General features: G+C 60.4%; 51 protein-coding genes and 1 pseudogene (2 of these 52 running past the window's edge). 24 read left to right on the forward strand and 28 right to left on the reverse strand.

All coding sequences use genetic code 11. From position 1 onward, the window contains the following. Positions 1-500 carry the end of a histidine ammonia-lyase gene (gene hutH, locus QWJ46_RS03820; protein WP_302749111.1) on the forward strand. It extends 994 nt beyond the left edge of the window, so only the last 500 of its 1,494 coding nucleotides appear in the window; the start codon falls outside the window, past its left edge; the stop codon is at positions 498-500. A gap of 13 nt (positions 501-513) precedes the next feature. Here the strand turns inward: hutH and QWJ46_RS03825 are convergent, their stop codons facing one another. Beyond that, positions 514-1,056, reverse strand: a complete 543-nt coding sequence (locus QWJ46_RS03825) for a hypothetical protein (protein WP_184455849.1) — start codon at positions 1,054-1,056, stop codon at positions 514-516. A gap of 192 nt (positions 1,057-1,248) precedes the next feature. On the opposite strand from QWJ46_RS03825, the gene QWJ46_RS03830 reads away from it, so the two are divergent. Further along, positions 1,249-1,986: a phosphatase PAP2 family protein gene (locus QWJ46_RS03830; RefSeq protein WP_302749114.1), complete on the forward strand. Its 738-nt coding sequence runs from the start codon at positions 1,249-1,251 to the stop codon at positions 1,984-1,986. 99 nt (positions 1,987-2,085) lie between these two features. Here QWJ46_RS03830 and QWJ46_RS03835 read toward each other — a convergent pair whose 3' ends face one another. From QWJ46_RS03835 to QWJ46_RS03850, 4 genes are all read right to left on the reverse strand, one after another. Then, positions 2,086-4,647: an FAD-dependent oxidoreductase gene (locus QWJ46_RS03835; RefSeq protein WP_302749116.1), complete on the reverse strand. Its 2,562-nt coding sequence runs from the start codon at positions 4,645-4,647 to the stop codon at positions 2,086-2,088. 268 nt (positions 4,648-4,915) lie between these two features. Further along, positions 4,916-5,155: a hypothetical protein gene (locus QWJ46_RS03840; RefSeq protein ID WP_302749118.1), complete on the reverse strand. Its 240-nt coding sequence runs from the start codon at positions 5,153-5,155 to the stop codon at positions 4,916-4,918. A gap of 11 nt (positions 5,156-5,166) precedes the next feature. Then, complete coding sequence (locus QWJ46_RS03845; protein ID WP_085861482.1) at positions 5,167-5,427, reverse strand: hypothetical protein; 261 nt, start codon at positions 5,425-5,427, stop codon at positions 5,167-5,169. Then, the gene (locus QWJ46_RS03850; protein WP_302749120.1) at positions 5,428-5,763 is read right to left on the reverse strand and encodes a helix-turn-helix transcriptional regulator; all 336 of its coding nucleotides are present in this window, start codon (positions 5,761-5,763) and stop codon (positions 5,428-5,430) included. 192 nt (positions 5,764-5,955) lie between these two features. Here QWJ46_RS03850 and QWJ46_RS03855 point away from each other — a divergent pair, with 192 nt between their 5' ends. After that, positions 5,956-7,017, forward strand: a complete 1,062-nt coding sequence (locus QWJ46_RS03855; RefSeq protein ID WP_302749121.1) for a class I SAM-dependent methyltransferase — start codon at positions 5,956-5,958, stop codon at positions 7,015-7,017. A gap of 23 nt (positions 7,018-7,040) precedes the next feature. Here the strand turns inward: QWJ46_RS03855 and QWJ46_RS03860 are convergent, their stop codons facing one another. Continuing rightward, positions 7,041-7,883 carry an AraC family transcriptional regulator gene (locus QWJ46_RS03860; protein WP_302749507.1) on the reverse strand — a complete coding sequence of 281 codons (843 nt, stop codon included), beginning with the start codon at positions 7,881-7,883 and terminating at the stop codon, positions 7,041-7,043. Positions 7,884-8,127: 244 nt separating this feature from the next. Here QWJ46_RS03860 and QWJ46_RS03865 point away from each other — a divergent pair, with 244 nt between their 5' ends. From QWJ46_RS03865 to QWJ46_RS03895, 7 genes are all read left to right on the forward strand, one after another. Next, positions 8,128-9,594 (forward strand): alpha-glucosidase/alpha-galactosidase, encoded by a 1,467-nt coding sequence (locus QWJ46_RS03865; protein WP_302749122.1) that lies wholly within the window; start codon positions 8,128-8,130, stop codon positions 9,592-9,594. Positions 9,595-9,718: 124 nt separating this feature from the next. After that, entirely contained in the window at positions 9,719-11,806 is a 2,088-nt protein-coding gene (locus QWJ46_RS03870) for an ABC transporter substrate-binding protein (RefSeq protein WP_302749123.1), read from the forward strand. Between the two features lie 206 nt (positions 11,807-12,012). Then, positions 12,013-13,020: an ABC transporter permease gene (locus tag QWJ46_RS03875; RefSeq protein ID WP_184455867.1), complete on the forward strand. Its 1,008-nt coding sequence runs from the start codon at positions 12,013-12,015 to the stop codon at positions 13,018-13,020. 1 nt (position 13,021) lies between these two features. Next, a complete protein-coding gene (locus QWJ46_RS03880) occupies positions 13,022-14,158 on the forward strand; it encodes an ABC transporter permease (protein WP_302749124.1) in 1,137 nt (378 codons plus the stop codon). Positions 14,159-14,168: 10 nt separating this feature from the next. Further along, entirely contained in the window at positions 14,169-15,836 is a 1,668-nt protein-coding gene (locus QWJ46_RS03885) for an ABC transporter ATP-binding protein (protein ID WP_302749125.1), read from the forward strand. Positions 15,837-15,858: 22 nt separating this feature from the next. After that, entirely contained in the window at positions 15,859-17,229 is a 1,371-nt protein-coding gene (locus QWJ46_RS03890; RefSeq protein WP_302749126.1) for an alpha-glucosidase/alpha-galactosidase, read from the forward strand. Positions 17,230-17,578: 349 nt separating this feature from the next. Next, positions 17,579-18,811 carry a serine hydrolase gene (locus QWJ46_RS03895; protein ID WP_302749127.1) on the forward strand — a complete coding sequence of 411 codons (1,233 nt, stop codon included), beginning with the start codon at positions 17,579-17,581 and terminating at the stop codon, positions 18,809-18,811. 760 nt (positions 18,812-19,571) lie between these two features. Here the strand turns inward: QWJ46_RS03895 and QWJ46_RS03900 are convergent. Next, positions 19,572-20,483: a LysR family transcriptional regulator gene (locus QWJ46_RS03900; RefSeq protein WP_302749129.1), complete on the reverse strand. Its 912-nt coding sequence runs from the start codon at positions 20,481-20,483 to the stop codon at positions 19,572-19,574. A gap of 98 nt (positions 20,484-20,581) precedes the next feature. Here QWJ46_RS03900 and QWJ46_RS03905 point away from each other — a divergent pair, with 98 nt between their 5' ends. Continuing rightward, positions 20,582-21,373, forward strand: coding sequence for an SDR family NAD(P)-dependent oxidoreductase (locus tag QWJ46_RS03905; protein WP_302749130.1), 792 nt, complete (start codon positions 20,582-20,584; stop codon positions 21,371-21,373). Between the two features lie 280 nt (positions 21,374-21,653). On the opposite strand, the gene QWJ46_RS03910 is transcribed toward QWJ46_RS03905, so the two are convergent. The 7 genes and pseudogenes from QWJ46_RS03910 to QWJ46_RS03940 form a co-directional block, all read right to left on the reverse strand. After that, complete coding sequence (locus QWJ46_RS03910) at positions 21,654-21,935, reverse strand: RT0821/Lpp0805 family surface protein (RefSeq protein WP_302749131.1); 282 nt, start codon at positions 21,933-21,935, stop codon at positions 21,654-21,656. Between the two features lie 157 nt (positions 21,936-22,092). After that, positions 22,093-23,181 carry a methyltransferase gene (locus QWJ46_RS03915; protein WP_302749132.1) on the reverse strand — a complete coding sequence of 363 codons (1,089 nt, stop codon included), beginning with the start codon at positions 23,179-23,181 and terminating at the stop codon, positions 22,093-22,095. 315 nt (positions 23,182-23,496) lie between these two features. Then, positions 23,497-23,740: pseudogene (locus QWJ46_RS03920) on the reverse strand (type II toxin-antitoxin system VapC family toxin); the annotation flags it as partial. A gap of 65 nt (positions 23,741-23,805) precedes the next feature. Further along, positions 23,806-24,612, reverse strand: a complete 807-nt coding sequence (locus QWJ46_RS03925; protein WP_302749133.1) for an ABC transporter ATP-binding protein — start codon at positions 24,610-24,612, stop codon at positions 23,806-23,808. Positions 24,613-24,624: 12 nt separating this feature from the next. Continuing rightward, entirely contained in the window at positions 24,625-25,326 is a 702-nt protein-coding gene (locus tag QWJ46_RS03930) for an ABC transporter permease (protein WP_302749134.1), read from the reverse strand. Then, positions 25,323-26,048 carry an ABC transporter permease gene (locus QWJ46_RS03935; protein ID WP_008526401.1) on the reverse strand — a complete coding sequence of 242 codons (726 nt, stop codon included), beginning with the start codon at positions 26,046-26,048 and terminating at the stop codon, positions 25,323-25,325. The genes QWJ46_RS03930 and QWJ46_RS03935 overlap by 4 nt, the downstream gene beginning before the upstream one ends. Before the next feature lie 33 nt (positions 26,049-26,081). Next, positions 26,082-26,780, reverse strand: a complete 699-nt coding sequence (locus QWJ46_RS03940; RefSeq protein WP_302749135.1) for a GntR family transcriptional regulator — start codon at positions 26,778-26,780, stop codon at positions 26,082-26,084. 175 nt (positions 26,781-26,955) lie between these two features. On the opposite strand from QWJ46_RS03940, the gene speB reads away from it, so the two are divergent. The 7 genes from speB to QWJ46_RS03975 all read left to right on the forward strand — a co-directional run bounded on the left by speB (position 26,956) and on the right by QWJ46_RS03975 (position 35,981). Next, entirely contained in the window at positions 26,956-28,002 is a 1,047-nt protein-coding gene (gene speB / locus QWJ46_RS03945; protein ID WP_302749136.1) for an agmatinase, read from the forward strand. 80 nt (positions 28,003-28,082) lie between these two features. Next, entirely contained in the window at positions 28,083-28,925 is an 843-nt protein-coding gene (locus QWJ46_RS03950) for a transporter substrate-binding domain-containing protein (protein WP_302749137.1), read from the forward strand. Positions 28,926-29,040: 115 nt separating this feature from the next. Then, positions 29,041-30,423: an aspartate aminotransferase family protein gene (locus QWJ46_RS03955; protein ID WP_302749138.1), complete on the forward strand. Its 1,383-nt coding sequence runs from the start codon at positions 29,041-29,043 to the stop codon at positions 30,421-30,423. Positions 30,424-30,440: 17 nt separating this feature from the next. Next, positions 30,441-32,033, forward strand: a complete 1,593-nt coding sequence (gene ggt / locus QWJ46_RS03960) for a gamma-glutamyltransferase (RefSeq protein WP_302749140.1) — start codon at positions 30,441-30,443, stop codon at positions 32,031-32,033. 17 nt (positions 32,034-32,050) lie between these two features. Beyond that, on the forward strand, positions 32,051-33,484 hold the full coding sequence (locus tag QWJ46_RS03965) for an NAD-dependent succinate-semialdehyde dehydrogenase (protein ID WP_302749141.1): 1,434 nt from the start codon (positions 32,051-32,053) through the stop codon (positions 33,482-33,484). Between the two features lie 68 nt (positions 33,485-33,552). Next, positions 33,553-34,614 (forward strand): phosphotransferase, encoded by a 1,062-nt coding sequence (locus QWJ46_RS03970; protein WP_302749142.1) that lies wholly within the window; start codon positions 33,553-33,555, stop codon positions 34,612-34,614. 44 nt (positions 34,615-34,658) lie between these two features. Continuing rightward, positions 34,659-35,981, forward strand: coding sequence for an aspartate aminotransferase family protein (locus QWJ46_RS03975; RefSeq protein ID WP_302749508.1), 1,323 nt, complete (start codon positions 34,659-34,661; stop codon positions 35,979-35,981). A gap of 174 nt (positions 35,982-36,155) precedes the next feature. Here QWJ46_RS03975 and QWJ46_RS03980 read toward each other — a convergent pair whose 3' ends face one another. From QWJ46_RS03980 to QWJ46_RS04005, 6 genes are all read right to left on the reverse strand, one after another. Continuing rightward, positions 36,156-36,902 (reverse strand): ribonuclease activity regulator RraA, encoded by a 747-nt coding sequence (locus tag QWJ46_RS03980; protein WP_302749143.1) that lies wholly within the window; start codon positions 36,900-36,902, stop codon positions 36,156-36,158. Between the two features lie 21 nt (positions 36,903-36,923). Continuing rightward, positions 36,924-38,084: a mandelate racemase/muconate lactonizing enzyme family protein gene (locus QWJ46_RS03985; RefSeq protein WP_302749509.1), complete on the reverse strand. Its 1,161-nt coding sequence runs from the start codon at positions 38,082-38,084 to the stop codon at positions 36,924-36,926. Between the two features lie 33 nt (positions 38,085-38,117). Further along, on the reverse strand, positions 38,118-39,215 hold the full coding sequence (locus tag QWJ46_RS03990; protein WP_302749144.1) for an ABC transporter ATP-binding protein: 1,098 nt from the start codon (positions 39,213-39,215) through the stop codon (positions 38,118-38,120). A gap of 123 nt (positions 39,216-39,338) precedes the next feature. Continuing rightward, positions 39,339-40,229 (reverse strand): carbohydrate ABC transporter permease, encoded by an 891-nt coding sequence (locus QWJ46_RS03995; protein ID WP_302749146.1) that lies wholly within the window; start codon positions 40,227-40,229, stop codon positions 39,339-39,341. Continuing rightward, entirely contained in the window at positions 40,226-41,185 is a 960-nt protein-coding gene (locus QWJ46_RS04000; RefSeq protein ID WP_302749148.1) for a carbohydrate ABC transporter permease, read from the reverse strand. The genes QWJ46_RS03995 and QWJ46_RS04000 overlap by 4 nt, the downstream gene beginning before the upstream one ends. Before the next feature lie 72 nt (positions 41,186-41,257). Continuing rightward, positions 41,258-42,736: a sugar ABC transporter substrate-binding protein gene (locus QWJ46_RS04005; RefSeq protein ID WP_302749150.1), complete on the reverse strand. Its 1,479-nt coding sequence runs from the start codon at positions 42,734-42,736 to the stop codon at positions 41,258-41,260. Positions 42,737-42,942: 206 nt separating this feature from the next. Here QWJ46_RS04005 and QWJ46_RS04010 point away from each other — a divergent pair, with 206 nt between their 5' ends. From QWJ46_RS04010 to QWJ46_RS04025, 4 genes are all read left to right on the forward strand, one after another. Then, positions 42,943-43,653: a GntR family transcriptional regulator gene (locus QWJ46_RS04010; protein WP_302749151.1), complete on the forward strand. Its 711-nt coding sequence runs from the start codon at positions 42,943-42,945 to the stop codon at positions 43,651-43,653. 55 nt (positions 43,654-43,708) lie between these two features. After that, the gene (locus tag QWJ46_RS04015; RefSeq protein ID WP_302749152.1) at positions 43,709-44,875 is read left to right on the forward strand and encodes a mandelate racemase/muconate lactonizing enzyme family protein; all 1,167 of its coding nucleotides are present in this window, start codon (positions 43,709-43,711) and stop codon (positions 44,873-44,875) included. 61 nt (positions 44,876-44,936) lie between these two features. Beyond that, on the forward strand, positions 44,937-46,298 hold the full coding sequence (locus QWJ46_RS04020) for a mandelate racemase/muconate lactonizing enzyme family protein (RefSeq protein ID WP_302749153.1): 1,362 nt from the start codon (positions 44,937-44,939) through the stop codon (positions 46,296-46,298). Positions 46,299-46,313: 15 nt separating this feature from the next. Continuing rightward, positions 46,314-47,513, forward strand: coding sequence for a mandelate racemase/muconate lactonizing enzyme family protein (locus QWJ46_RS04025; protein ID WP_302749155.1), 1,200 nt, complete (start codon positions 46,314-46,316; stop codon positions 47,511-47,513). 61 nt (positions 47,514-47,574) lie between these two features. On the opposite strand, the gene QWJ46_RS04030 is transcribed toward QWJ46_RS04025, so the two are convergent. Continuing rightward, entirely contained in the window at positions 47,575-47,874 is a 300-nt protein-coding gene (locus QWJ46_RS04030; protein WP_302749510.1) for a hypothetical protein, read from the reverse strand. A 234-nt stretch (positions 47,875-48,108) separates the two neighbouring features. Here QWJ46_RS04030 and QWJ46_RS04035 point away from each other — a divergent pair, with 234 nt between their 5' ends. Beyond that, the gene (locus QWJ46_RS04035; protein ID WP_302749156.1) at positions 48,109-50,226 is read left to right on the forward strand and encodes a carboxy terminal-processing peptidase; all 2,118 of its coding nucleotides are present in this window, start codon (positions 48,109-48,111) and stop codon (positions 50,224-50,226) included. 189 nt (positions 50,227-50,415) lie between these two features. On the opposite strand, the gene QWJ46_RS04040 is transcribed toward QWJ46_RS04035, so the two are convergent. The 7 genes from QWJ46_RS04040 to QWJ46_RS04070 all read right to left on the reverse strand — a co-directional run bounded on the left by QWJ46_RS04040 (position 50,416) and on the right by QWJ46_RS04070 (position 56,988). Continuing rightward, positions 50,416-50,769, reverse strand: a complete 354-nt coding sequence (locus tag QWJ46_RS04040; RefSeq protein ID WP_302749157.1) for a cupin domain-containing protein — start codon at positions 50,767-50,769, stop codon at positions 50,416-50,418. After that, complete coding sequence (locus QWJ46_RS04045; RefSeq protein WP_302749158.1) at positions 50,762-51,430, reverse strand: cysteine hydrolase family protein; 669 nt, start codon at positions 51,428-51,430, stop codon at positions 50,762-50,764. The genes QWJ46_RS04040 and QWJ46_RS04045 overlap by 8 nt, the downstream gene beginning before the upstream one ends. Continuing rightward, a complete protein-coding gene (locus QWJ46_RS04050; RefSeq protein WP_302749159.1) occupies positions 51,430-52,980 on the reverse strand; it encodes an ABC transporter ATP-binding protein in 1,551 nt (516 codons plus the stop codon). Before QWJ46_RS04050 ends, QWJ46_RS04045 begins: the two co-directional genes overlap by 1 nt. Then, positions 52,977-53,678 (reverse strand): cysteine hydrolase family protein, encoded by a 702-nt coding sequence (locus QWJ46_RS04055; protein WP_302749160.1) that lies wholly within the window; start codon positions 53,676-53,678, stop codon positions 52,977-52,979. Before QWJ46_RS04055 ends, QWJ46_RS04050 begins: the two co-directional genes overlap by 4 nt. Positions 53,679-53,782: 104 nt before the next feature. After that, entirely contained in the window at positions 53,783-54,709 is a 927-nt protein-coding gene (locus QWJ46_RS04060; protein WP_302749161.1) for an ABC transporter permease, read from the reverse strand. Further along, positions 54,709-55,839 carry an ABC transporter permease gene (locus QWJ46_RS04065; RefSeq protein ID WP_302749162.1) on the reverse strand — a complete coding sequence of 377 codons (1,131 nt, stop codon included), beginning with the start codon at positions 55,837-55,839 and terminating at the stop codon, positions 54,709-54,711. Before QWJ46_RS04065 ends, QWJ46_RS04060 begins: the two co-directional genes overlap by 1 nt. 21 nt (positions 55,840-55,860) lie before the next feature. Next, positions 55,861-56,988: a BMP family ABC transporter substrate-binding protein gene (locus tag QWJ46_RS04070; protein WP_302749163.1), complete on the reverse strand. Its 1,128-nt coding sequence runs from the start codon at positions 56,986-56,988 to the stop codon at positions 55,861-55,863. Between the two features lie 339 nt (positions 56,989-57,327). On the opposite strand from QWJ46_RS04070, the gene QWJ46_RS04075 reads away from it, so the two are divergent. Continuing rightward, positions 57,328-57,671: the beginning of a GntR family transcriptional regulator gene (locus tag QWJ46_RS04075; protein WP_302749165.1), read on the forward strand. Its footprint extends 349 nt past the window's final position; 344 of the gene's 693 nt are visible here — the first part of the coding sequence; its start codon is at positions 57,328-57,330; its stop codon lies beyond the right edge, outside the window.

The raw sequence follows: 57,671 nt of genomic DNA on the forward strand, positions 1-57,671 counted from the left end.
CCGCCGATAGCCTCGCCATTGCGCTGGCACAGATCGGCGTGATCAGCGAAAGACGCATGGACCGGCTGGTCAATCCGCTGGTCAGCGGCCTGCCGCCGTTTCTCGCAAGCGACGCCGGCAGCCATTCCGGCTTCATGATCGCGCAATATACCGCAGCAGCGCTGAGCAACGAGAACCGCCGCCTTGCCGCGCCCGCGGCGATGGACGGCGGGTTGACCTCGGGCCTGCAGGAGGATTTCCTCGCCCATCCCACAGCCGCCGCCGGCAAGCTGCTCGCCGTCATCGACAATGCCGAATATATAATGGCGATCGAGTTGATGGCCGCCGCCCAAGCGCATGATTTCCTGGCGGCGACAGCGCCCCGGGCGGCCGGTACGGATCTGGTCTATCAGGCCGCGCGGCAGCGTATCTCCCATTATGGCGACGAGCGGCCGCTCAATGGCGATATCGAGGCCGTGCGCGGCCTGATCCGCGAGACTGCGCCGCCACCGATGAATTGAATCGGGCAGACCGTCAGAACGGCTTGCTGGTGTCGGAATCCTGCTTCGGTTTTCCGCCGGCTTCGAGGCGTTTGAGACACTGGGCGAACGTGGGGTAGAGCTGGTCCACCCGCGACAGCGGCAGCGTCCAGTCGCCTTCGTCGCCGGCAAAGGTCAGCTGCACGTCAGGGGTTCCTGAAAAGGAATTCTTGATGATCTTTTTCAGCCCGCCGCTTCCCTTGCTGCCTGCGGGCCAGAGGCGAAGCGTGGTCTTGTCGAAGAACTCGGCGGCAACGACTTTCGTCATATTGCGATCGGTCAGCGTCACCTCGGTCGTCGTGCCGGCCGGAATGTCCCAGCTGTTCTTCGACACCAGCCAGAACGTCTCGGTCGCGCTCTGGCGGAATTCCATGGTCTTGCCGATCTCGCTCTCCCACAGCAGCCGGCAGTAGGCAGGCTGTTCGCTGGCATAGCCGACTGACCATTGTCTTGCGCCGCCCATCCATTCGGTCTCGCCGAAGGCGGAGACCGGCTGCAGGGCGGATGCCAGCAGAACCATCGCGGTCAGAATTTTCATCGCCGAAGTCTCCAGGACAATCTGCTTCAGCCATAGCAAAAGAAGGTTGAGCTTTTGCTACCGGCCGTTTGGGATGAGGCGGCGATCAGATTCGGCGAAGTGGCTCCTCGACCTTGCAAGGTCTTGAATTTTCGACTCACCTTGCCGATCTGGCGGGTGAGGACATGATGTGAAGGGAGCTCGACGGCAGGCATGACGGAGGTTCAACGACGCGGTTTCCTGGCGAGGCTCAATGCCTATGAGCCACTGACGCTGATCATGCTGGCATCGATCGCAGGCGGGCTGTTCGTGCTGCAGCGGCTGACGAGTGAGGTCCTCGAAGGAGAAACTTTTGGTTTCGACCAGGCGGTCCTGCTGGCGCTGCGGCGGGCCGACGATCTTGCCGTACCGATCGGTCCGGCTTGGCTTACCCATGCCGTCGATGACATCACCAGCCTCGGCGGCATCACTGTTCTCTCGCTGCTAACGGTTCTCATCACCGTCTATCTCTTGCTCGACCGGCGCTGGCCGATCGCGATCTTCGTCTTTTCGTCAGTGGTGTCGGGCTGGCTGGCGAGCACGCTGTTGAAGATCCTCGTCGCGCGGCCGCGTCCCGATGTCGTGCCGCATCTCATCGAGGTCAGCGATCTCAGTTTTCCCTCTGGGCACGCCATGGTCTCGGCGGTGACCTATCTGACGCTCGGGGCGCTGGTGGCGCGCACCCAGCGTTACCGCTCGACGCGGATCTTCGTCATGGGCGCTGGCGTCTTCCTCGCCGTCATCATCGGGCTCAGCCGGATCTATCTCGGCGTCCATTACCCCACGGATGTTTTTGCCGGATGGTGCGCCGGCGCACTGTGGGCGCTCGGCTGCTGGCTGATCTCGAAGAGGTTCGTCCCGAGCCGTGCGCCTGACAATGGCGTTGAGGCTGCAAATGGAGACAACACTTAGCGTAATGCGGCTCAACCGCATGAATGCGGCGCCGTGCTGGCGGCGCCACAGGTGCTTGAGTGCGCAGGTTCTGCCGCTTTCGTTGAAAGCTGAACCGCTTTAGGTGCGCGGCTTCAGGTTTTCCGGGTCGTAGATCGGCTTGTAGCCGACGCCGACAACCTCCACCGGATAGGTCTCGGCAAAATACTCGATATTCAGCTTGCGTCCGACCTGGCAATGTGACCAGGGCAGATAGGCCAGAGCAATGTTCTTGCCGACCGTCGGGCCGTAGGCGATCGAGGTCGTGTAGGACCGGCGGCCGAGCTCGTCGACCAGAACCTCTCCGGTGGCGGGATCGACAACCGGCAGGTTGCCAAGAGGATAACGCTTCACGCCCGATTTGTCGGTATTCTCGGTCATGACAAGTGTGCAGAGCATGGCGGGCTGGTGCTCACGCGCCTTGTATTCCAGATGTTTTTCCTTGCCGCGGAAATCGGCTTCCTTGACCTTCGGACGGGCGAGATCGGCTTCGATCAAGTTGTACTGGGTCAGCAGGTCGGCATTCTGCAGGCGCAGGCTCTTTTCCATGCGGCGCGAGTTTGCATAGGTCTCGACGCCGAAGGCCATCACACCGGTCGAGCGCAGCGCATCCCAGACGGCGAGGCCGTCTTCGTACTTCATGTGCAGTTCCCAGCCCTGCTCGCCGACATAGGAGATGCGGAAGGCGGTGACGGTCTTGCCTGATATTTCGATCGGCTTGATCGCCGCAAAGGCGAAGTTTTCCTGATCGAGCCCGGCCGGATCGGCCACGACCTTCTTCAGCGTGTCGCGCGCGTTCGGACCCCAGATGCCGATCGTCACGAATTTTTCCGAGACGTCGGTGATGGTCACGTCAAGGCCGCGGTCTTGGGCGACGCGCTTCATGTAGTGCAGGTCGCGCGGCCCGGCATCGGCGCCGTTTACGAGGCGGCAGCGGTCGGCCATGCGGAAGACGGTGAAGTCGGCGCGCACCATGCCCTCGTCGTCGAGGAAGTGGGTGTAAACGCCCTTGCCGATGTTTGCATCGCCGCCGACCTTGGCGGCGCACAACCATTCCATCAGCTCGACATGGTCAGGTCCCTCGATATCGACCATGTGGAAGTGGCTGAGATTGACGATGCCGCAATCCTCGCTCATCGCCAGATGCTCGGCATTCGACACGCGCCAGAAATGGCGGCTGTCCCATTCGTTCTCGCGAACCGGAACGCGGTCGGCATATTTTTCCAGAAGGTGCTCGTTGGCGGCATAGCCGTGCGCACGCTCCCAGCCGCCAAGCTCCATGAAGTAGCCGCCGAGTTCCTTTTCGCGCTCGTAGAAGGGCGAGCGCTTGGCGTTGCGGCCGGATAGATAGGGCTCGCGGGTATGGACGGCGGGGAAATAGATCTTCTGGGCGGCTTCGTAGCAGCGGCCTTCGATGAATTCTTCCGTCAGTTGATGCGGATAGAAGCGGGCGTAATCGATGCTGTTGTGATCGATTTCGGTCCGGCCGTCCGTCATCCAGTCGGCGATCAGCTTGCCGTAGCCCGGGCCGTCCTTGACCCAGATGGCAACGCAATACCAGAGGCCGCGCACCTTCTGGCTCTCGCCGCAGGATGCGCCGCCGCCGGCAGAAACCTGCAGCAGGCCGTTGAAGGAGTGACCTTCGTTATAGCCGAGTTCGCCGAGGATCGGCGTCAGTTCCATGGCGCGCTCGAGCGGCTCGATGATCTGTTCCATCTCGAGGTCGCGCTGCGAGGGCGAAAGCCGCGCTTCGTGTTTTTCGAGAAGATCGCGCGGATGGCACATGCGCGGATTGGTGGCTTCGTAATAGCCCCACTCGATCTGGCCGCCCTCGGTCGTCGCCGGGTCGCCGGTGTCGCGCATATAGGCGGAGTTGCCCTGGTCGCGCAGCAGCGGGAAGCCGATCTCCTTGCCGGTGCCTTCGAACTCGTTATAGGGACCGAAGAAAGTGAGCGGGTGGTCGACCGGCATGACCGGCAGGTCTTCGCCGACCATCTCCGCGATCAGGCGGCCCCAGAGGCCGGCGCAGACGATGACGTGGTCAGCCATGATGGTACCGCGATGGGTGACGACGCCCTTGATGCGGCCGCCTTCGACGATCAGCGACTTCGCCGGGGTGTTGCCGAAGACCTGCAGCTTGCCAGCCTTTTCGGCGGCGTCGACCAGCTTGCCGGCAACGGTCTGCGAGCGCGGAATGACGAGGCCGGCATCCGGATCGAAGAGACCGCCCATCACCTGATCTTCCTCGATCAGGGGGAACTTCTCCTTGATCTCGGAGGGGCTGACATAATGGGCGCGCGTGCCGAAAGCGCGTGCCGAGGAAAGCTTGCGCTTGATTTCCTCCATCCAGGCATGGTCGCCGGTGCGCGCCACTTCGAGGCCGCCGATGCGGGCGTAATGGCCCATCTTCTCGTAGAAATCGATCGAATATTGCGTGGTCCAGACCGAGAGATAGTCGTGGCTGGTGGTGTAACAGAAGTCCGAGGCATGGGCTGTCGAGCCGATGTCGGTCGGAATGCCCGACTTGTCGATGCCGACGATATCGTCCCATCCGCGCTCGACAAGATGATGAGCGATGGAGGCGCCGACGATACCGCCGAGCCCGATGATGACGACCTTTGCCTTTTCCGGAAATGCTGCCACGTGCTGTTCCTTCTATTTCCGCACGAATTAAAACTACCGAGCCGCGCTTGGCTTACGCTTCGCGTGAGATGCAGGAGCCATGTCAGCCTCGTGAGCGTGTCACATTTGCCGAAGCTGCAAAACCCCAGACCTCTCCCTCCCGAAGCTGGATAAGCCATTATGCATAAGGCTCACAATCGTCATTGGTCCTACGCCGTCGAGTAACGGCGTAATTGCGCCAGTCCGGGTCGAGGCGGAAGTTATTCCAGACAGAGCTCGCGCGCCCGGATCACAGCGCAGAAATCGCCTCGAGCCGGTCGATGTCCCCCAACACAATATCTTCGGAAACAGGTTCGCGATTGTGAAGGCGGAACCATTCGGCCGCCTCGCGCACGCGATCCCCGTGCGGCGGGGGATAGGCGCCCAGCCGGAGAACCCACTCGCGCACGGTTTCGCGCTCCATCCGCCCGGCCCGATATCGCTCGCAGACGGTTTTCGCCGAGGCGACGAGATCATTGATGCTTTTCACGAGGCTGCCCCTCAATGCACGGAAGGTTCTTCATCGTCGAGGAAGGATCGGATGCCGTCCCGCTCGACGACCGCCAGGAATTCGTCGAAGGCCTCCCGGTCGGTCGCAAAGGGCTCCTCCCAGCGGATCAGATCCTCCGCCTGGGTGACGACTTCCATTGTCCAGTCCTCATTGCTGCCGGAGGTTCGAAAAATGTCGACGAGCACCGTCACGCCGTCGTCGGTGAATTCCCCCGCCAATTCGGAGTGCTCAAGCTTCTGTTTCTTTGCCATTCAACCGCCAGCGCCGGGAGGGGCGTCGTTTTTCAGATATTCTTCGTATTGGACCGTCTCGGTCTCGTCAGTGTCTATAGAAGCCGATGCAGGTCTTGCCAAGCGAACGCCGGCGCCGCCGCCATTTTCCGGGATGAAAAGCACGCCCGCATCTTCCAGGCAGCGTTTCATATCACGCAAAGCCTGCTCATCAGGGGACAGCTTTCCGGCCTCGTAACCGGCAATCGTCGCCTTGGGGATTTTCGAGGCTGAGGACAAGTCATCCTCAGACCATCCGATCAGGGCACGTGCTGCCCGGCACTGGGCTGGAGATAGACACGACGAACCGTCTTGCATTGAAACTCCGATCCTTGGCCTGGGTCAGCAATGAAGATGTGCCCACAGGCTGGGAAAGCAAGCACGTGATGATGACGCCGGCTAGACGCGAGTTGTGACGACCTACCTGATTGGGCAAGGGGAGGGTTGATTGACTGAATATTATCACGGTCTAATTTAACTCCTCCTTGTCACGCACCCCGGGAGGTCACAATGCGTGAGCCAAATATGCAGAAACTCGATGCGCTCGTCGGCCGTCTTGTCGGCGATGTCGGCGCCGCCATGTCAGGTGCCTTGGTCGTGCTCGGCGACAAGGTGGGGTTGTTCAAGGCGATGGCCGATGGGACACCTTTGAGCGTCGAGCAGCTCGCCGCGAAAACCGGGGTGAAGGAGCGCTACCTCAGGGAATGGCTGAGCGCCCAGGCTGCCGCCGATTATGTCACTTACGACGAAAAAACCGATCGCTTCAGCCTGACGGCGGAACAGGCGATGGTCTTTGCCGAGGAAAACAGCCCCGCCTTCTTCGTCGGCGCCTTCGAGGTCGTGCAATCCATGTGGATGGATGAGCCGAAAGTCGCCGAAGCCTTCCGCACTGGTAAGGGTCTCGGCTGGCATGAGCATAGCACATGCCTCTTCCGTGGAACCGAACGGTTCTTTCGCCCGGGCTACAACAGCCATCTGGTGAACGAATGGATTCCGGCTGTTGCCGGGATGGAGGAAAAGCTCAAGGCAGGCGCCAGGGTCGCCGATGTCGGCTGCGGTCACGGCGCATCGACCATCCTGATGGCGCAGGCCTATCCCGCCTCGCGTTTCACCGGCTTCGACTATCACGGCCCGTCGATCGAAAGGGCGAAGGCCGCCGCGAAAGAGGCTGGCGTCGCCGATCGCGTCACCTTCGAGCAGGGCAAGGCGGCCGAATTTCCGGGAGGCGGCTATGATATGGTCGCCATGTTCGACTGCCTGCACGATATGGGCGATCCGGTCGGCGCCGGCCGGCACGTCAAGGAGACGCTGGCCCCGAACGGGACATGGCTGATCGTCGAACCCTTTGCCCATGACCGTCTGAAGGACAACCTGAATCCGGTAGGCCGCGTCTATTACGGCGCCTCGACGATGATCTGCACCCCGGCATCGCTCTCCCAGGAGGTGGGGCTGGGGCTCGGCGCGCAGGCGGGAGAAACGAAGCTGCGCAAGGTGGCGCTTGATGCCGGATTCACGCATTTCCGTCGTGCGACCGAAACGCCGTTCAACATGGTGTTCGAGGTCCGGGCCTGAAGACACCGGCTCTGGGGCTGAAGCTATTTCGGCTTGCCGATGCTGGCATACATGCCGGTCGTGCGGAATTCGGTGGGATTGGTGCCATAGACGCGGCGGAAGACCTTCGAGAAATAGTTGGCGTCCTCGAAGCCGCACATGATGGCGACTTCCTTGACCGGCAGGAAGTCCGCCTTGGTGAGAAGTTTGACGGCGCGCTGCAGCCGCTGCTGCAGCACGAATTCGGCCGGCGGCACGCCCTCACTCTCGGCGAAGCTGCGCGAGAAATGCGCGCGGCTGAGGCCGACGATGGCGGCAAGTTCGCCGACAGGCAGCGGCTTTTCGAGATTGGCGTTGATATGATCGATGACCGGCTGCATCACGCTGAGCTCGGCCGCAAAGGCCGGCGAGCCGAAAACGTCGTCATAGAGCGCCATCGCCGCTTCATAGGCGATCGCCGAGGCCGTGCCCGGCGAGGTCGCGCCTTTGACGAGGCGCAGGCTGCAATCGGCCAGATGGTCGATCGTCGAAGGCTGCAGCTTCAAGACCGGGCCGGCGGTCGACAGCACCAGCTGATGGATGCGCAGGGTTTCCTCGCCGTTCATCGAGATCCAGAAATATTCCCAGCGCTCGCCCTTCTCCAGCCAATAGCGGTGATTGTGCGGCACGAGCACCAGCAGCGTGTCGCCGCCTTGCAGGCGGTAGTTGCGATTTTGGTAGCGCAGCCGGCCGCTGCCGCTGATCGTGTGCTGCAGCACGGTGAAGGGCGTCTGGCCGCGTCTGCGGCCGTCCCAGTCATAGGTCTCGTTCTCGCGCACCTCGTAACCGGCGCTGGTCGGCATGGCGTGCAATCGCTGGCGGCCGCGGGGCAGCGAAACCGTCCTCATCGACTGTCCGTTGGCGATTAAATCCTGCAGCACAAAATTACCCCTGAAAGCATAATCCTTCTCTGGTCGGCCTGCCGATTTCGGGCATAATCCCGCTCGACAAGAAGGAAGAGACCACGGCCGATCGAGCGGTCGGGAGGAAAACAGGCAGTTTTACGGCTTTTTCAACCCCATGCACCGGCATGCGGCCTGTTCCTCCACATCAATCTTTTCTCTAGCATTCGATTGGACCGAGGTGAAGATCATGAGTTTCAAAATCGCTATCATCGGTGCGGGCAGCGTCGGTTTCACCAAGAAGCTGTTCACCGACATTTTGTGCGTGCCGGAGTTCCGCGACGTCGAATTCGCGTTGACGGATCTCAGCGAACATAACCTCGAAATGATCAAGGCGATCCTCGACCGGGTCGTCGAGGCGAACAAGCTGCCGACCAAGGTGACGGCGACGACCGATCGCCGCAAGGCGCTGGAAGGCGCGCGTTACATCATCAGCTGCGTCCGGGTCGGCGGGCTCGAAGCCTATGCCGACGATATCAGGATCCCGCTGAAATACGGCATCGACCAGTGCGTCGGTGATACGATCTGCGCCGGCGGCATCCTTTATGGCCAGCGCAACATTCCCGTCATCCTCGACTTCTGCAAGGATATAAGAGAAGTCGCCGAGCCGGGCGCGAAATTCCTCAACTACGCCAATCCGATGGCGATGAACACCTGGGCGGCGATCGAATACGGCAAGGTCGACACCGTCGGCCTCTGCCACGGCGTCCAGCATGGCGCCGAACAGATCGCCGAGGTTCTCGGCGCCCAATCGGTGCGCGAACTCGATTACATCTGCTCCGGCATCAACCATCAGACCTGGTTCATCGACCTGCGCCTCAATGGCCGCAAGATCGGCAAGGACGAACTGGTCGCCGCCTTCGAGGCGCATCCCGTCTATTCGCAGCAGGAGAAACTGCGCATCGACGTGCTGAAGCGGTTCGGCGTCTATTCCACCGAAAGCAACGGCCACCTCTCGGAATACCTGCCCTGGTACCGTAAGCGGCCGGAGGAAATCACCCGCTGGATCGACATGTCCGACTGGATCCACGGCGAGACCGGCGGTTACCTCCGGCACTCGACGGAAACCCGCAACTGGTTCGAGACGGAATTCCCGCAGTTCCTCGAATCCGCCTCCAAGCCGATCGATCCGGCCAGGCGCTCGAACGAACATGCCAGCCACATCCTGGAAGGGCTGGAAACGAACCGGGTCTATCGCGGCCATTTCAACGTCAAGAACAACGGCGTCATCACCAACCTGCCATCCGATGCGATCATCGAATCGCCGGGCTTCGTCGATCGCTTCGGCATCAACATGGTCTCGGGCGTCACCCTGCCGGAAGCCTGCGCTGCCACCTGCATCGCCTCGATCAACGTCCAGCGCATGTCGGTGCATGCCGCCATCTCGGGCGATATCGACCTCTTAAAGCTTGCCGTGCTGCACGATCCGCTGGTTGGCGCCGTCTCGACGCCGGAGGAAGTCTGGCAGATGGTCGACGAGATGGTCGTTGCCCAGGCGCGCTGGCTGCCGCAATATGCCGATGCCGTGCCGGCTGCCAAGGAGCGGCTGTCGAAATCGAAGGTGCAGACCCGCGATTGGGCGGGGGCTGCCCGCCGCAACGTCCGCTCGATCGAGGAGCTGCGTGCGGAAAAGGCGGCGCTGAAACAGGCCGTCTGACTTTTTCGTGGAAGATGGGTCGTCATGGGTTTCCGGGAGGGAAATCCATGACATCAAACCCGCTTTCACATCGTGCGAGGAACAGGAGCCCGCGTGACCGCGCTCCGAAACAGAGGGAGAAACGATGATGAATTTCCGCAAGACAAGCATTCTGGCCGGACTGGCGCTCGGCGTCTCAGTCATGGCGCTGAATGCCTACGCCTCCGAGGCGACCGTTCCGCCGGTGCCGCCGGAATTCCCGGCCGAAGGCAAGATCAACTATGTCGCGCGCGACTCCATCCTGGAGTTCAAGGCGCTGCCCGAATATCACGAGCCCGACTGGGTCACCAAGAATTTCGTCGCCAGCGGCAAGCTGCCGGCGGTCAAGGACCGGCTGCCGAAGGAGCCGCTGGTCTTCAAGACCGGTAATATGCCCGACGGCACCGGCGTCTACGGCGATACGATGCGCCATGTCATCGGCGGCCGGCCGGAAGGCTGGAACTACGGCGCCGGCCAGACGCAGGGCTGGGGCGGCATCGACATTGGCCTGTCGGAATGCCTGACGCGCACCGCGCCGCTCTTCCAGGTGAAGGCCCAGGATACCGAGCCGCTGCCGAACCTTGCCAAGAGCTGGGACTGGTCGGAGGACGGCCATAAGCTGACCATGCACCTGATCGAAGGCGCCAAGTGGTCTGACGGCGCGCCGTTCAACGCCGACGACATCATGTTCTACTGGGAAGACGAGGTCATCGATCCGAACGTCTCGCCGCTCGGCGGCGGCGCTTCGCCAGAAGCCTTCGGTGTCGGCACGACGCTGAAGAAGATCGACGATTACACGGTCGAATGGACCTTCAAGGAAGCCTTCCCGAAGCAGTACCTCTACACGATGGCCTACCCGAACTTCTGCCCGGGTCCGTCGCACATCCTGAAGCCGCAGCATCCGAAATATTCGAAGAACACCTACGACCAGTTCAAGAACGCCTTCCCGCCGGAGTTCATGAACATACCTGTGATGGGCGCCTGGGTGCCGGTGGAATATCGCCCCGACGACATCATCGTCCTGCGGCGCAATCCCTATTACTGGAAGGTCGACGAAAAGGGCAATCAGCTGCCTTATCTCAACGAGCTGCACTACAAGCTCTCGACTTGGGCCGATCGCGACGTTCAGGCCGTGGCCGGGTCCGCCGATTTCTCCAATCTCGAGCAGCCGGAAAACTTCGTCGCCTCACTGAAGCGCGCTGCGGAAAAGACCGCGCCCGCCCGCCTTGCCTTCGGCCCGCGTCTGATCGGCTATAACTTGCGCATGAACTTCTCCGCTAATGGCTGGGGCAACCCGGACGAGCGCGGTCAGGCGATCCGCGAGCTCAACCGCAACGAGGACTTCCGCAAGGCCGTCAGCATGGCGCTGGATCGCAAGGCGATCGGTGACTCGCTGGTCAAGGGGCCGTTCACGGCGATCTATCCGGGCGGACTTTCCTCCGGCACCAGCTTCTACGACCGCAACTCCACCGTCTATTATCCCTTCGATCTCAAGGGCGCCAAGGCGGAACTTGCCAAAGCGGGCCTCAAGGATACCGACGGCAACGGCATCGTGAACTTCCCGGCCGGCACAGCGGGCGGCAAGGATGTCGAAATCGTCATGCTGATCAACAATCAGTACACGACCGACAAGAGCCTTGCGGAAGGTGTCGTCGGCCAGATGGAGAAGCTCGGCCTGAAGATCGTTATCAATGCGCTCGACGGCGCCAAGCGTGACGATGCCCATTATGCCGGCCGCTTCGACTGGCTGATCCAGCGCAACACGACGGAGCTGTCGTCGGTGGTGCAGAATACCGAGCAGCTTGCCCCGGTCGGTCCGCGCACCAGCTGGCATCATCGCGCCGGCAAGGACGACAAGCTCGATCTGATGCCGTTCGAACAGGAACTTGTCGACGTCGTCAACAAGTTCACCACCAGCCAGAACAATGACGAGCGCGTCGATCTGATGAAGCAGTATCAGAAGATCTCGACCGAACACGTCAATACGGTGGGACTGACCGAATATCCCGGCGCCCTGATCATCAACAAGCGCTTCTCCAACGTGCCCCAGGGAACGCCGATCTTCATGTTCAACTGGGCTGAAGATTCGGTTATCCGCGAACGCCTGTGGGTGGCTGCCGACAAGCAGGGCAAATACGAGCTGTTCCCCGAGCAGCTGCCCGGCAAGCCCGGCGATAAGGGCCCGACCAACTGAGGCCCGAACAACTGAGGCCCTATCAACTGACGCATGTTGCCTGAAACCAAGAGCTAAAGCGCGTCGCATCCGATGCGGCGCGCGGGAAGAGTTCCCTCCCAGCTGAAGTGAGTTCCGGGCCGCGCGTGCCGCGCGCGGCCTGATATGACCAACGAGCCGGCCGCGCCGACAGGAGCGACTGGCGGCAAAGCGAAGCGAACCGTCCGATGTTACGATTCCTGCTCGTGCGCATAGCCTCCGCGATCCCCGTTCTCTTGATCCTGAGCGTGGTGACTTTCGCGATCATCCAGGCTCCGCCCGGCGACTATGCCGATTACATAAGATCCCAGCTGATCAACCAGGGTGGCGCATCCTATGCCCAGGCCGACGCGCAGGCGCAGGCCTATCGCGTCGAACACGGCCTCGACAAGCCGCTCGTCGTCCAATACGTCAACTGGATCGGCGGCATCGTCACGCGCGGCGATTTCGGCTACAGCATGTTCTACAACAAGCCGGTGGCCGACGTCGTCGGCGAACGCCTGCCGCGCACCCTGCTGCTGGCGCTCGTCTGCCACATCTTCGCCTCCGTGCTCGGCATCGGCTTCGGCATCTGGGCGGCGACGCGGCAATATAGCTGGATCGACAGCACGCTCTCGGCAGTCTCCTTTCTCGGCATGACGGTGCCGCGCTTCCTGATGGCGCTGATCATCGTCTATCTCCTGGTCTTCCAGTTCAACGTGACTGAGATCGGCAGCTTCTTCTCGCCGCAATATGGCGGCGCACCCTGGTCCTGGGCGAAATTCCTCGATCTCGTCCACCATGTCTGGCCGGTTGTGGCGATCGCCACCTTCGGCGGGCTCGCCTACAACATGCGCGTCATGCGCGGCAATCTGCTCGATACGCTGAATGCCCAATATGTCGAGACGGCAAAGGCCAAGGGCCTTTCCGGCAGCGCGGTGGTGATGCGCCATGCGGTGCCGAACGCGCTGCATCCGCTGGTGATGTACCAGGGCGTCGTGCTGCCCTACATGCTGACCGGCGAGATCGAAACCGCAATCATTTTTGCATTGCCGACCGTCGGCCCGGCGATCGTCGGCTCGATGGCGATCGGTGACGTCTATGTTACCGCCACCTTCATGATGGTGCTGTCGGCGACGCTGATCGTCGGCAATATTATCGCCGACATGCTGCTCGCGCTTCTCGATCCGCGCGTGCGCCAGTTCGGAGGAGCCTGAGATGCTTGCTTTCGATTCGTCCGACACACCACCGACAACCGAACCCGCAGTCAAGAAGCCTTCGCATGGCAGCGAAAGTTATCTGGCGCTCGTCTGGCGCCGGCTGCGGCGCTCCTGGACCGGCGTGATCGGCCTCGTGCTCGTCGGGCTCTTGATCCTGATGGCGGTCTTTGCCGATTTCTTCGCGCCGATCGACCCGAAGGCGACCGATGTCGGCTTCGCGCCGCCGCAGGTGATGAGCTTCCACGACAAGGACGGAAACTTCGTCTTCCAGCCGCGCGTCTATGCGCTGTCGGATTCCGAGGAGCTCGATCCCGTCACCTTCCAGCCGATCGTCGGTATGGACTACGACAATCCGCGGCTGCTCGGGTTCTTCGTCAAGGGCGCGGAGTACAAGCTGTTCGGCCTGATCCCGGCCGACCGGCACTTCTTCGGCTCGACCGACGGGCAGCCGGTGCATTTCCTCGGCACCGACAAGTTCGGCCGCGACGTGCTGTCGCGCGCCATCATCGGCTCGCGCATCTCGCTAATGATCGCGCTGACAGTGGTCTTCATCGTCACGCTCATCGGCACGACGGTCGGCATGGTTTCCGGCTATTTCGGCGGCACCTTCGATATCTGGCTGCAGCGCTTCGTCGAACTGGTGCTCGCTTTCCCGCAGCTGCCGCTCTATCTGGCATTGACCTCGCTGATCCCGGTGACGGCGCCGACCAATGTCTTCCTCGCCTTCGTCATCGTCGTCATGTCGGCGCTCGGCTGGGCGCAGATGTCGCGCGAGGTGCGCGGCAAGACCTTGGCGCTTGCCCGCATCGATTATGTCCGGGCGGCGATGGCGGTCGGCGCCACCGACCGGCGCATCATCATCCAGCATATCCTGCCCAACGTCTTGAGCCACGTCATCGTCGCTGTGACGCTCGCTATCCCGAGCGTCGTGCTGCTGGAATCTTTCCTCGGTTTCCTCGGGTTCGCCGTCAAGCCGCCGCTGATCTCCTGGGGGCTGATGCTGCAGGATACGGCGACCTACTCGGTCATCGGCTCCTATCCCTGGATTCTCTCCCCCGTTGGCTTCGTGCTCGTCACCGTCTTCGCCTTCAATGCGCTCGGCGACGGACTGCGCGACGCAGTCGATCCTTATTGAGGTGATTGATATGGCTCTTGCACTCGTCAATTCCTTCGCCCCGCCCGTCCGCCACGATCATGACGGCCGCTCCGACACGCCCATCATCGACGCCCGCAACGTCGCGGTGAACTTCAAGGTCGAGGACGGTATGGTCGAAGCCGTCAAGGACGTCTCCTTCCAGCTCTATCGTGGCGAGACGATCGCCATCGTCGGCGAATCCGGCTCCGGCAAATCGGTGACGGCGCGAACGGTGATGGGGCTTTTGTCGAAGCGCGCCGTCGTCTCGGACAAATCGACCGTCTCCTATGACGGCAGCAACATCCTGAAATTCTCCGAGCGGGCGCGCCGCAAACTGCGCGGCGACCGTATCTCGATGATCTTCCAGGAGCCGATGAGCTCGCTGAACCCGATCTATACGATCGGCAGCCAGATCGTCGAGGCGATCCGAGTCCACCGCCGGATCAGCCGGAGGGATGCGGAAAAACGCGCGCTCGAGCTGCTCGAACATGTGCAGATCCCTGATCCCGCCGCCAGGCTCATGCAATATCCGCATCAGCTTTCCGGCGGCCAGCGCCAGCGTGTGATGATCGCCATGGCGCTCGCCAATGATCCGGATGTCCTGATCGCCGACGAGCCGACGACGGCGCTCGACGTCACCGTGCAGGCGCAGATCCTCAACCTCATTCGCAACCTGCAGAAAGAGCTGGGGATGGCCGTCATCCTCATCACCCATGATCTGACGGTGGTGCGTCAGTTTTCAGATTATGTCTATGTGATGCAATATGGCGAAGTGCGCGAGCACAACGTCACCGAGGCGCTGTTTGCCAATCCGCAGCACGCCTATACCCGGCATCTGCTTGCCTCCGAGCCGCGCGGCCAGGCCAATCCGCTGCCGGAGGGATCGGATATCATTCTCGACGCCAAGGGCGTGCGCGTCGGCTTCATGATGCGCCACGGCACTTTTCTCAAGCCCGAGATGCGCGAGCTCGTCGCCGTCGACAGCCTGAGCCTGACGCTACGCCGTCACGAAACCCTCGGCCTCGTCGGCGAATCCGGCTCGGGCAAGACGACCTTCGGCCAGGCGATCCTGCGACTGAACACGCCGCAGGCCGGCGAGATCCATTTCGACCGCCAACCGATCCATGGGCTTTCCAGGGCCGAGATGCGGCCCTTCCGCGCCCGCATGCAGGTGGTGTTCCAGGATCCGTTCTCATCCCTCAACCCGCGCATGACGATCGGCCAGATCATCGAGGAAGGCCTCGTCGTCAATCGGCTGGGCGCCACGAGGGCCGAACGGCAGGACCGGGTGCGGGAGGCGCTGATTGCCGCCGGCATGCCCGGCAACATCCTGTCGCGTTTCCCGCATGAATTTTCCGGCGGCCAACGCCAGCGCATCGCCATTGCCCGCGCCATCGCCCTGGAGCCGGAATTCATCCTGCTCGACGAGCCGACATCCGCACTCGACCTCTCCGTCCAGGCGCAGATCATCGAACTCCTGCGCAAGCTGCAGGACGAGCGGGGCCTCAGCTACCTCTTCATCTCCCACGACCTCAAGGTCGTCCGGGCGCTCTGCCATCGCGTCATCGTCATGCAGCATGGCAAGATCATGGAAGAGGGGCCCGTCAACGAAGTTCTCACCAATCCCAAGACCGCCTACACCGAACGGCTCGTCAAGGCCGCTTTCGAGGTAGCATGATTATCGAATGCCGGAGGCTATAATGGCAGGAAATCCCAAAATCACCTTCATCGGAGCAGGCTCCACCGTCTTCATGAAGAACATCATCGGCGACGTGCTTCAGCGTCCGGCGCTCTCGGGCGCGACGATCGCGCTGATGGACCTCAATCCGCAGCGGCTTGAGGAAAGCGCCATCGTCGTCAACAAGCTGATCTCGACGCTCGGTGTGGCGGCCAAGGCCGAGACCTACTCCGATCAGCGCAAGGCGCTTGCCGGCGCCGATTTCGTCGTCGTCGCCTTCCAGATCGGCGGCTACGAGCCCTGCACGGTCACCGATTTCGAGGTGCCGAAGAAATACGGGCTGCGCCAGACGATCGCCGATACGCTCGGCGTCGGCGGCATCATGCGCGGGCTTCGCACCGTGCCCCATCTCTGGAAGGTCTGCGAGGACATGCTCGCCGTCTGCCCGGAGGCGATCATGCTGCAGTATGTCAACCCGATGGCGATCAATACCTGGGCGATATCGGAGAAATATCCGACCATCCGCCAGGTCGGCCTCTGCCATTCGGTGCAGGGCACGGCGATGGAGCTGGCGCACGACCTCGATATTCCCTACGAGGAAATCCGCTATCGCGCCGCCGGCATCAACCACATGGCCTTCTATCTCAAATTCGAGCACCGGCAGGCCGACGGCTCCTATCGCAACCTCTATCCGGATCTGCTGCGCGGCTATCGCGAGGGCAGCGCGCCGAAGCCCGGCTGGAACCCGCGCTGCCCGAACAAGGTGCGTTACGAGATGCTGACGCGGCTCGGCTATTTCGTCACCGAAAGCTCGGAGCATTTCGCCGAATACACCCCCTATTTCATCAAGGAGGGCCGCGACGACCTGATCGAAAAATTCGGCATTCCGCTCGATGAATATCCGAAGCGCTGCATCGAGCAGATCGAGCGCTGGAAGGGCCAGGCCGAGGCCTATCGCAGCGCCGATAAGATTGAGGTGACGTCCTCGAAGGAATATGCCTCCTCGATCATCAATTCGGTCTGGACCGGCGAACCCTCAGTGATCTACGGCAACGTCCGCAACAATGGCTGCATCACCTCGCTGCCGGAAAATTGCGCCGCCGAAGTGCCCTGCCTGGTCGACGCCTCCGGCATCCAGCCGACCTTCATCGGCGACCTGCCGCCGCAGCTGACCGCACTGATGCGCACCAATATCAACGTCCAGGAACTGACGGTGCAGGCGCTGATGACGGAAAATCGCGAGCACATCTACCACGCCGCGATGATGGACCCGCATACGGCGGCCGAGCTCGACCTCGACCAGATCTGGTCGCTGGTCGACGACCTGCTCGCCGCCCACGGCGACTGGCTGCCGGAATGGGCCCGCATATCGGGTAAAGTCAAGGCTGCCTGACCTCCTCTCCCTGGTCAGGCGTCAAAGAGCCCCGCGGTATTGCAACAACCGCGGGGTTTTTTGCGTTAGATGAGGCTTTGCGATCAGGGGAAACTCGAACTCTTTGCACCCCACGGACCGGCGCAGTGTGACGAATTTGGCTGCGGGCATGCGTTGGAGGAGAGGTATGAGACTACTGTGAAAGTCGCACCACGTTTATGAACCTGGAGATCGGTATTTGTCTGCTGCGTCATGCTTCCTTGAGGCAATTTAGGAGGAATCGCCCATCTACTCGTCCATTTCATTTATATTTGCGGCGGCGTAATATAAGAACTTATTTGGCGATACTGCGCGGGAGCGCATTTGCCCGATGAGACAATTTAGTAGCGAATCAGTTCTTGATCCTACGGACCTCGGCTTCGACAAGGCGCGGCTGGCGCGACTGAAGCAGTGGATGCAGCGCTATGCCGACACCGGGCGCTGGCCTGGCGGTGCCGTGCTCATCGCGCGCCATGGAAAGCTCGCCTTTTTCGACTGCGCCGGGCACGTCGACGTCGAAGCCAAGCGGCCTTGGCAGCGCGACATCATCGCCCGCATCTACTCGATGACTAAGCCTGTCACCGCCGTCGCGCTGTTGATGTTGTACGAGGAGGCGCGAATTCATCTCGACGATCCGGTCGAAGCTTACCTGCCGGAATTCAAAGACATGCAGCTTCTGATACCGGCCGCAAAGTCGCTCGACCAAACCGTGCCCGTCAAAACGAAGATGACGATCCACCATCTGCTGACGCACACATCTGGCCTAAGCCTTTTTACGAACCCCGGAATACTCGGCGAAGCTTATGCCAAAGAAAAACTCGGCCTCGCCCTTGCCTACGGTGGGCTCGACAAGATGGTGCGCAGGATCGCCGAGCTGCCATTGGAATGGGAGCCGGGTACGAAATGGCAATACAGCACCGGGTTAGATGTCATCGGCCGCATCGTTGAAGTCGTTTCCGGTATGACGCTCGACAAGTACTTCGCGGCGCGGATATTCGAGCCCCTCGGCATGGACGACACCGGCTTCTATGTGCCGGAGTCCGGGATCGGCCGCTTCCCCCCGCTCTATGAGGCTACGGCTGGCGGCATGGCGTTGCACGAAGCGCCGGAGGTTTCGGCCTGGCGGCAAGGTAAGGTTGATACTTTTTGCGGCGGAGGCGGGCTAGTTGGAACCATCGACGACTATTGGCGGTTCGCCGAAATGCTACGTGCTGGAGGTGAACTCGACGGCGAACGCATCCTTAGTCCCCGCACTTTGAAATTGGCGGCGTGCAATCACCTGCCAGGCGATCTTGCCTCGTTGGCAGCCGAGGTTTGGGCCGAGACCCAATTTGATGGCGTCGGATTTGGTCTGTTGGGCTCCGTCGTCCTCGATCCGGCCGAGGCACAAATTTCGGCGCAGGTGGGAGACTATGGCTGGGGCGGGGCGGCAGGCACCTTCTTCTGGGTGAGCCCGGTCGACGACATGGTTGTGATTCTCTTTACGCAACTATTGCCCTCGAGCGCCATTCCCGTGCGCAAAGAACTGCGCGCACTCGTCAATGGGGCGTTGACAGGGGCCTGAACAACGTCGCGGCCGGCGGGGTCGTAAAGCCGCAGCTAGTGTGATCACGACCATGTGAGTTGCGATCTCGGCAGTCCATGAGCCGGACTGGCCTCGCTCGCTTATGGTGCCTTCCCAGATCGGAGCATCGCCCGTGCAATCGCCAGCTCGGCTTCGACCTTGCCGTTTTCCTTTTGGGTTATGTTGTCTGCAGCAATCAAGCGGCGGAGCGACCGCATCACCTCGCTACGCTGCCAGATAGCCGGCCTCCACGATGCACATTGGGGTAGCTGAGAAACCGGCCGAAGGCGGGAATGGTAGCCGTCACTTACAAAACATAGGTTTGGCGCGTAGACCGCAAAATTACGTGATCGCAGTAGCGGACACCAAGTACGTGCGATGCTGCTAACATGATGGGCCTCGCGCATTACGCGCGTAACCACCTTGAAGGATGCAATCATGAAGATTTCATCCCATACCTCGCGCGCTGTTGTTCGGCAAAAGGCTCGCGGACGGCGCATCTGCCCCGCATGATCTAATCGCAGGGGCAGGAACCGGCAGCAAGCACCCCGTCCTTGAAGGCCCGTGAATACGGACGCTGTGGGTTGTCCAGGACCGGACGCGCGGCCCTCTATTCAGCGACTGCAGATATCTCGCACGCGAAGGACACTGTTTCTCCACTGGTACCTGAGGAAAGGGTCAGCCGGTCGTAGCTCCTCGTCTCTTCAAGAAGAGGCTCATGAAATTCTGACGGCGGCAGTCTCTCGGACGGCTTAAGGCCTCACCCTAGCAAAGGCGATCCGTTCAATGTCGAAACCATGTGATCGATGAAGGCGCGAACGCGGTGCGGCAATGGGCCGCCGCCAACGTAGACTGCATGGACCAGTTCCAGGTCTCCTGGATTATGCTCTTCGAGCAATGGAACGAGCCGTCCAGCTGCGATCTCGTCTGCCACATGGAACAGACCGACGCGGGCAATGCCGACTCCCGCGAGCGCCATTTGTTTCATCGTCTCGCCGTTGTTCACGATGATGTTGCCCTTGACCGGCTGGGCAATCTCCCGCCCTTCTAACATAAACGGCCAAGTCGGCCTCTCACGCCGGAAGTTGAAGGTCAGGCAGTCGTGACGTTCGAGATCTGACGGAGTCGCGGGATGTGGTCGTTGCGTCAGATAGCTCGGCGCGGCGCAAACGACACGGCGGCTTTGCCCCAGCTTACGTGCGATCAGGCCGCTGTCCGGCAGATTGCCCACGCGTATGGCTACATCCGTCCTTTCTGCAATCAAGTCGACGACATCGTCGGTGAAGCTGAGATCGACGATCACATTTGGGTTGCGCACGATGAACTCCGGCACGGCCGGCGCCACGAACATCGTGCCGAACGGAATTGTCGTATTGATCCTAAGCCGTCCTCGCACGGCGCCGCCTGCTGCCTGCTGTTCTGCGTCGTTCAGCTCCTGTAGGATTCTCAGTGCGGCATGAAGATAGGCCTCGCCTTCTTCTGTGAGCGTCAGAGCGCGAGTTGTCCGCACCAGAAGGCGCGTGCCGAGCCTCGCTTCGAGGCGTGCGATCAGTTTGCTCACAGCTGACGGAGTGATGTCGAGATTACGGGCGGCAGCGGAGAACCCTCCGTCCTGCACGACGCGTGCAAACACTTCCATCTCACCGGAGCGCTCCATCAGGATCCGCCGCATTGATGATCCTCATTCACAGGTGCATGTCCTTGGTAGGCAATAGTGCCACCTGTTCTTAGATCATAAATTGCCTCCAGCAATCAATCTGGAGAGATAATATGGATCTGCAACTCACTGCCAAAACCGCTCTCATCACCGGTGCCACGGCTGGCATCGGTCTCGAAATCGCCCGCACGCTCGCCGGCGAGGGCGCTCGTGTCATCATTACCGGGCGTGACCGCAAGAAACTCGACAGCGCGATTGCCGACATCAAGGCATCCGCTGGATCTGATATCATCGGGGTGCTCGCGGATGCAGCCAGTGCTGAAGGTGCCGCAATCATTGCCAGGGCCGAGCCTTCGGTCGATATCCTCGTCAACAATCTCGGCATCTATGAGAGCAAGGCCTTCGGCGACATCACCGATACCGACTGGAGCCATCTGTTCGATGTCAACGTGATGAGCGGCGTGCGCCTGTCACGGACCTATCTCCCCGGCATGCTCGAGCGCAACTGGGGGCGCATCATCTTTATCTCGAGCGAGTCCGCCCTCGCCATCCCGCAAGACATGATTCACTACGCTACCACCAAGACAGCACAGATTTCGATCGCTCGCGGGCTGGCGCAGCTCACCCGCGGCACGAATGTCACGGTCAATTCGGTTCTGCCGGGACCAACGCGCTCGGAAGGCATCGAAGCCTTCCTGCGCAGTCAGGCAAACGACCCGTCCGCACCGATCAAGCAGATCGAAGCCGAGTTCTTCGCCACCGCACGCTCGGCATCGATCCTGCAGCGCATGGTGGAAGCCGAAGAGGTGGCAAATCTCGTCGCTTATCTCGCCAGCCCTCGCTCATCCGCCACAAACGGTGCCGCTCTGCGTGCCGAAGGCGGCCTCGTCAACACCATTGCATAAGGAGGCCATCCCATGTCCGGCGGGGCACTCAGCATCATTGCCACCATCACGGCCAAGCCCGGAAAGGAAGCGTTTTCGCGCGTCGCTTGATGTCAAAAAAGCGCTCCGTCCTGACCGCCCACTACAAAGTGGGTTGTTCAATCCCCTGAGATGCTCGCGAGATTTGGTCGGAAGCGACGCAGATTTCTATCTGGGCGCCGTTTCGCGATGCCACCTGTGTGGTGTGAACGCCGCCCCCAAGGAAAGGACCGTCTTTGGCAAAAGGTCGCCAGTGGTTACGCTAGTGGGTCGTTGCTGCTAACTTCCAAGAATTCCCAGAAGGACAAACGACGCCATCGAAGCGCGTAGTACCCTCAAGTGACTGGCGACTTGTCACGAAACCACGGCATCCATCAAGCCTATCGTGGGTGTCGATCTGTTCGATAACTCCGGCGCTCCCGGTCGACGGATTTGCCCAGGCGAGAGCTTTCGTTCCGACAGTTCCGCGGCCGACCACCTCTGCAATTACAGCTTGATCGCTGACTGAGGCGGCACCTGGTGAAACGGAAGGCGCAGCAGACACTTCGAGAGGTTCGGTGCGTTAGCAGGCGGCGAGAAACGCCACGCACGCGCACGCAATGATGACTATTCGTTTCATGCAGAAAATGATGGATCTGAAGACGACTATTTCAACCCACGGCGCATCAACTTTAGGGAAGGCTGCGCCGCCTTCACGGGTCCTAGTCAGAACAAGGCGATCGACATCGCGCCATTGATCGATCTTGCTCAACACCGGCCGAGCTCGCCGTTTCCGCGCATTCGGGCCTGAATCCGATCACCATCGAGTCCGGCCCCAGCAACGGCTCGACGCGCGTGGACACGAAACCCGCGTCGCGCATCCAGGCTTGGCAGTCGGCGCCGGTGTAGTCGAACCCTCCGCGAGTCTCGATCAGCATGTTCAAGCTCATCAGCAGGCCGAAGGCGTTGCTGCGGCGTTCATCGTCGATGACGGCGTCGTAGACGATCAGGGCGCCGCCGTTCGGCAGCGCGGCAAAGGCTTTTTCCAGCAGCATCCTCTTCTCGGCAAGATCCCAGTCGTGGAGGATATGCCCCATCACGATCACATCCGCATTCGGCATCGGGCTCTCGAAGAAGCTGCCGCTTTGGAAGCGGATGCGGTCGCTAAGGCCGTGCCGGCCGACGAACTCGTCAAATATCGGCTGCACGGCGGGCAGGTCGAAGCCGAGTCCCTGGAGATGCGGATGGGCTCGGGCGATCACCACCGGTACCATGCCTTGCGCCGCGCCCACATCGGCGAAGCTCGTATATTTCGACCAGTCGAACTTGGCGGCGATCGCCTGCGCCGCACCGGCGCTGATCCCGCTCATCGCCTCGAGGAACCCGCGCAGTCGTGCCGGCTCCGCATATATCGCAGCAAAGAAGTCCTCGCTGTGCTTGGCTTCGTTCTGCGGCTCTCCCGTGTGCAGAGCTTCGGTAAGCGAGCCCCAGAAACCGTAGAGCCGGGCATTGGCCATTTCAAGGATGCCGCCGATATAGGATGGCTTCGCCTTGTCGAGGAAGAGGTTGGTATCCGTGGCATTGCGATAGCGGCCGTCCTCGCGCTCGAGCAGCTTCAGGGCCACCAGGGTGTCGAGGAAGTCGCGGGCCGAGCGGGGATGCAGTTTCAGCCTGGCCTGCAGCTCGGGCAGGTCGGCCGAGCCGGCTGCGAGCTCGGTGAAGACGCCGAGCTCGACCGCGCTCAGCATGGCTTTGGAGGCCCAGAACCCCATGCCAAGCTGCATGATGTTGTCCGGCGTCGTTGCCCCCATCGCTCGTCTCCTCGTAGATCGTGTCGTCGAATAGCACCCGGGATTGGTGCGGTAACCGAAATCGTCCGACGGCGCTGCAAGGCCCAGAGCGTTCCGTCTCGTCGAGGCACCCTGCAGGAAAAATAGAGTGTTTTACGATGGCGTACAATTAATCAAGAATCACTAGCCAAGAGCCCGCGGCTGAGTGGATTCCCGACACCTGACTTTCACTGCGAAGTTGAGTCGCATATCGCCGGCGACGCCTCACACGGGATGCTTTCCTCGATGAAGTGGTAAGCCTTGATGAGGACATTAAAAGACTGAGAAGTGGCAGGATTATTTAGGTGTTGAGTTGCGAGCCTTGACCGGCTCATGCAATGAAGCGCCTGCCTTTTCGACCGCCTCAGACGCTTGTCCCTCGCTCATAACGCCGATCGCCGACCAGCAGTATCGAGGCGGGCAAGTGCGCACCTGTATAGCCGGTGCTCATGACGAAGATGCCGTGACGATCAATCATTGCCATCACTTCGTCGTGCATTGCGGCGAACGCTTGGCGCTGGGCTGCCAGAAGCGTTACCACGCGCTCACACGCAAGCTCCGTCCTTGCATTCGCCGTATTGTCCAAAAGGGTTGTGGGCTGTTACGTCACTTTCGCTCGTTCGCGAGGAACTGCCGAAACCGCTCGGATTGCGGACGGCTGAAAAGTTCGGATGGCTCGCCCGTTTCTTCGACGACGCCCTTGTGAAGAAACACCACTTTACTGGAGACGTCTCGAGCGAAGGCCATCTCATGGGTCACGACCAGCATGGTCCGGCCTTCTTCAGCAAGGGAGCGCATTACCTTGAGCACTTCGCCGACGAGTTCGGGGTCGAGGGCGGAAGTCGGCTCGTCAAACAGCATGACCTTCGGGCGCTGCGCCAGCGCGCGGGCGATTGCGGCGCGTTGCTGCTGCCCTCCGGACAGGTGCGCGGGATAGAAGTTTCGCTTGTCGGCGATACCGACCCGCTCAAGCAGGGCTTCGGCTTCGGCAATACATTCCGCGCGGTTGCGTTTCTGCACGTGCACCGGTGCTTCGATCAGGTTCTCCAGGATCGTCATGTGCGACCAAAGATTGAAACTCTGAAACACCATGCCGATGTGCTCGCGCATCCGATCGACTTGCCTGCGGTCGGCAGGTACCGTTCTGTGCCCTGATCGTTTCAGACCATATACCTCACCGCCGATACGGATCTCCCCGCTGTCGGGAACTTCGAGCATATTGAGACATCTGAGCATCGTCGATTTGCCCGATCCGGACGAACCGAGAATGGAAATCACATCGCCCTCGTGCGCTTCGAACGAAACGCCCTTCAAGACCTCCAACGGGCCAAAGCATTTCCGAAGATCTTTGACTGAAACGGCAGCGTCTTTGTCTTTGTTGTCGCTAACCGAAAATGTTCCCCTGCCAGACATGCATACTCCCATCTAAGATTGCGGCCGCATGCGCCTGTGCGGCGAAAGCCAAAATTCGACCAGCAAGAGCATGCGCGTCACGATAAAATTGATTGCGAGGTAGATCGCCCCCGCGACGATGAAGATCTCGAAGGCACGGAAGCTGTCGGCGATCAACTTTCCGGCCAGGCCGGTGACTTCCATGATCGTGATGACGGATGCGAGCGCCGTCGCCTTGAGCATCAGGATGATCTCGTTGCCATAGGCCGGCAGCGCGTGCCTGATGGCGATCGGAAGGATGATCCGTCTGAAGAGCAGAACGCCCGACATCCCGCAGGCGCGTGCCGCCTCGATCTCCTGGCTCGAGACGGCCCTGAGGCCTCCGCGGAAAATTTCGCTGCAGTAGGCGGCCGTGTTCAGAGTAAGCGCCAGCACCGCACACCAATAGGGCTCGCGAAAGAACCACCAGAGCCCGAGGTCTTGCAATCCGTGCCGAAACTGGCCGAGACCATAGTAGATCAGGAACATTTGGACGAGCAGAGGCGAACCTCTGAAGACGAAGACGTAGGCGCCGGCTATGTTTCGTCCCATTGCACCGCCGGTCACCGCCAGCAGCGAGATCGCAAGCGCCAGGATGCTGCCTGCCAGGATGGAAGTGACCGCAAGTTCGAGGGTTAGCGGCACACCGGTCAGAAGCGTGAGAAAAGTATCCCACATGAAGCTGATATCCGTCATAGCGCTCTCCTCACGCCCTGGGTCGTTCGAGCTTCCATTCGTTTGAACACAATCGAGGAGAACCAGGTTACGACGAGGTAGAGAATGACCGCCGACAGGTAGAACTCGAAGGGGCGGCGAGTGGAGCCGGCGGCGATTTGCGACTGGCGCAGCAGTTCGACGAGGCCCGTGACGGAGATCAATGCCGACTCCTTCAGCACGAGTTGCCAGGTGTTTCCAAGGCCGGGAATGGCGTAACGAAGGACGAGCGGCGCGACGATACGCCTGAATTTGGGCCACGGCCGCATCCCGACCGCGCTGGCGGCTTCGATTTCGCCGCGTGCAACCGATCTGTAGGCTCCGCGAAATACTTCGGCCTGATAGGCCGCCGAAACCACGCCAAGCGCCAGCGTCCCGGTCAAAAAGGCCGGCATTCCGATAAAACCTTGATACCCGAAAAGGCCGCCGACAGTCCCGAGGAAGGCGCTGCCGCCGAAATAGAAGAGGTAGATGACCAGAAGGTCAGGCACGCCGCGAAGGACGGTCGTGTAGCAGTCGGCAAGCCAGCGGAGGCCCATGTGGCGGGACAGCTGCATGAAGGTGACGACCGAGCCGATCACCGTTCCAGCCAGAAAGCCGCAGACGGATACACCGATCGTCATTGCCGCCGCGGTCAGAAGCAGCCACCCCCAACCGGTCGGTCCGAAACCGATGAGAGTCAGGTAACTACCGATAAATGCCATGCGTGGACCTCGTGATGACAGATCAGGGTTGGTTCATTCGGCAGCGCGCCGGTGCGCCCAAATGCGCTGAAGCTTCGACATGTTCTTGAGCGAGCTTCGGACATGCGCCCGAGCTGCGATCGCGGCAGCCTCCTTATCGCGTGCGCAGATGGCGTCCGCGATTGCCCGATGCTCGTCGAGATCGGTGTGCTCCAGGTCAACCCAAAGCACTTCGAGCCAAAGCGCCAGGCGAAGCTGCTGGTAAATTTGATCCGTCGCCCTCACGAGGGCCTCGTTTCGGGTCGATTCGACGATCACGCGATGGATGTGCAATCCAAGATCGAGATTGCGCGCAGCGTCCGATGGCGCCTCGTTGGTCGTTTCCTTGAGTTCCACCATCTGCATGATGACGTCGCGAAGCCGATCGAGGTCTTCCTCGGTCGCCATCTCGCAGGCGAGCTGTGCCGCGCAAACATCGAGCGCTTCGCGAACGACTAGGAGATTGCAGAATTTGGTGACGTCGAGATCGGTCACCGTGTAACCGAAATTCCGCTGCCCGACGACAAGCCCTTCCTCTTCGAGCTTCATCAGCGCTTCGCGCAGCGGTGTTCGGCTAACGCCGAAGCGTTTGGCAAGCGTAACTTCGGAAAGGCGCTCCGAGGGGCGAAGTTGGCCGCTGAGGATCAGGTCCTTCAATTGCGCATAGGTGCTCTCGCGCAACGATCCCCGCTGTTCCGTTTTGGTCGGTGCCAATCAATTCCCCTTCCATCTCTGGTCCATTCACCGGGTCCCGGCGAATTCACCATAACGTTTTTCCTCTTGCCCGATCAAGAAGAATACGATTATGTATACAATGTTGGCGACAACAAGCAATGGCCCTTGTCGGCTTTTGATCGCGGCCTGATGGGGCGGAACACATGGAGGTCCGATGTCGGAGATTCTCAGTCTGGACGAATTGCGGAAGCGCTATTTGAATGCTTCGGGCGGTGAATTGTTCGATGAGGAGTTTCGAAGAGTCGCCGAACTGGTCTTTGGTGACGGCGATAGCCGTCAGGCGCCCTATTGCGGCCTTCCGACATTGTTGAAGTCCCCGTATCGTCCCGATGCCGCACCCAATTTCACGGATATGGACATCGCGCTTTTCGGAATTCCCATGGATCTCGGGGTAACGAACCGATCGGGTGCGCGGTTCGGACCGAGAGCCGTACGCGATGTCGATCGCGTTGGTCCCTACAATCATGTTCTGCGAGCCGTCCCGACTGCAAATGCACGCGTTGCCGACGTAGGCGATGTCCCATTCAAAAGCCGTTTTGATCTGGCTGCGTCCCACCAGGATATCGAACGATTTGTGCACCGCCTGATAGGAGCTGGAGTCGTGCCCCTGGCGGTCGGCGGCGATCATTCGGTCAGCCTTCCCATTCTCAGGGCCGTCGGCAGGCATCGGCCCGTGGGTATGATCCACATCGATGCGCATTGCGATACGGGCGGGTCATTTGAGGGCTGCAAATTCCATCACGGCGGGCCATTCCGCCAGGCGGTTCTCGACGGTGTTCTTGACCCCAAACGGACGATCCAGATCGGAATTCGAGGAAATTCCGAGTATCTGTGGGAGTTCTCCTATGCATCGGGCATGACCGTCATTCATGCGGAAGAAGTCGCCGATCTCGGCATCAGGGGCGTGATCGCAAAGGCGAGAGAAATTGCCGGATCAGGCCCGACATACGTCAGCTTCGATGTCGATTCTCTTGATCCGGCGTTTGCGCCCGGCACAGGGACGCCGGAAGTAGGCGGGCTGACATCCGCCCAGGCGCTTGGAATTCTGCGCGGTCTTTCAGGTTTGAACATTGTTGGCGGCGACGTCGTCGAGATCGCTCCGCAATACGACCCAACCTCGAACACGGCGCAAATTGCCGCTCAGGTCTTATTCGAACTGCTCTGCCTTGCGGCCGAGGCAATCAAGGTTCGCGTGTCCTAGCAAATCGCCGGATGCGCGGAGTCTGCAACAGCCTTGCCTTGGGAAAAGGGGCAGGGCGCTACAAAAAGGGGAATGCCATTATGCAACTATCCAAACTTTTGCTGACGTCCGCCCTGCTTGGCGTGCTGTCGGCTGGCGTTGCCGTCGCTGAGACAAAGCCGACGGAAATCACCATTGCAACCGAGGGCGCATACGAGCCCTGGAATTTCACCGGCCCCGACGGCAAGCTCGCAGGCTTCGAGATCGACCTCGCCAACGACCTCTGCGCTCGCATGAAGATCAAGTGCACCATTGTCGCCCAGGATTGGGACGGGCTGATTCCATCGCTCACTGCGAAGAAGTTCGACGCCATCATGGCGTCGATGATCGTTACCGAGAAGCGTCTTGCCGTCATCTCGTTCAGCAAGCCCTATGCTTCGACGGCGGCCGCCTTCATGGTCGATAAAACCGGCCCTCTCGCAAATCTGCCGGGAACCGGAACGACGGTCGACCTCGCCGGCGACAAGGAGAAGGTCGAGCAGGAATTGCAGCCGCTTCGAGACGCCCTGAAGGGCAAGGCCGTGGGCGCCCAGGTGTCGACGGCGAACGCAGCCTTTCTCGATGCTTATTTCAAGGGTGTCGTCGATCCCAGGGAATACAAGACCGTCGAACAGCATGACCTCGACCTTCAGGCCGGTCGTATCGACGCCGTCGTTGCCCAGAAGACGTCACTGAATGCAACGCTCGGCAAGGAAGACTTCAAAGACTACAAGATCGCCGGCCCGACCTTCAAAGGCGGGGTCTTCGGGCAGGGCATCGCGGCAGGCCTTCGCAAGGACGACACCGTCCTGAAGTCGATGTTCGATGCGGCGATCGAAGCTGCCGAAGCGGACGGCACGATCAACAAACTCGCCCAGAAGTGGATGAAGACGACGCTTGATTGATAAAGCGTCAGCGCTCGCATTTCGGCAGCGATTGGCAGCCGGCGCACCGAGAGGTCGCGCCGGCTGACCGGCCCAGCGTCGCCATCGAAACACACCCATCATTTGGAGAACCACTGTGACCATCCTTCTCAATTCCCTCGAATCCCGCGACGCCGCCTTCGTTCTTCATCCCTACACCAACGCTTCGCAGCATTTGAAGGACGGCCCGCTGGTGATTGCCAAGGGGGAGGGGATCCACATCATCGACAGCGATGGCAATAAATACATCGAGGGGCTTGGCGGGCTGTTTTGTGCCTCGCTGGGTTTCAGCGAGCAGAGGCTGGTAGATGCGGCAACCCGCCAGATGAAGGAATTGCCCTTCTATCACAGCTTCGGCGGCAAGACGCATGAGACCGCGGTTGAGCTTGCCGACCGGCTCATCCAGCTTTCACCGGTGCCAATGTCGAAGGTGTTCTTCGCCAATTCGGGTTCCGAAGCCAACGACACGGCCATGAAGCTTGTCTGGTATTATCACAATGCCATCGGCAAGCCGGAAAAGAAGAAAATCATCTCGCGGATGCGAGCCTACCACGGCGTGACGATCGCTTCGGCCAGCCTGACGGGCCTTCCCAACAACCATCGCGATTTCGATCTGCCCATCGACCGGGTGCTGCATACGGATTGCCCGGAAATTTATCGTTACGGCCGCCCGGGCGAAACGGAAGAGGAGTTTGCGACGCGCTGCGCAGATTCGCTCGAACAGATGATCCTCGCCGAGGGACCTGAAACCATCGGTGCATTTTTCGCCGAGCCGTTGATGGCATCAGGCGGCTGCATCGTCCCGCCGCCAACCTATTACGAGAAGATCCAGGCAATCCTCAAAAAATACGACGTGCTTCTGATCGCAGATGAGGTCATCTGCGGCTTCGGCAGGCTCGGCACTATGTTCGGCTCCGAAAGCTTCGGGCTTCAGCCGGATATGATAGTCATGGCAAAGCAGCTTTCGGCCGCCTATCAGCCGATATCCGCACTGATGATCAATGAAAAGGTCCATTCCGCAGTCGTTGCCGAGAGCGAGAAAATCGGAACATTCGGACATGGTTTCACCTATAGCGGCCATCCCGTTGCAACCGCGGTCGCTTTGGAAACCTTGAAAATCTATGAGGAGCGCGACATTGTCGGTCACGTCAGGGATGTCGCCCCGGTATTCCAGCGACGCTTGAAGGAGCTTGGCGACCATCCGCTCGTTGGGAACGCCCGCGGCCTCGGCCTCATCGGGACCCTCGAACTGGTTCGCAATAAGGAAACCAAAGAGCCGTTCAAGCCGACGGACGGCATTGCCATTCACGCAGGCAAGCAGGCCCAGGTCCACGGCGTCATCACGCGCGCCCTTGGCGACAACTACTCGCTTTGCCCGCCGCTAATTATTACCGAAGCACAGATCAACGAATTGTTCGACCGCTCCACCCGTGCGTTAGATGACACTTACACATGGGCTAGGGCGACCGGCCTCTACTGAGCGAAGGAATCGACGACATGCGAAATTTCGAAATGCCGGGAAGATCAATAGCCGTCGGCCGCAATGGAATGGCAGCAACATCGCATCCCATGGCGACTTTGACTGCGATCGATATCCTCAAAGCGGGCGGCAAGGCGATCGACGCTGCGGTGGGTGCTTGTGCCGTGCAATGCGTGGTCGAAGCCGGATCCACCGGCATCGGCGGTGATTGTTTTGCGCTCCTCGCATTCAATGGCAATGATAATATCGTTGCCTATAACGGCTCGGGCCGCACGCCTGCCGCCGCGCATTTCGAGTGGTATCGGGACAACGGCATCGCCTCGATCGAGCGATCGTCGCCGCATGCGGTGACGGTTCCCGGCGCGGTGGATGCATGGGCGCGTCTGGTCGCCGATCACGGAAGGATGCCGCTCTCAGAAATTCTCGCTCCCGCGATAGCGTTGGCGCGCGACGGCTACGGGATCACGCCGCGAGTTGCCGCCGACATCTCCAATCAACGCGAATTGTTGCTGCGCGATTCTTCGACGCGCCGCATTTTCCTGGCCGATGACCAGGTCCCGCGTGTCGGATCGGTTCAACGGCAGGCGGAATTGGCTCAAACGCTGGAGACGATAGCAGCCTTGGGGCGTGACGGCTTCTATCGCGGCCCCGTGGCGGAAGACATGGTGGCGCGGCTGAATTCGCTCGGCGGGCTCCATACGCTTGAGGATTTTGCGTCTGCTGCCGGCGAATATGTGAAGCCGATCAGCGCGACCTATCGAGGCTGGACGGTGCATGAATGCCCGCCGAACGGGCAGGGTATCATCGCTCTGATGATATTGAAGATCCTTGAGCGTTTTGAACGCAATGGCGATCCGCTCGGCGCTGATAATCTGCACATCGAAATCGAAGCCACTCGACTGGCCTACGCGGCCCGCGATCGGTGGATAGCCGACACCACGGTATCGGATGTTCCGGTCGATTTCCTGCTGTCCGAAGAACTCGCCGATAGTCTTGCCGCCAAGATCGACATGCACGGGGCTGCCGACGCCACGGCGGCTCTCGATGGTGTCGAGCATGCGGACACAGTCTATATTTCGGTTGTCGACAAGGACCGAAATGTTGCGAGCTTCATCAACTCCATCTTCCATTCCTATGGAAGCGGTCTGATGGCGCCAAACTCCGGCGTGTTGTTCCACAATCGCGGGCAGAGCTTCAGTATGAAACAGGGCCATCCGAACGCGATAGGACCGCGCAAGAGGCCTATGCACACGATCATCCCGGGATTGGTGACACGCCATGGCAAAACCGTTTTGTCGTTCGGCGTCATGGGCGGGCACTATCAGGCAATGGGCCACGCCCACTTCCTCTCCAAACTGTTCGACTTCGGTCTGGATATCCAGAGCGCGATCGATCTGCCTCGGCTCTTTCCGCTCCCCGGCACGGCGACGGTCGAGGCCGAAGCGCGTCTTCGAACCTCCATTGGTGAAAATCTCGAAGCGCGCGGTTTCAAGGTTGTCGCGCCGAATTGGGCGATCGGCGGCGCCCAGGCAATCTGGATCGACGATCAATACAATGTTCTGCTGGGCGGTTCCGATCATCGAAAAGATGGTTGCGCGCTCGGCTACTGACGGTAATGGAGTGCGAAATGCCGGCTTATCCGGATACCCAGCTTTACATTGATGGACACTGGAGGGACGGTTCGAACGCCCGCCTTTCCATCGTCAATCCCGCCACAGGTGAGGTCATCGGCCGCGTTTCAAATGCCGGCAGGAATGATCTCGACCAAGCGCTGTCGGCCGCCGCCGCAGGGTTCGCGCAATGGCGGCAAGTCAGTGCGTTCGAGAGAGCAAAGCTTATGCGACGAGCCGCCGAGATCCTGCGCGGCCGCTCGGCGGAAATCTCGCGGCTGATGACGTTGGAGCAGGGCAAACCGTTGGCGGAGGCCGGGGCTGAAACGGCGGGCGCCGCCGACATCATCGAATGGTTTGCCGAAGAGGCTCGCCGTAGCTACGGCCGCCTGATCCCCCCGAGAGCGACCAATGTCAGGCAAATGGTGATTAAGGAGCCTGTCGGTCCGGTGGCGGCCTTCAGCCCCTGGAACTTCCCCTTGAACCAGGCCGTGCGGAAAGTCTCGGCGGCCCTTGCAGCCGGCTGCTCGATTATTTTGAAGGGGCCGGAGGAGACGCCGGCAAGCTGCGCCGAACTTGTTCGCGCCTTCGCCGATGCCGGCCTGCCGGCAGGCGTTCTCAATCTGGTTTTCGGAATTCCGGCCGATATTTCAAGTCACCTCATCCCGCACCCTGTCGTCCGCAAGATCTCCTTCACCGGATCGACCCCGGTTGGAAAGCAATTGGCTTCGCTCGCCGGCGCCCATATGAAGCGCGTCACGATGGAACTCGGCGGCCATGCGCCGGCTCTGGTTTTCGATGATGCGGATATCGATCTTGCGGTCAGGATCATGGCCGGCGCGAAGTTTCGAAATGGCGGTCAGGTCTGCGTGGCTCCGACGCGCTTCCTCATCCAGGAGCGCGTCTTTGAAAAATTCCTCGGCGCCTTCGTCAAGGCGGCCGAGGCAGTCAATGTCGGCGATGGAATGTGCGACGGCGTAACCATGGGGCCACTTGCCAACCCCCGAAGGGTCGAAGCGATGGAAGCACTGACCGCCGACGCGGTGATGCGCGGCGCAAAGATCGCAACCGGCGGCAAAAGGATCGGCAATCTCGGCAACTTCTTCCAGCCGACGGTTCTGACGAATGTTCCACAAGACGCGCGCGTGATGAACGAAGAACCTTTTGGTCCGATGGCGATCGTCAGCGCATTTTCGGATTACGGTTCCGCCATTGCGGAAGCCAACCGCTTGCCATACGGGCTGGCTGCATACGCCTACACGACTTCGGCCAAGACGAGCGCCGACCTTGCGCGCGACATCGAAAGTGGCATGCTTTCTATCAACCACCACGGACTAGCGCTTCCCGAGCTGCCATTCGGCGGCATCCAAGATTCCGGCTACGGCTCGGAGGGCGGGGCCGAGGCGATGGAAAGTTACTTCAATACAAAGCTGGTGACCGAAGCGACGTAATCCGATTTTGCCCGCGAGCGACCCGAGAAAATTTCAAGAGACGTACCTAAAAAAGGTGGAACGGTACAATGTCAGCGTCAAATATATCTAAAACAGGTGTGCTCGGCGCCGAACTGGAAACTGCTTCTGTCCCGGTGCAATGTGACAAAGCGCAACAAATTGCGTGCGACTATTATGGCCTTGCTTGTCGCGCAACATGGCTGTGGGGCGAGAAGGACAGTAATTTTCACCTGATGCTCGAGGATGGCACGGCCTATCTTTTAAAAATCCTCAATCCTGCAGAGGATCCTCTCGTTACCTCCATGCACAGCTTAGCGCTCTTACATGTGGAGGAAGTGGATCCGGGGATTCCGACCCAGCGTGTCATTCGCACGCGTGACGGTGCTGCGGATTTTCGCTTCGTGGCGGACGACGGCAGCGAACGCAGCGTACGCATGGTCACGTTCGCGCCGGGCGTTGCGCAACGCACCGCGCCGCAGTCTCCTTTGCAGCGCCGGCGCGTTGGGGCAATGCTCGGACGTTTGCAAAAAGCGTTGAGGAGCTTTTCACATGAGGCCGCATCACATCGCATCACCTGGGATTTGAAACACGCGGCAGGGATGCGTGAAGTCCTGCCGACATTTGACGATCTACATCAGCGAACACGCCTCGAAAATGCGATCGATGAGTTCGAGATGGCGATTGTGCCGATCATGAACACGTTGGATGCCCAAGTCATTCACAACGACTTCAACATGGAAAACATCCTTGTCGATACGACAATGCCGGATACGATCACTGGCATCATCGATTTTGGCGACATGGTGCACGCCCCGACAGTTTTCGACGTGGGTGTCGCTGCTGCCTATCAGATCGGGGATGAATCTGATCCGATAGGGGCGATGTGCGACCTTATCGGGGGATATCGCAGCGAATGCTCGCTATCAGATGCCGAAATCCCCCTCATCTACAAGGCAGCGGTCATGCGGTTGGTGATGCGGCTTTGCATTCCGAAATGGCGCGCACAGCTGTTCCCCGAGCACGCTCAACGCCTGACCGCCCAAACTGCGGGCGTTTGGGCGCAATTGGCGCGCCTTGACGCAATTCCAAGATCCGTCGCTATCGAAAGACTGCGCGAAGCCAATCGGTGATCAAAAGCATGAAAAAAACCGTTTCCCACATACCGAGCGCACCAATGGTCAACGGGTTCGACTCGGCACGGCTTGACAGCCTGCCGGAACGAGAGCGCAAGATGATCGAGCGCCGACAGATGTTACTCGGATCGTCGTATCGGCTCTTTTATGAGAACCCAGTCCATGTCACCAGGGCCAAGGGCGTATGGCTATATGGACCGGGCGGAGAAGCCTATCTCGACGCTTACAATAACGTGCCGTCGGTCGGTCATTGCCACCCGCACGTTGTGGAGGCGATAAGTTACCAGGCGTCGCAACTCAATACCCATACACGTTATCTGAACGAGCAAATCCTCTCCTACTCAGAAAGGCTTTTGGCGACATTTCCGGCCGAACTCGACCGCGTCATGTACACCTGCACCGGAAGCGAGGCGGTCGATCTGGCGCTACGGTTGGCACGCCATTATACCGGTGGTACGGGTATCATCATTACGGAGAACGCCTATCATGGCGTTACGGCATCGGCGGCGGAAATCTCGCCGTTGCTTGGGGACAGCGTACCCCTTGGCCGGCATGTGCTGACAGTGCCGGCGCCCGACACCTATCGCGCCAATGGTCGCGGTGTCGGTGCGGCATTGGCGGACGACGTCGCTAAAGCGATTGGCCACATGCGCCGCCGGGGTATCACGCCAGCCGCCTTTATCGCCGATAGCATCTTTTCCTCCGATGGCGTTTTTGCCGATCCGCCCGGTTTCCTCAAACCCGTCGTTGATGTGCTGAAAAAAGCTGGCGTGCTTTATATCGCTGACGAGGTGCAGCCCGGCTTCGGGCGACTAGGCACAAACATGTGGGGTTTCGCGCGTCACGAAGTCATCCCGGACATTGCGGTGACCGGCAAGCCGATGGGTAACGGAATGCCAATTGCAGCGGCCATTATGAAGTCGGACATCCAGGAGCGTTTCGGCCGGGATATACGTTACTTCAACACATTTGGGGCCAACAACGTTTCTTTAGCTGCTGCCTCTGCTGTACTTGACGTTATCGAGAACGAAAATCTTATGCAAAATGCGCGCAAGACGGGGGACTACCTGCGTGCAGGAATGAAGAGCCTGAAAGACACATTCGCTTCTATTGGAGATGTACGCGGCAGCGGTTTGTTTCTCGGATTGGAGTTTGTACGCAATCAGGACAGCCGCGAGCCAGATAGCACCCTCGCGCTCAAAGTTGTTAGCGAGCTTCGTGATCGGCGTGTGTTGATAAGTGCCTCAGGACTGAATGGTAATGTTCTCAAAATTCGGCCGCCGCTCCCTTTCTCTCGCGAAAATGCTGATATGCTGCTCAACGCACTGCAGGATGCCCTTGTCGAAATAGGAGGTGAGGGCTGAGTATGGCGGCTCTTCAATGGGGCGCGTGATTAGAAGCGCGTGGTCTTCACTCGGCGTCGCCATTATCGCGCGGGACCACGTCGATCTGGACCATCTCTTGAATGAACCATCCCGTCCATGGCGGTTCAGCGATTTCGGTGCCCGACGCGGCTCTGAAAGTTCGCAACGCCCCAACTAATTTGTTCCCGAGCGGTTTGTTCGGCGCCACTCTTCGTACTCTGCGCGGGCATCGTCATGCAGTGGGTAATAGCGCTGCAGCGACCCGCCCCCCATGAGCTTCACTCGCGAGAACTCCTCCCAATCGTGATGCTTTTGCGATTCCTCGATGACCTTCGAGGCCATGGCCACTGGAAGCACCACCACCCCGTCATCGTCGGCGACTATGATGTCTCCGGGGATTACCGTGACACCGCCGCAGGCAATCGGAACGTTAACGGCGTTCGGATAGATGCTGGTCTGCACATGGTAGTTGGGCGTCCAGCCCCGCAGCCAGAGTGCGAGATCGAGCTTTTCGACATTGGGCCGATCGCGCATGCACCCATCGATCACGATGCCGGAGCCGCCCCTGCCTTTGAAATAGGTCGACATCATGTCGCCGAAGACGCCTGAGCTCATGTCGCCGCGCGCGTCGACCACGACCACATCGCCCTCCTGCACGTGGTAAAGCACATGGCGGTGCAGCTGCGTCTCCGGATCTGCATATTCTCCCTCGGTGAAGAGGTCGGGCCGCTGCGGCAGGAACTGAAGCGTCAGCGCCGGGCCGACGATGGACTTCCCGCGGCGCTGCGATACCGGGCCGACCATGTGCGGATTGCGGAAGCCCATATGGCCGAGCGTACCGGCAATGGTCGCGGCGCCGATCTCCTTCAGTGCGTCGATTATGTCTCTGGGCGGTCGCGTAATATCGGGCGTATGCGTCATCTTAGGCTCCGGTGGATGAAACTACCAGTTGGTGACAGAACCGTCGCGGCGCTTCAGGTGGGGCGCCTCCCAGAAACGAAAGCTCTCCGCCTTGATCGCCTCTTCGTTGACCTCGACGCCGAGTCCCGGCAGATCGCTGACCGGATAGTTCGGGCCATCGAGCCGTGGTTGCACGGGGAAGAAGTCGGAATTGTCGAAGCCGAGCTTCGCTTCGGGCGCCCTGGTCTCGAGCCAGGCGAAATTCGGCACCGCGGCGGCAAAATGGATGGTCGCGGCCGTGCAGACTGGGCCAAGGGGATTGTGCGGCATCAGATCCACATAGTGCGCCTCGCTCCAGCCCGCGACCTTCATCGCTTCGGTGAGCCCGCCCACATTGCACACATCGAGCCGGTTGAACTGATGGATGCCACGCTCGATGTAGGGCAGGAATTGCCACTTGCTGGCAAATTCCTCGCCGATTGCGAACGGGATGTCGGTCATGGTGCGCAGGGATTCGTAGGCCTCGGGTGTCTCGTCTCGTATTGGCTCCTCGAGGAAATCAAGCACGCCACGATCGAGCTTGTTACAGAAGCTCGCCGCCTCGGCCACCGACAGCCGATGATGATAATCGATGCCGAGGACGATGTCGTCGCCCAGCGCCTCGCGCGCCTTGTTCAGCATCGCTGCGGTAGGGCCGATCGACTCCCGCGGCTCAAAGATGTCCTTGCTGCTTTGCCCGATGGGGAAGAAACGGATCACCTGCCACCCTTTTTCGCGCAGTTCGCGGGCTCGTTCGATGGCAACCTCGCCCTCGGCCTCGTCACCGGTCGAGGCGAAGGTAGGAATGCGGTCGCGCTGCTTGCCCCCCAGCAGTTGGTAGGCTGGAACCCCCAGCGCCTTGCCCTTGATGTCGTGAAGGGCAATGTCGATCGCGGAAATCGCCGCCTGCAGAACGCGGCCACCTTCGAAGTATTGGCTGCGATAAACCTCTTGCCATATCCGACCGATCTGCATCGGGTCGCGGCCGATGAGAAACTCGCGATAGTGTTCGATCGCACCGGCGACGGCCTTCTCGCGACCGCTCAAGCCGCTCTCGCCCCAGCCGAAGATGCCGCTGTCGGTCTCGACCTTGACCAGCATCTGGTTGCGCGTTCCGACCCATACCGGATAGGGCCTGATCGCCGTGATTTTAAGCTTCGTCATCCACACCCTCGTTTCACACGCATCCGCCTGCTCTCAGTTGGCCTTGAGTGCCATTTCCGTTTCGCCGTCAAACAGATGCATTCGCTCCTGATCGAACTCGAGCCAAATCTGTTCGTCGGGCGTGACCGCAATGGTCGGCGGCACGCTGACATTGACGATGGCGCCTGATAGGAACGCCTGCACGAAGGTGACATCACCGGTCGGCTCCACCGTGTAGGCTTTGGCAGGGACGCTCCCAGGCGTCGCACTCTTATGCAGCTTGATCGTCGAGTGGCGCGCGCCGAGCACGACTTTCTTGGTGGATGACCTTGCAACTTTCTGGGCATTTTTTGGCGAAAGCTCGAGGCGCCATCCCTCCGCGCTGATCAACACATTGTCGTCACTTGCCGTTGACGCCTCCAATGGGATTAGGCTCATCGCCGGGCTGCCGACGAAGCTGGCGACGAACATGTTTACCGGATTGGCAAAGACCTGCGCCGGAGTATCGTATTGCTGCAGATAGCCGCCGTTCATCACCGCCATCCTGTCGGCCATGGTGACCGCTTCGAGCTGATCGTGCGTCACATAGATGATCGTCGCCTTGAGATCCTGGTGAAAACGTTTGATCTCCGACCGCATCTGTACGCGCAGTTTTGCGTCGAGGTTGGAAAGCGGTTCATCCATCAGGAATACCGCCGGATCGCGAACGAGCGCACGGCCGAGTGCCACGCGCTGCTGTTGGCCGCCCGAAAGTTCGCGTGGCTTGCGCTCGAGGAGCTGCGTCATGTCGAGCACCCGCGCTGCTTCCCTGACCTTCTTGTCAATCTCGTCGCGTGGCAGTTTGCGCATCTGCAGCGGGAAAGCCAGATTTTTGTAGACCGATTTCTGCGGGTAGAGCGCGTAGTTCTGGAACACCATTGCGATGTCCCGGTCCTTGGGGTCGAGGTCGTTGACCACCCGCTCGCCGATGACGATGTCGCCGGATGTGATAGGGATGAGCCCCGCCACAAGATTGAGCGTGGTTGTCTTGCCGCAGCCTGAAGGGCCGACGAGCGCAACGAATTCGCCGTCGTTGACCGTCAGCGAAACTTTGTTGACAGCTTTGAAGCCGCCATAGGTCTTGATCAGATCTTTGAGGACCACGTGGGCCACCGGCAACTCCTCTAGAGCATGATGCCGAAAAGTGTGAGCGGTTTTCGGACGACGTCATGCTCTAACTCTTTAATTTAGAACAGGATTCAGATTTTAGGCCAACCGGCCTAAAATCATCCTGTTCTAGTGCTTGACTGCGCCTTCGGTGAGGGCGCGTACGAAGTATCGCTGCAGAACGAGAAACAGGACGACGACGGGCACGCTCATCATGAAGCTGGCCGCCATCAGGCCCGGAAAGTCCGTCGTGTTTTCCGAGAAAAAGCGCTGGATGCCGACCGGCAGCGTCAACTGCTCGTTCTTGGAGAGGAAGGTGTAGGCGTAGATGTACTCGTTCCAGGCGCCGATGAAGGAATAGATCGCGGTGGCGATGATTCCTGGCGCCGAGAGCGGCATGACGATCAGGAGAAAGGCCTGAAACCGCGTTGCCCCGTCGATGCGCGCCGCCTGCTCGAGTTGCACCGGGATGTTGTCGTAGAAGCCCTTGAGGAGCCAGATTGCCAGCGGCAGGCCGAATGTAAGGTAAGTCAGAACAAGCGACCCGTGCGTGTTCACCAGCCCGATCGCGCGCATCAGGATGAAGAGCGGCACGAGGAAGATCACTGCCGGGAACATGTTGCGAAGCAAGACGGCGAAGAACAGAAAGTTCCGGCCCGGGAAGGTGAAGCGTGAAAACGCGTAGGCCGCAGGAACGGCCACGATCACCGAAAGGATGGTCGTAGCGGTGGAGACGAAAAGGCTGTTCCAGAAGAAGCGCAGGAAGTCCTGGCCGACGCTGTTTTGCGGATCGAGCAGCTTCTGGTAGCTGGCAAGGGTCGGTTGGTCCGGCCACCATTGCGGCGGGAATTGCATCGCGGCGAAGCCGGACTTGATCGAGGTGATCAGCATCCAGACCATCGGTAATGCGGTGTAAAGCAGCATGAACACCAGGAAGATGCGCCCACCCCACCGCCATCCATCGATGCGCATACGGCGATGCGCGTGGGCACGATGAGCAGTCTCGGCAATCGCGCTCATGCGCTCCCATCCTTCTGCTCATTCCCGCTCAGCGCGCGGACGTAGAAGTAGCCGAGCGACATCAGGATCAAGAACAGCAGCACCGAATAAGCCGATGCTACCCCCCAGCGCTGGCGGCCGAAGGCGAGTTCATAAATGTGGGTGATCCAGATATGCGATGCGTTCGACGGCCCGCCGCCGGTCATGATCCAGGGGATGATGAAAGAATTGAAGTTGGCCACTGCCAGCAGAAGGATCGTCACCGTCGAGACGTTTCTCAAGTGCGGAAAGGTGACGTGCCAGAACCGCTGCCATGCATTGGCTCCGTCGACTTTTGCGGCGCGCAGCAACTGGTCGGGAACGGTCTGCAGGCCAGCCATCATCATGATCATGGCAAACGGAAACTCTCGCCAGATATTGACGACGATCAGCGAGGGCAGCACTGTGCTGACGCTGTCGATGAAATTCGGCGGCCGATCGGCCCATCCGAGGTCGACCAGCACCGCGCCGATTATCCCAAAGTCCGAATGGTAGATCCACTTCCAGATATAGGACGCGGCGACCGCGCTGATGACCCAGGGAATGATAAGGATGGCCCGCAGGATGCCGCGGCCGACAAAGTCGCGATGGAGCGCCAGTGCGCAAGAAAATCCCAGGACAAATGAGATGAGAGTGGATCCCAGTGTCCAGATAAGAGTGTTCGAGGTGACTTTCCAGAACACCGGACTTGTGAGGATGGCGGTGTAGTTGTCGAGGCCAACAAAAATCTTGTCCCGGAGCTGCAGGCCAGGCGGTGTATTGAAGAACGACAATTCGATTGTGTAATAGATCGGGTAGGCGATAACGATAAGCATCACGGCGATCGCGGGAAGCACGTACGCGTAGTCAGCGCGATGCTCCAAGATGTTTCGCAGCACGCCGGACCGATCGGATTGCAGTCTTCGGTGAGCCTCGGTCTTGCCAGTCAAGATCGTCACTGTGCGGTGCCCCTATTCTTCGGAACAAACCGGCTGCAATCGAGGTGCAGCCGGTCAGATCGTCAGGATTGACTAGAGTCCGCCGGCCATCAGGTCTTTTACCTTCTTGGCTGCGTCGTCCGCTGCCTGATCGACGGTCATGGCTCCGGTCAGGGCATTCTGCAGCATGTCCGGGATGATGATGTTCATGATCTCGGGCGACTGTGGCAGCGCCGGGAACGGGATGCCGTATGGCAGCATCGAGGTCGTGACATCAAGGAACTTGATGTTATCAAGACGTTCCTTCATCCATTTGGTCTTGAAGCCGTTCAGGTTACCCGGGTTCGAGCCGGCATAGGCCATCTTCAGCGACCATTCGGGGCTCGTCCACATGCAGATGATAGCCTTCGCAGCCGGCTCGTCTACCTTGCCGCCCTCGACATATTCGGGCTTCAGGATGTGGATGTTGGAGCCGCCAAACACGACGGCACGCTTGCCGTCGGGGCCAGTCGGAATGAGGCCGTAGCGCATGTTGTCGATGACGGTCTGCGCTTTTTCCTTGTCGCTGCCCGTCGTCTTCTTTTGCAGGTCGAGCATGACGTTATAGTCGGACGGGTGCGAGATCATCATGCCGAGCTGGCCAGCGAGGAAGAGGGGCTGGTTGTCGGCCTGCTGGTTGGTGAGCGCCGAGACCGGAACCGACTTGTCGCGAACATACATATCGTAGGAGGCTTGCAACGCCGCCTTGCTCTGCGGGCTATTGAGCTTGACCTCCTTGTAGGTCGGGTTGGCGGTCGCTTCGTCGAAGACGCCGCCGCCATAGGCCCACAGCTGCGGCATGAAGCGATACGGCGTATTGCCGGCATTCTTGCGAGCCACGAGGCCGTAGCCGGCAATGCCGAGCTTGTCGTGGATCTGCTTGGAATATTTGACGACATCGTCCCAGGTTGCCGGAGCCTTGTCCGGATCTAGGCCTGCACGCTTGAAGATGTCGGCGTTCCAGATGAACGCCATCGTCTCGTTATTGGTCGGAATGCCATAGGTCACCCCCTTCCACGTCACCGCCTTCATGGCGCCCGGCCAGAAATCCTCGGTGGAATAGCCCACATCCTCGGGTTTGAGCGGCTCCAGATAGCCCTTTGAGGCGAACTCGGTGCCGCCCAGAATTTGCAGGCGGACCGCCATGGGCGCTGCATTGCCAAGGAGCGCGGTCCGGAACTTGTCCAGCAGGTCGTTATAGGTGAGGGCCTGTTCCTCAAGCTGGATGTTTGGGTAGGTTTTGCGGAAAGTCTCGAAGAAGTCCTTGTAATACTGGCGCAGGAGGTCGGGGTCGCCCTCGAACACGCCCTGATACCAGAATGTCAGCCGTCCCTTATAGTCGAGGGGGGTGACCTTGCCGCAATCGGCCGCCGTGTCGAACTCCTGCGTGCCGGCAATGGAGCGCACATATTGCGGTGACCACTGGCTCAAGTCGACCGGCGCACTCAGCGCAGACACGGACATCAACGATACCATCAAAGCAGTGGATACAGTGCCGCGTACAACGACACCGCCGAGCGAAAGACTCGTCATAGGTATTCTCCCAGGTTTTTTCCCAAGCCGCTCTGCATTGAGGCGGTCTTGCTCCCAGGTCGTGGGATTCTCCCACTTAATGTATCCCTTCGACCTTATTGTACGTTTTCATGTCGGGGATTGTCTGTCAACTGAAGAAAATCGTACATTGTTTTGGGAGGTTTTGCATGATATCCCGTGAATGTGTGTATGGATTGGGGACAATCTTGACTGAAACAAGCGAATTTAAAGCGCAGCCGCCCGAGGGCATCGACGCTACAGGGGCGTCGAGCGAGGGTGCGTCTGTTTACCAACTGATCAGGGATGACATCATCGAAGGGCGGCTCGCGGCGAACGAGCGGCTCGTCATCACCGATCTGGCCCGGCGCCACGGCACCTCGACCAACCCAGTGCGGGAGGCTTTGCAACTGTTGCGCGGGGAGGGCTTTGTCACCTTTGTTCCCAATCGCGGAGCGCGCGTCCGGCCCATCGATCAGGACTTTGTTCGGGATATCTACGAGATCGGCGTTTTGATCGAGCCGTCACTGACGCGCTGGTTCGTGAATATGGCGACGGTGGAGGACATTGCTGAACTCGAAAGCATCCAAAGCCTCATTGAAGAGAATAACTTTGCCGACACGGTAAGGCATAGCGAACTGGACACTGCCTTTCATACCGTCATGTACCGGAAGCACTATAACCGACATGCCGCCGAACTTTGGTGGAAGCATCGCGAAGTGCTCCGAGCCGTGAGCCGCCGCTTCGATTTTACGCTTGCCCGGCGTGCAGCGATCCTGAGCGAGCATCGCGAGCTTATCGCGCATGTCAAAGCCGGAAGGGCGAACGAGGCAGCCGAACTTATTGCACGCCATGTCGAAGGCTCAGGGCGGCACATCCTCGAACACATGCGTGCGCGTAACGCCGCTCGGGCAGGATAGAATAGATGGCCTGAACTGTCGCTATCCCGACCATTTCAGAAAAAGGGCAGTTGAGATGAAAATCACCAACGTTCGGCCATGGCTCATCAGCTCGGATGCTTCTTATTGGGGAGAGTTTCTGTTTGTCGAAGTCACGACCGACGAGGGGGTGAGCGGCTGGGGAGAGATCACCACCACGACAAGGCTCGCCAATCGCGCCCTCTGCACGATCTTGCGGCAGATCGGCGCCGCTTTGATGGGCGAGGACCCGGCGCGCATCGAGTATCTTTGGCACAAGATATTCCGCAGCTTCACCTACATGGGCAGTCGCGGCGCCGCCGTCGAATGTGTGAGCGCCATCGACATAGCCCTTTGGGACATTCGAGGCAAAGTCCTTGGCAAGCCGATATACGAGCTATTGGGCGGAGCGGTGCGCGATGAAATTTCGCTCTACACCCATCCCAATCAGGCCAAGTTTACCAGCAAGGAAGCTGTGGTCAGGGAAATTCGAGACATCGTCGAGTCCGGCCACACGGCGCTCAAGTTCGATCCTTTCGCCTACCAGGGCAGTACCGCCGATGGACAGCCTCGCGAACAGCGGGACGGCTACCTCGATGGCAGCATGACCCGCAAGGATGAGCGTGAGGCCGCCGAACTCACCGCCCTGATCCGCGAAACGGCGGGCTCTGATGTCGACATCCTCATCGATGCGCATGGCCGGTTCGACGTTCCCACCGCCATTCGCCTTTGTCGGAGCCTTGAGGAGGCTGGTCAAATCGACTGGTTCGAGGAGCCCTGCCCACCGGAAAGTCTCAACGCTCTCAGACAGGTCCGCGAGAAGGTCAGCGCCGCTATATCCTGGGGCGAACGCGGCCACACGAAGTGGGATTTCGTGCCGGTGCTCGAAAACAGGCTCGCCGACTACATCATGCCGGATGTCACCTGGACCGGCGGCATTACCGAACTCAAGAAGATTTCCGCCCTGTGTGAAGCCTACTACATCCCGGTCTCGCCGCATGACGCCGCAGGGCCGATCAACGTCGTTGCCGGAGCTCAGGTGATGATGACCGTTCCCAACTTCTACAAACTCGAAACGTCGGAGTGGAACCTCAGCAAATACGATCACCTCATCGACAGGCCGCTCGATGTTTCGAACGGCAGCCTAAAGCTTACACCGAGGCCCGGTCTCGGCGTTGAGATGAACCGCGACTACCTTGAAAGCCACGAGATAGAGCTGGCCTAGCAACGCTCTACGCCGCCGCCGTGTGCGGCAACGAGCCCGCCGACCGAAGCGAGGATAAATCATGCCAGAGGCAAATGGAGCCGACGAGGCGCTCAATCGGGTCAACACGCATTCCAAGCCTTCCGACCTTCGCATAACCGACATGCGGGTAGCCGAAATTGTCGACGCGCCATTCACCTCGGTGCTGCTTAAGATTTACACCAACCAGGGCATTGTCGGGCTTGGCGAGGTCCGCGACGGTGCCAGCGCCACCTACGCGCTGATGCTGAAGAGCCGGTTGCTGGGTGAGAACCCTTGCAACATCGATCGACTGTTTCGCCGGATCAAGCAGTTCGGCGGCCACGGCCGGCAAGGCGGCGGCGTATCGGCGGTTGAAATCGCGTTGTGGGATCTTGCCGGCAAGGCCTATGGCGTCCCTATCTACCAGATGCTCGGCGGCCGCTTTCGGGAAAAAGTGCGCGTTTACTGCGATACCGACGCCACAGTGCCGAGCGGCACGGAAACCGGCAAGCGCCTCAAGCAGCGCATGGAGCTCGGCTTCACCTTCCTGAAGATGGATTTGGGACTGATGCAGATCGCGGATGTGCCCGGTGCGGTCGTGTTTCCCGCCGGCTCGTTGGAAGGATACCGCGACCGTCCCAGCCGCGGGCCGCTGAAGACCATTGAAGAGCGGCTTGTCCGCAACGCGGCCTACGATTTGCATAACGTTCAGCATCCGTTTACCGGCCTCCATTTTTCCGACAAGGGCCTCGACCTGCTCGAGCAATACATCGCCGAGGTGCGTGAGGTCATCGGCATGCAGGTTCCGCTTGCGATCGACCATATCGGCCATATCTCAATGCAGAACGGCATTCGCCTTGCCAGGCGAATTGAGAAATACGTGCCGGCCTGGCTCGAGGATGTGATCCCGTGGCAGTATACCGAGCAGTACCGCCAACTGCAGGACTCCACCACGGTGCCAATCTGCACCGGCGAGGACATATACCTCAAGGAGGGCTTCGAGCCTCTGCTCAAGAGCGGCGGCGTCTCCGTCATCCACCCGGACCTGCTCACCAGTGGGGGCATCCTCGAGACCAAGAAGATTGGCGATATGGCACAGGACCATGGTGTCGCCATGGCCATACACATGGCAGAAAGTCCAATCGCCGCAATGGCCGCCGCACACGTTGCGACCGCGACTGAAAACTTCATGGCGCTCGAATACCACTCCGCTGATGTCGATTGGTGGGACGATATCGTCACCGGCCTCCCGAAGCCCCTGGTGAAGGACGGCTTTGTCACTGTTCCGGACAAACCGGGCCTGGGGATCGACGACGTCGTCGACGAGGTGATCTCGCAGCATCTGCAGCCGGGGATCACCGGCATCTGGCAGCCTACGGATCACTGGGACGATGAGTATTCTTGGGATCGCACCTGGAGTTGAGCAGGCGGACCTAAAATGAAGATCACCGAACTGCGCTGTGCCGTCATCGGCAAACATCCGATCGTCCGCATCGTCACGGACGAGGGCCTCTATGGCTTGGGCGAAGTCGAATTCACCAAGGCCTATCTCAAGCCTTGGGTGCTGCATTTCCGCGAGGCGCTGGTCGGCGAGGACCCGACCGATGTCGAGCGAGTGATGCTGAAGATCCGCCAGCGCGGCTCTTTCAAGCCGTACGGCGCGGCGGTGAGCGCGATCGAGCATGCGCTGTGGGATATTGCCGGCAAGGCCGCGGGTGTGCCGGCCTATAAACTGCTCGGCGGCAAGGTGCGCGACAAGGTGCGGGTCTACAACGGCTCGGTCCGCCAGATTCGCACCGGCGACCGGCCGGAGGATTACGCCGCTGACGTCAAATGGATGATGGAGCAGCCGCAGAACTTCTTCATGATCAAGCAAGGAATCTCCTTCCACTCGAACATGAAGGATACCATCGAGGGCTTCCACTACGGCGTGACGCAGAAGAAGGCCGGCTATCACGGTGCCATGGATCAGGGCGCAATCAGCGAGCGCGGTTTCAATCACATGCTCGACTGCGTAGCCGCGATGAAGGAAGTGCTGGGCGACAAGGTCGGCCTGGCGCTCGACTGCGGCCCGGGCTGGATGCTGCCCGATGCGATCAGGTTCGCTCGCGCCGTCGAGAAGTACAATTTGATGTGGCTCGAGGACATGCTGACTGGCGACTACGTGCCGTGGGTCAATCCGCAGGCCTATCGAGAACTGACAACCTCCACCTCGACGCCAATCCACACTGGTGAGCAGATCTACCTCAGGCACAATTTCAAGGAACTGATCGAGACGCAGGCGGTCCGCGTTATCGGCCCCGATCCAGCCGACATTGGCGGCATCGCCGAGCTCAAATGGGTCGCCGAGCACGCCTACATGCACTCGATCCTGATGGCACCGCATGGCGTCGCTAACGGGCTGCTCGGCCTCGGCGCGCTGATCAATGTCTGCGCCACATTGCCGGCAAATTACGTCGCCTTCGAATATCCGACAGCTTCGGACCCCTGGTGGGAGGATCTGGTCATCGGCTTGCCGCCTGAGATCGTGAAGGACAGCATGGTGGATCTACTGGAAGCGCCGGGGCTGGGCCTCGACATCGACGCTGAAGCAGCCGGGAGATACCTCAGGGAAGAGGATGCGGGCTTTTTTGACTGAACCTTGCTCCACCTGCCGTGCCTATCTTGCGGGCGCCAGGAAAAAGGGCTTGCGCCAGTCCTTAAATGCCCGACCCGTCCAGTTGCTCGTCGTCTTCGCCTTCCCAGGGCGAGGGCATCGAGGTGCGATTTGCCGAGGGCATCGGCATCCAGCACTTCAACTCCGGCTCGGCATATTCGATGATGTGGCCGGGCGAGGAATCCGAGGCGCGCCAGCCTTCTGCGCCGAACTGATCGCCATGCGACCAATAGGCGAGGTCGACTTCCGCCGGCCCCTGTTCGGATGCGCGGATCGTCACCAGGATGCGGCTGCCGTCTCTCGGTGCGCTTGCCATCTGGCGCCAGCGGTCTTGCTCGTCCATCATGTTCCTCCTGCCTTGCTGCAGATGCAACTGTCGCCTCGCCACCCGAAACGGTCAACTCAAACTTTCCGGGCGCACGGGGGTGCGGTCTTGCCCGCCGTCGCAATATTCATTGCCGGATCGTTTTTTCCTGGCTTCGCCGGCCAACAATTCTCCCCTGCTTGCCAAAAAACCACAATTGCCTCACTTAGTTCACACATCCACCCTCGGCATTAAGAATTGGATCAAGACTGAATGCGCATAGCCTATGTTTTTCTCGGTGCATTTCTTGCACTCGCCCCGTCCGCCTATGCCGAGGTCGCAGCGCCGCCGGTTTTGAAGCCGTTGACGCGGCAGGCGCAGGCGGCTGAGCTCAGCGCGCAATTTCTCTCGCGATACAGCTACAAGCCCGTTCCGCTCGACGATGCCTTGTCGGGCAGGGTGATGGATCAGTTCGTCAAGTCGCTTGATCCCGACCGCATGCTCTTCCTGCAGGCCGACGTCGACAAGTTCATGGCCGACCGCAGCGAGATCGACGATGCCATCGAGCGGCAGGACCTGAAGATCCCGTTTGCGATCTTCAACGCCTATCAACAGCGCGTCGTCGACCGCATGACCTATGCGCGCAGCCTGCTGAAGCAGGGCTTCGATTTCAGCGGCAAGGAAGATTACGCGGTGCTGCGTGACAAGGCGCCCTGGCCGCAGTCGGAAGCCGAAAGCAACGATCTCTGGCGCAAGCGCGTCAAGAACGACTGGCTTCGGCTGAAGCTCGGCGGCAAGGACGACGCGGCCATTCGCGAGACGCTCGACAAACGCTATGAAAACACGCTCGAGCGCGCTTACAAGTTCAAGAGCGACGACGTTTTCCAGTCGTTCATGGACGCCTATTCGAACTCGATCGACCCGCACACCGATTATTTCGGCGCGGCGGCTTCCGCCGACTTCAATGTCTCGATGAAGCTGTCGCTGTTCGGCATCGGCGCGGTGCTGCAGGAGCGTGACGATTACACGACGATCCGCGAGCTCGTGCCCGGCGGACCGGCACAGCTCTCCGGCAAGCTCGCCGTTGGCGACCGCATCACCGGCGTCGGCCAGGGCAAGGACGGGCCGATCAAGGAAGTGGTGGGCACGCGCCTCGATGAAGTCGTGCAGATGATCCGCGGCAAGAAAGGCTCGGTGGTGCGGCTCGACATTTTGCCGGCCGATGCCGGCGCAGACGGCGTGCACCGTGTCGTCAACCTGGTGCGCGACAAGATCAGCCTCGACAAGCAGGCCGCCAGGAAAACCGTGTTATCGGTGAAGGCGGGCGAGACCACCCGCAAGATCGGCATCATCACCCTGCCGGTCTTCTATGAGGATTTCGAAGCCAAGAACAAGGGCGACAAAGACTACAAGAGCGCCAGCCGCGATGTCGCCAAGCTGCTCGCCGAACTGAACGAGGAAAAGGTCGACGGCGTTCTGATCGACCTGCGCAACAATGGCGGCGGTTCGCTTGATGAGGCGATCGATCTCACCGGCCTCTTCATCGGCAAGGGCCCGGTCGTCCAGCAGCGTGCCGGCAACGGCAAGATCGAGGTCAAGAGCGCCGATCTGACAACGCCTGCCTGGACAGGTCCCTTGGGGGTTCTGATCAACCGCGGCTCGGCCTCGGCTTCGGAGATCTTTGCCGCGGCGATCCAGGATTACGGCCGCGGCGTGATCATCGGCGAGCCCAGTTTCGGCAAGGGCACGGTTCAGACGGTCGTCGATCTCGACCAGGTGGTTCACAACAGCAAACCCGAATTCGGGGAGCTGAAGGTGACGATCGCCCAGTTTTTCCGGATCAACGGCGGCACCACGCAGCTGCGCGGCGTCACCCCCGATATCAGCCTGCCCGCATTGTCCGATCCCGCGAGCTTCGGCGAGACCAGTTATGACAATGCCCTGCCGTGGGCGGAGATCAAGCCGGCGAAATACGCGCCGGAAGGTGATGTTACGGCATTGCTGCCGGCTTTGCAGAGCCGCCACGATGCGCGGGTCAAGGGCGATCAGGATTTCCAGCGTCTGCTGCAGGACATCGCCGATCTGAAGGCGCAGCGTGACAAAGGCGTCGTTTCGCTGAACGAAGCCGAACGCCGCAAGGAAGCGGCGGCCCGCGAGGCGCGGTTCAAGGCGCGCGCCGAAGCCGGCGATGGCGAAGATCTTGCCGGCGACGACGGCCTGCAGGCGGATGAGCGCAGCCTGAGCGCCGATATCGCCATGGAAAATGCCCGCAAGAAGGCCAAGGACGTCCTGCTCGACGAGGCTGCCGCCATTGTCGGGGACGAGGCGGATCTGCAGGGTGGTGCTGTAGAGGCAGCCACGAAGCAGCCGGGAAAGACGGAGCAGAAATAGGCGCAACGCGCCGATAAATCGCACTGTGTCACTTGGAACGCTTTAGCCGTTGATAGTGCGAGATGTCGTGACGACAGTTCGAATCTGCTCGACTGCAAACCAGTCTTGGGGGTGAATTGGAGCGGAAGCTTTATTACCCCTATCGATCCGCTCATCCCGGCCGCCTGCATCGCGGTGGTATCGTTTGCTTCATGCTGTTTTGTCTTCCAGCATGCTGACGGGCCGGTCCCACTGGATGAGGACGACACAGCCGGTTTCGCTCCAGACCGAGTGCTCGGTGCCGGGTGCGTTAACGATATAGCTACCGCGGCCGTAATCGCCGGCTTCGTCCGATTGCACTCCGTCGAGCACGAGAATGGTTTCCAGCCCCTCATGCCGATGGCGGGGAACGCCGGCGCCGGCTTCATATTTCAGGAGCGCCACGCCGGGCTGGTCGCCCTCAAAGGGTCGGATCCAGTGGATTGTCACCTGATCGCGGAAGGGGCCGAAGTGCAGATCCCTCCAGCCGCCTGATGTGAGCAATTCGCGGGTGGTTTCAGGCATGGGCGATGCTTTCCAATATGTCGTCGACATGAGCCGTCCAGCCGACGATTGCACCCTGGGCGCGGATCATGGCGATGGCTGCGGCCTTGAACTCCGGAAAATAGCTTTCCGTCGCCTCCTCGGCGAGCAGGCATTCATAGCCGCGGTCGTTGGCCTCACGCATGGTGGTCTGCACGCAGACTTCGGTCGTCACGCCTGCGAAAACCAGCTGTTTGATACCCTTCTGCTGCAGCACTTCGCCGAGCTCGGTCGCATAGAAGGCGCCCTTGCCCGGTTTTTCGATGACGACCTCGCCTCTGACCGGCGCAAGCTCCGGCAGAATTGCGGTGCCGGGCTCGCCGGAGATCAGGATGCGGCCCATGGGGCCTTCGTCGCCGATCCTGAGTGTCGGATTGCCGCGGTCGCGTTTCGCCGGCGGCAGATCCGAAAGATCGGGCCGATGGCATTCCATCGTGTGAATGACCGGCAGCCCGGCATAACGAAAGCCCTGGATGAGCCGTTTGACATCGGGCACGATCCTGGTGACGCGGCTGACGTCGTTGCCGAGGCTGGCGCCGAAGCCGCCGGGCTCGGCAAAGTCACGCTGCATGTCGATGACAATAAGCGCGAGCTGGTCGTGCTTCACCGGAAAGGCGAAGGGTTCTGCATTGATCTCAGCCATCAGTGATGCCCCGCCATATGGGCGCCGATCACGCCGATGTCGGCTGAGCGGGCCGGCGTTTCGTAAACCAGCCTACCTTCGGAAATCACCATGATGCGATCGGACATCTCGAGCAGCTCGTCGAGGTCCTCGGAGAGCAGCAACACGGCAGCGCCGGCATTGCGCGCTTTCATGATGCGGGCGCGGATTTCGGCGACGGCCGAGAAATCGAGGCCGAAGCACGGGTTCGAGACGATGAGCAGATCCACCTTGCCGGTCAGTTCGCGGGCAAGCACGGCGCGCTGCACATTGCCACCGGAAAGTGCCGCGATCGGCGAGGCAGACGAGGCCGTCTTCACCTTGAAGTCGAAAATCAGCGCCGCGGCGCGCTTCCTCATCTTGCCCTTGTTCAGCCAGATCGCGTCCTTGCCGCCTGCCTTGAGGTCAAACGTTCGAAAGGCGAGATTTTCGCTGACGGTCATTCGCGGCGCACAGGCATTCTGCAGCGGCTCCTCGGGAATAAAACGGACATTGTTCTTGCGCGTCTCCGGCCGTGTCGCGCGGTAGGCGTCGCCGTTGACGATAACGCGGCCGGTCTCCGTCGGGCGCTGGCCGGCGAGGATTTCGGTCAATTCCTTCTGGCCATTGCCTGATATTCCGGCGATGCCGACGATCTCGCCGGCGTGAACGATGAGCTCGTCGATTTCGATGGTCTTGAGACCCGAGCGGTCAGGCGCCTTGACCTGCTCGACCTTGAGGACCGGCTTGACGCTCTGCGGGGTGGGAACGCGGCTGTCGAGCTCGGCGAGCTTGACGTCGCCGATCATCATCGTCGCCATTTCGGCCGTGGAGACTTCCCCGACTTTTCCAGAGCCGACAAGCTTGCCGCGCCGCAGAATCGATACGGCATCGGCGAACTTCGTCACCTCATGGAACTTGTGGGAGATCATCAGCACGGTCAATTCGCCGCGCTGCGTCATCCCGCGCACGAGGCCGAGCATCTCGTCGGCTTCTGCGGGCGTCAGCACCGAGGTCGGCTCGTCGAGGACCAGAAAGGAGCGGCCGAGATAGAGCTGCTTGATGATCTCGAGCTTCTGTTTCTCGCCGGCGGCCAGTTCGCTCACCGGGCGATCCAACGGGATCTGGAAGGGCATGCGCTCCATGAAGGCGGCGAGATCCTTCCGCTCCTTCGCCCAGTTGATGATGGCAGGGACTTCAGCGCGGCTGATGACGAGGTTTTCGGCACCCGTCAGCGACGGGACCAGCGTGAAGTGCTGATAGACCATGCCGAGGCCGTAGCTCGCCGCGTCCCTGGGCGATGCGATCGCCACTTCGCGACCATCGACGGAGAGCGAGCCCGCTGTCGCGTGATAGAAACCCATGATGCATTTGACGAGTGTCGACTTGCCGGCACCGTTCTCTCCGAGCAGCGCATGGAAACTACCGGCTGGCACCTTGATCGAGACATGGTCAAGCGCGGTGAAGCTGCCGAAGCGCATCGTCATGTCAATCGTATCGATGCCGACGGCCTTGCCGGCCTGCGGGAGTGGCGTGTCGCGGATCGTGCTCATGGCAGCTGGCTCACGAGCGCTGCGGAATTGGAGACGGAGCCGAAGACGCCGCCCTGCATCTTCACCATCTTGATGGCGGCGAGATGATTGCCATAATCGGTCGCGCCGCAGCAGTCTTCCAGCAGCAGGCATTCGAAGCCGCGGTCGTTCGCCTCGCGCATCGTCGTGGAAACGCAGACGTCGGTGGTGATGCCGGTCAGGATGATGTTCTCGATGCGCTTCTGGTTGAGGATCAGCTCCAGGTCGGTGGCGCAAAACGAGCCCTTGCCGGGCTTATCGATGATCGTCTCGCCTTCGATCGGGTAGAGTTCTGGAATGATGTCCCAGCCGGGTTCGCCGCGTGTGAGGATGCGTCCGCACGGGCCAGGATCGCCGATGCCTGCGCCAATGCGCTGTGAACGCCAGCGCTTGTTGGCCGGCAGATCGGCGAGATCGGGGCGATGGCCCTCGCGGGTGTGGATGATGTGGTAGCCCTTGGTCCGCATGGCGGCCAGGACCTTTTTGATCGGCTCGATCGGTGCCTGAACCAGCGACAGGTCGTAGCCCATGTGGTCGACATAACCGCCCTTGCCGCAGAAATCGGTCTGCATGTCGATGATGATGAGGGCCGTATTGTCCGGGCGCAGGGCGCCGTTATAGGGCCATGGATAGGGATCGGCGTCGATATAATGTCCTTTGGTCTCGACCATGGCGTCCATCGTCTTCTTCTCCTATTCACCGGCAAGTTTGAGTGTTTTGCTGCCGCGGTTCGACCGTTTCGATCCGTTCAATGCGCCGCGGTTGGACATCAGCTGCTCCCGCCTCACTTCGTCAGCGAGAGCGCCCCCGGCGCACCGGCAAGCGAACGTGTCGGTGAGGAGGTCGCGATCATGATGACGAGGGTGAGCACGTAGGGCGCGGCATAGAAGAGATAGTAGCCCTGGGTCACGCCGATCGATTGCAACGCCGGCCCGAGCGCACCGGCGCCGCCGAAGAGCAGCGCGGCGAGGAAGCAGCCGATCGGGTTCCAGCGGGCGAAGATGACGAGTGCGACGGCCATCAGGCCTTGGCCTGAAGAAATGCCCTCGTTCCACGATCCGGGATAATAGAGCGACAGGTAGGCGCCGCCGATCGCCGCCAGCGAGCCTCCGACGGCGGTGGCCAGCAGGCGCACCCGATCCGGATTGATGCCCATCGCGCGCGCCGCATCAGTGCTGTCACCGACGACGCGCAGGATGAGGCCCAGCCGCGTATTCCGGAAGGCCCACCGGAGGGTAAAGGCCAGCAAGGCTCCCAGGATGAAGAGAACATTGATGTTCAGCGCTGCCTGGATCTGCGGCAGGCTCGACCAGAAACCGAAGGGAATCGACGGCAGATGCGGTGCTGCAGGCTGAATGAAGGACTTGCCGAGGAAGAAGGCGAGGCCCAGGCCGAACTGCATCATGGCGATGCCGATCGCGATGTCGTTCACCTTCGGCCATTTGCAGATCCAGCCGTGAACGAGACCGAAGATGGCGCCAGTCGCCATGGCGGCGAGCACGCCGAGCCAGGGCGAGTTGGTCATGACGGCCACGGCGTAGGCCGTCATCGCACCGAAGACGAGCGTCCCTTCCAGGCCGAGATTGATGCGGCCGGAGCGCTCGGTAATCGTCTCGCCGAGGCTGACGAAGATAAAGGGGGTGGAAACGCGGATGGCGCCCGCCAGGATCGCGAGCGGCACGCCCCAGATGCCGATGCCCGTCTCTTCCATCAAAGGCTCCCTTTCCAGAGGTCGGGATTGAAGATCTTGAAGCGCCCGTAGAAGGTCTCGCAGAAGAGGATGATGACGAAGAGCGTACCCTGCAGTACCAGCACCGTGGCATCGGGCAGGCCCATGCGGCGCTGAATGAGGCCGCCGGAAGCATCGATGCCCCCGAGCAGGATCGCGACCGGGATGATCGCCAGCGGATTGTGGCGGGCGAGGAAGGCAACGAGGATGCCGGTATAGCCATAACCCGCGGCGAGCGAGGCATTGGCGCTCCCCTGGACGGCCACGACCTCGATCATGCCGGCAAGACCTGCGAAACTGCCGGCGATCGCGGTGAAGCAGGCAATCAGCCTGCCGACCGGCAGACCTTGGATTTGGGCGGCGCGCACGTTGCCGCCGGCGATGCGGGCGGCGAAACCGAAGCTCGTCACCTCGATCAGGATCCAGGAGAGGATGCAGGCGAGGATGCCGATCACGAGGCCCCAATGCACATCCATACCGGGAATGTTGCCGAGCATGTATTCGGGTGGCAGCGGCCTGGTCGAGGGCTTGTTGAGACTGGCCGGATCGCGGAGCGGCCCCTCGACGAACTGATTCATCAGAGCGATGGCGATATAGGAGAGCAGCAGCGAAGAAATGGTTTCGTTGACGCCGCGGTAATGGCGCAGGAAGCCTGCAAAGCCGATCCAGATGCCGCCGACGACCATGGCGGCAATCGCCATCAGAACAAGACTGGGAAACGCGGGGGCCGCGCCGACAAGCGGCATGGCCATGGCTGCGGCGGCAACGCCGCCCAGCACGACCGCTCCTTCCCCGCCGATGATGACGAGGCCGAGGCGGGCGGGCAGGGCGACGCAGAGTGCCGTCAGGAGAAGGGGTGCGGCACGGCTTAAGCTGTTCTGCACCGAAAACCAGCTGCCGAAGCCGCCGGTATACATGAGCTGGAAGAGCATGGTCGGCGATTTGCCGACCGCCAGGATGAAGAGGGAGAAGAGCCCGAGCCCGATCAGGATGGCCGCAAGGCCGATGACCACAGGTTCCGCCCTGCGTGCGATCCATTCGAGCAGGGGACGCAGCGCGGCTGGGTTGTCGGAAGCGACTGATATTGCGGGATCATTGGCCTGAACGGTCATGGCGCTTCTCCCTCACGCGGTTTACGCCGTCGACCCGACGACACCCTCGACCAGATAGTTCATGCTTTCGAGCTCGATTGCGTCTTCCGCGTAGCTCTTGTCGGCCGTGACGACGGTGTTGCCCTTGTTATCCTTCAGCGGCCCCTTGAAGACCGAGAAGCCGCCCTTCATCATTTCGGCATGCGTCGCCTCGAATGCCTTGCGGCCCGCCTCGGAAACGCCGGGGCCGAGCGCGCTCATCTTGACGAAACCGTCCTTCAGGCCGCCACGCACGAAATTGCCGAGCTTTTCGCCGGCCTGCGCCTTCTTGACGAAGTCGCTATAGACATTACCCCAGGCCCATTCAGCGCCCGTGAGGTATTTCTCCGGCGCAAGCGGGCTCTGATTGGCGTGGTAGCCGCAGACGAAGGCGCCACGGCCGGCGGCCGTTTCGACCACAACCTTCGGGCTATCGACATGGCAGGTGATAACGTCGGCGCCCTGATCGATCAGCGCGTTGGTGGCCTCCGCCTCCTTGACCGCAAGCGACCACTCGCCGGTGAAGATCACCTGGCAGGTGATGGTCGGATCGACTGCGCGTGCGCCGAGCAGGAAGGCATTGATGTTCTGCAGCACCTGCGGGATCGGCTTGGCCGCGACGAAGCCGATCTTCTTACTCTTCGTCGCATGGCCGGCGGCGATGCCGTTCAGATACTGCCCCTGGAAAATATAACCGAAATAGGAGCCGGTATTGGCGGGGTGCTTGCCCTCCTGCCACATCCCGCCGCAATGACGGAACTGGACATCAGGATATTTGGCGGCCATGGCCAGCATATGCGGATCGAAATAGCCGAAGGAGGTCGGGAAGAGCAGGGTGGCGCCATCGAGATTGATCATCGATTCCATCGTCTTCTGAACGTCCACCGTCTCGGGAACGTTCTCTTCTTCAACGACGGTGATGCCGGGCAACGCCTTGACGGCGGCTGCGCCCTCGGCATGCGCCTGGTTATAGCCATAGTCATCCTTGGGGCCGACATAGATGAAGCCGACGGTCAGGGCCGTCTGCGCGTGCGCGCGGGAGGAGAGGAGACCGGGCGCCGCGCCGACGAGAGTGGCGGCGGCGGAAGCCTGAAGAAAATGACGTCGTTTCATGGAAAGGAGTCTGGTCATCGGAATGCTCCCCTGACGGCGGTTTTGCCGTTTTCGATTGGTTACAGAAAAGTGTATGCAATGGTCATGCCAGATTTTAGTGTATTGATTCTATGTGTGAAATTGTGATGGCTCCGGCCGGTGTCCGAGAAGTGCATGCAATTTCATCTTAAAATTAGATGAAAAAATATGCACAGCCTATAAAATCGTCCGATATCTGCCTCGTTTGGCTGAAAGGTGTTGGGAATCCGATAGTGCAGAATACATTTTTGCTAGATACATCAATTATATAAACTGATGTTTGACTTTGCCCGCTTGAGCGGGCATGTGTATGCAATCATAACAGTGTAGAATCATTCCTTGAAGCAAGTCAGGCGCAGAGAAATCATCAGAGCAGGGACGACCGTCGAGCAGATGGTGCGTGCGATCGCGGACATGATCGTGACCGGACAGATGCTGCCGGGGGAGAAGCTTGATGAGGTCTCGCTGGCTGCTCGTTTCGAAGTGTCGCGCACACCGGTGCGCGAGGCGCTCCGTGAACTCGGGGCGATGGGGCTTGTCGACCGGGAGCCGAACCGCAGCGCCGTCGTCACCACCGTCACCGAAACTTATCTGCATTCGATGTTCGAGGCGATGGCTGAACTCGAAGCGATCTGCGCCAGGCTCTCGGCCGAGCGTATGACAGTCGATGAGCGGCGCACGCT

This window comes from Rhizobium sp. CBN3, from assembly GCF_030518245.1.
In the GTDB taxonomy this organism is placed as follows: domain Bacteria; phylum Pseudomonadota; class Alphaproteobacteria; order Rhizobiales; family Rhizobiaceae; genus Rhizobium; species Rhizobium aethiopicum_A.

Excerpts from the sequence above, each read along its gene's own strand:
- QWJ46_RS03825 (WP_184455849.1), bottom strand. The coding sequence starts at position 1,056 with ATGAAAATTCTGACCGCGATGGTTCTGCTGGCATCCGCCCTGCAGCCG.
- QWJ46_RS03830 (WP_302749114.1), top strand. The coding sequence starts at position 1,249 with ATGACGGAGGTTCAACGACGCGGTTTCCTGGCGAGGCTCAATGCCTAT.
- QWJ46_RS03845 (WP_085861482.1), bottom strand. The coding sequence starts at position 5,427 with ATGGCAAAGAAACAGAAGCTTGAGCACTCCGAATTGGCGGGGGAATTC.
- QWJ46_RS03850 (WP_302749120.1), bottom strand. The coding sequence starts at position 5,763 with ATGCAAGACGGTTCGTCGTGTCTATCTCCAGCCCAGTGCCGGGCAGCA.
- QWJ46_RS03855 (WP_302749121.1), top strand. The coding sequence starts at position 5,956 with ATGCGTGAGCCAAATATGCAGAAACTCGATGCGCTCGTCGGCCGTCTT.
- QWJ46_RS03860 (WP_302749507.1), bottom strand. The coding sequence starts at position 7,883 with ATGAGGACGGTTTCGCTGCCCCGCGGCCGCCAGCGATTGCACGCCATG.
- QWJ46_RS03865 (WP_302749122.1), top strand. The coding sequence starts at position 8,128 with ATGAGTTTCAAAATCGCTATCATCGGTGCGGGCAGCGTCGGTTTCACC.
- QWJ46_RS03870 (WP_302749123.1), top strand. The coding sequence starts at position 9,719 with ATGATGAATTTCCGCAAGACAAGCATTCTGGCCGGACTGGCGCTCGGC.
- QWJ46_RS03875 (WP_184455867.1), top strand. The coding sequence starts at position 12,013 with ATGTTACGATTCCTGCTCGTGCGCATAGCCTCCGCGATCCCCGTTCTC.
- QWJ46_RS03880 (WP_302749124.1), top strand. The coding sequence starts at position 13,022 with ATGCTTGCTTTCGATTCGTCCGACACACCACCGACAACCGAACCCGCA.
- QWJ46_RS03885 (WP_302749125.1), top strand. The coding sequence starts at position 14,169 with ATGGCTCTTGCACTCGTCAATTCCTTCGCCCCGCCCGTCCGCCACGAT.
- QWJ46_RS03890 (WP_302749126.1), top strand. The coding sequence starts at position 15,859 with ATGGCAGGAAATCCCAAAATCACCTTCATCGGAGCAGGCTCCACCGTC.
- QWJ46_RS03895 (WP_302749127.1), top strand. The coding sequence starts at position 17,579 with ATGAGACAATTTAGTAGCGAATCAGTTCTTGATCCTACGGACCTCGGC.
- QWJ46_RS03900 (WP_302749129.1), bottom strand. The coding sequence starts at position 20,483 with ATGCGGCGGATCCTGATGGAGCGCTCCGGTGAGATGGAAGTGTTTGCA.
- QWJ46_RS03905 (WP_302749130.1), top strand. The coding sequence starts at position 20,582 with ATGGATCTGCAACTCACTGCCAAAACCGCTCTCATCACCGGTGCCACG.
- QWJ46_RS03915 (WP_302749132.1), bottom strand. The coding sequence starts at position 23,181 with ATGGGGGCAACGACGCCGGACAACATCATGCAGCTTGGCATGGGGTTC.
- QWJ46_RS03925 (WP_302749133.1), bottom strand. The coding sequence starts at position 24,612 with ATGTCTGGCAGGGGAACATTTTCGGTTAGCGACAACAAAGACAAAGAC.
- QWJ46_RS03930 (WP_302749134.1), bottom strand. The coding sequence starts at position 25,326 with ATGACGGATATCAGCTTCATGTGGGATACTTTTCTCACGCTTCTGACC.
- QWJ46_RS03935 (WP_008526401.1), bottom strand. The coding sequence starts at position 26,048 with ATGGCATTTATCGGTAGTTACCTGACTCTCATCGGTTTCGGACCGACC.
- speB (WP_302749136.1), top strand. The coding sequence starts at position 26,956 with ATGTCGGAGATTCTCAGTCTGGACGAATTGCGGAAGCGCTATTTGAAT.
- QWJ46_RS03950 (WP_302749137.1), top strand. The coding sequence starts at position 28,083 with ATGCAACTATCCAAACTTTTGCTGACGTCCGCCCTGCTTGGCGTGCTG.
- ggt (WP_302749140.1), top strand. The coding sequence starts at position 30,441 with ATGCGAAATTTCGAAATGCCGGGAAGATCAATAGCCGTCGGCCGCAAT.
- QWJ46_RS03965 (WP_302749141.1), top strand. The coding sequence starts at position 32,051 with ATGCCGGCTTATCCGGATACCCAGCTTTACATTGATGGACACTGGAGG.
- QWJ46_RS03970 (WP_302749142.1), top strand. The coding sequence starts at position 33,553 with ATGTCAGCGTCAAATATATCTAAAACAGGTGTGCTCGGCGCCGAACTG.
- QWJ46_RS03975 (WP_302749508.1), top strand. The coding sequence starts at position 34,659 with ATGGTCAACGGGTTCGACTCGGCACGGCTTGACAGCCTGCCGGAACGA.
- QWJ46_RS03980 (WP_302749143.1), bottom strand. The coding sequence starts at position 36,902 with ATGACGCATACGCCCGATATTACGCGACCGCCCAGAGACATAATCGAC.
- QWJ46_RS03985 (WP_302749509.1), bottom strand. The coding sequence starts at position 38,084 with ATGACGAAGCTTAAAATCACGGCGATCAGGCCCTATCCGGTATGGGTC.
- QWJ46_RS03995 (WP_302749146.1), bottom strand. The coding sequence starts at position 40,229 with ATGAGCGCGATTGCCGAGACTGCTCATCGTGCCCACGCGCATCGCCGT.
- QWJ46_RS04005 (WP_302749150.1), bottom strand. The coding sequence starts at position 42,736 with ATGACGAGTCTTTCGCTCGGCGGTGTCGTTGTACGCGGCACTGTATCC.
- QWJ46_RS04015 (WP_302749152.1), top strand. The coding sequence starts at position 43,709 with ATGAAAATCACCAACGTTCGGCCATGGCTCATCAGCTCGGATGCTTCT.
- QWJ46_RS04020 (WP_302749153.1), top strand. The coding sequence starts at position 44,937 with ATGCCAGAGGCAAATGGAGCCGACGAGGCGCTCAATCGGGTCAACACG.
- QWJ46_RS04025 (WP_302749155.1), top strand. The coding sequence starts at position 46,314 with ATGAAGATCACCGAACTGCGCTGTGCCGTCATCGGCAAACATCCGATC.
- QWJ46_RS04030 (WP_302749510.1), bottom strand. The coding sequence starts at position 47,874 with ATGGACGAGCAAGACCGCTGGCGCCAGATGGCAAGCGCACCGAGAGAC.
- QWJ46_RS04035 (WP_302749156.1), top strand. The coding sequence starts at position 48,109 with ATGCGCATAGCCTATGTTTTTCTCGGTGCATTTCTTGCACTCGCCCCG.
- QWJ46_RS04040 (WP_302749157.1), bottom strand. The coding sequence starts at position 50,769 with ATGCCTGAAACCACCCGCGAATTGCTCACATCAGGCGGCTGGAGGGAT.
- QWJ46_RS04045 (WP_302749158.1), bottom strand. The coding sequence starts at position 51,430 with ATGGCTGAGATCAATGCAGAACCCTTCGCCTTTCCGGTGAAGCACGAC.
- QWJ46_RS04050 (WP_302749159.1), bottom strand. The coding sequence starts at position 52,980 with ATGAGCACGATCCGCGACACGCCACTCCCGCAGGCCGGCAAGGCCGTC.
- QWJ46_RS04055 (WP_302749160.1), bottom strand. The coding sequence starts at position 53,678 with ATGGACGCCATGGTCGAGACCAAAGGACATTATATCGACGCCGATCCC.
- QWJ46_RS04060 (WP_302749161.1), bottom strand. The coding sequence starts at position 54,709 with ATGGAAGAGACGGGCATCGGCATCTGGGGCGTGCCGCTCGCGATCCTG.
- QWJ46_RS04065 (WP_302749162.1), bottom strand. The coding sequence starts at position 55,839 with ATGACCGTTCAGGCCAATGATCCCGCAATATCAGTCGCTTCCGACAAC.
- QWJ46_RS04070 (WP_302749163.1), bottom strand. The coding sequence starts at position 56,988 with ATGACCAGACTCCTTTCCATGAAACGACGTCATTTTCTTCAGGCTTCC.